Origin of the sequence: Chryseobacterium sp. Leaf405, assembly GCF_001425355.1 — a bacterium.
Lineage (GTDB): Bacteria > Bacteroidota > Bacteroidia > Flavobacteriales > Weeksellaceae > Chryseobacterium.
The window spans coordinates 1-57,671 of sequence record NZ_LMQN01000001.1; the positions used below are offsets into that span (position 1 = coordinate 1).

Annotated in this window: 53 protein-coding genes (1 of these 53 running past the window's edge); 21 read left to right on the forward strand and 32 right to left on the reverse strand. The window is 33.9% G+C overall.

Going from position 1 to position 57,671, the window contains the following annotated elements; all coding sequences use genetic code 11:
- Nucleotides 1–237: 237 nt before the first annotated feature.
- From ASG22_RS00005 to pdhA, 10 genes are all read right to left on the reverse strand, one after another.
- Nucleotides 238–849, reverse strand: coding sequence for an inorganic pyrophosphatase (locus ASG22_RS00005; protein WP_055978648.1), 612 nt, complete (start codon nt 847–849; stop codon nt 238–240).
- A gap of 22 nt (nt 850–871) precedes the next feature.
- Nucleotides 872–1,384 (reverse strand): hypothetical protein, encoded by a 513-nt coding sequence (locus tag ASG22_RS00010; RefSeq protein ID WP_055978650.1) that lies wholly within the window; start codon nt 1,382–1,384, stop codon nt 872–874.
- An 87-nt stretch (nt 1,385–1,471) separates the two neighbouring features.
- A complete protein-coding gene (locus ASG22_RS00015; protein ID WP_055978653.1) occupies nt 1,472–2,338 on the reverse strand; it encodes a hypothetical protein in 867 nt (288 codons plus the stop codon).
- On the reverse strand, nt 2,335–3,012 hold the full coding sequence (gene radC / locus ASG22_RS00020) for a RadC family protein (RefSeq protein ID WP_055978656.1): 678 nt from the start codon (nt 3,010–3,012) through the stop codon (nt 2,335–2,337). Before radC ends, ASG22_RS00015 begins: the two co-directional genes overlap by 4 nt.
- A gap of 19 nt (nt 3,013–3,031) precedes the next feature.
- Entirely contained in the window at nt 3,032–3,793 is a 762-nt protein-coding gene (locus tag ASG22_RS00025) for a DUF6263 family protein (RefSeq protein ID WP_055978659.1), read from the reverse strand.
- Between the two features lie 9 nt (nt 3,794–3,802).
- Entirely contained in the window at nt 3,803–4,384 is a 582-nt protein-coding gene (locus ASG22_RS00030; RefSeq protein WP_055978662.1) for a murein L,D-transpeptidase catalytic domain-containing protein, read from the reverse strand.
- Between the two features lie 13 nt (nt 4,385–4,397).
- Nucleotides 4,398–5,066: an ABC transporter ATP-binding protein gene (locus tag ASG22_RS00035; RefSeq protein ID WP_055978664.1), complete on the reverse strand. Its 669-nt coding sequence runs from the start codon at nt 5,064–5,066 to the stop codon at nt 4,398–4,400.
- A gap of 102 nt (nt 5,067–5,168) precedes the next feature.
- Nucleotides 5,169–5,300 carry a hypothetical protein gene (locus ASG22_RS21440; RefSeq protein ID WP_262483937.1) on the reverse strand — a complete coding sequence of 44 codons (132 nt, stop codon included), beginning with the start codon at nt 5,298–5,300 and terminating at the stop codon, nt 5,169–5,171.
- Between the two features lie 293 nt (nt 5,301–5,593).
- Nucleotides 5,594–7,213 (reverse strand): pyruvate dehydrogenase complex dihydrolipoamide acetyltransferase, encoded by a 1,620-nt coding sequence (locus tag ASG22_RS00040; protein ID WP_055978668.1) that lies wholly within the window; start codon nt 7,211–7,213, stop codon nt 5,594–5,596.
- An 82-nt stretch (nt 7,214–7,295) separates the two neighbouring features.
- Complete coding sequence (gene pdhA, locus ASG22_RS00045; protein ID WP_055978673.1) at nt 7,296–8,297, reverse strand: pyruvate dehydrogenase (acetyl-transferring) E1 component subunit alpha; 1,002 nt, start codon at nt 8,295–8,297, stop codon at nt 7,296–7,298.
- A 127-nt stretch (nt 8,298–8,424) separates the two neighbouring features.
- On the opposite strand from pdhA, the gene ASG22_RS00050 reads away from it, so the two are divergent.
- Both ASG22_RS00050 and ASG22_RS00055 read left to right on the forward strand, forming a co-directional pair.
- The gene (locus ASG22_RS00050) at nt 8,425–9,027 is read left to right on the forward strand and encodes a phosphatase PAP2 family protein (RefSeq protein ID WP_055978676.1); all 603 of its coding nucleotides are present in this window, start codon (nt 8,425–8,427) and stop codon (nt 9,025–9,027) included.
- A gap of 9 nt (nt 9,028–9,036) precedes the next feature.
- The gene (locus tag ASG22_RS00055; RefSeq protein ID WP_055978679.1) at nt 9,037–9,510 is read left to right on the forward strand and encodes a BlaI/MecI/CopY family transcriptional regulator; all 474 of its coding nucleotides are present in this window, start codon (nt 9,037–9,039) and stop codon (nt 9,508–9,510) included.
- A gap of 116 nt (nt 9,511–9,626) precedes the next feature.
- On the opposite strand, the gene ASG22_RS00060 is transcribed toward ASG22_RS00055, so the two are convergent.
- Nucleotides 9,627–10,055 (reverse strand): RNA recognition motif domain-containing protein, encoded by a 429-nt coding sequence (locus ASG22_RS00060; protein WP_055978682.1) that lies wholly within the window; start codon nt 10,053–10,055, stop codon nt 9,627–9,629.
- A gap of 415 nt (nt 10,056–10,470) precedes the next feature.
- Between ASG22_RS00060 and ASG22_RS00065 the strand changes: the two genes are divergently transcribed.
- The 9 genes from ASG22_RS00065 to ASG22_RS00105 all read left to right on the forward strand — a co-directional run bounded on the left by ASG22_RS00065 (nt 10,471) and on the right by ASG22_RS00105 (nt 20,452).
- Nucleotides 10,471–10,872, forward strand: coding sequence for an acyl-CoA thioesterase (locus ASG22_RS00065; protein WP_055978685.1), 402 nt, complete (start codon nt 10,471–10,473; stop codon nt 10,870–10,872).
- Nucleotides 10,869–11,429 carry a helix-turn-helix domain-containing protein gene (locus tag ASG22_RS00070; RefSeq protein ID WP_055978688.1) on the forward strand — a complete coding sequence of 187 codons (561 nt, stop codon included), beginning with the start codon at nt 10,869–10,871 and terminating at the stop codon, nt 11,427–11,429. The genes ASG22_RS00065 and ASG22_RS00070 overlap by 4 nt, the downstream gene beginning before the upstream one ends.
- Before the next feature lie 146 nt (nt 11,430–11,575).
- The gene (locus ASG22_RS00075) at nt 11,576–14,419 is read left to right on the forward strand and encodes a heavy metal translocating P-type ATPase (protein ID WP_055978691.1); all 2,844 of its coding nucleotides are present in this window, start codon (nt 11,576–11,578) and stop codon (nt 14,417–14,419) included.
- Between the two features lies 1 nt (nt 14,420).
- Complete coding sequence (locus ASG22_RS00080) at nt 14,421–15,149, forward strand: DUF72 domain-containing protein (RefSeq protein WP_055978695.1); 729 nt, start codon at nt 14,421–14,423, stop codon at nt 15,147–15,149.
- A gap of 129 nt (nt 15,150–15,278) precedes the next feature.
- Entirely contained in the window at nt 15,279–16,145 is an 867-nt protein-coding gene (locus tag ASG22_RS00085; protein WP_055978697.1) for a polysaccharide deacetylase family protein, read from the forward strand.
- Between the two features lie 123 nt (nt 16,146–16,268).
- Nucleotides 16,269–16,925: a YggS family pyridoxal phosphate-dependent enzyme gene (locus ASG22_RS00090; RefSeq protein WP_055978699.1), complete on the forward strand. Its 657-nt coding sequence runs from the start codon at nt 16,269–16,271 to the stop codon at nt 16,923–16,925.
- Nucleotides 16,926–16,984: 59 nt separating this feature from the next.
- Entirely contained in the window at nt 16,985–18,169 is a 1,185-nt protein-coding gene (locus tag ASG22_RS00095; protein ID WP_055978703.1) for a sigma-54-dependent transcriptional regulator, read from the forward strand.
- Nucleotides 18,170–18,299: 130 nt separating this feature from the next.
- Entirely contained in the window at nt 18,300–19,661 is a 1,362-nt protein-coding gene (locus ASG22_RS00100; protein ID WP_055978706.1) for an MATE family efflux transporter, read from the forward strand.
- Nucleotides 19,662–19,717: 56 nt separating this feature from the next.
- The gene (locus tag ASG22_RS00105) at nt 19,718–20,452 is read left to right on the forward strand and encodes a hypothetical protein (RefSeq protein ID WP_055978709.1); all 735 of its coding nucleotides are present in this window, start codon (nt 19,718–19,720) and stop codon (nt 20,450–20,452) included.
- A 32-nt stretch (nt 20,453–20,484) separates the two neighbouring features.
- Here the strand turns inward: ASG22_RS00105 and ASG22_RS00110 are convergent, their stop codons facing one another.
- From ASG22_RS00110 to ASG22_RS00135, 6 genes are all read right to left on the reverse strand, one after another.
- Nucleotides 20,485–20,988 (reverse strand): GNAT family N-acetyltransferase, encoded by a 504-nt coding sequence (locus tag ASG22_RS00110; RefSeq protein WP_055978712.1) that lies wholly within the window; start codon nt 20,986–20,988, stop codon nt 20,485–20,487.
- Nucleotides 20,989–21,045: 57 nt separating this feature from the next.
- Nucleotides 21,046–21,630 (reverse strand): Crp/Fnr family transcriptional regulator, encoded by a 585-nt coding sequence (locus tag ASG22_RS00115; protein ID WP_055978716.1) that lies wholly within the window; start codon nt 21,628–21,630, stop codon nt 21,046–21,048.
- Between the two features lie 228 nt (nt 21,631–21,858).
- Entirely contained in the window at nt 21,859–22,287 is a 429-nt protein-coding gene (locus tag ASG22_RS00120) for a DoxX family protein (protein ID WP_055978719.1), read from the reverse strand.
- A 68-nt stretch (nt 22,288–22,355) separates the two neighbouring features.
- Nucleotides 22,356–23,231, reverse strand: a complete 876-nt coding sequence (gene era, locus ASG22_RS00125; protein ID WP_055978722.1) for a GTPase Era — start codon at nt 23,229–23,231, stop codon at nt 22,356–22,358.
- Between the two features lie 151 nt (nt 23,232–23,382).
- Nucleotides 23,383–24,285, reverse strand: a complete 903-nt coding sequence (locus ASG22_RS00130) for a carbohydrate kinase family protein (protein ID WP_055978725.1) — start codon at nt 24,283–24,285, stop codon at nt 23,383–23,385.
- A 32-nt stretch (nt 24,286–24,317) separates the two neighbouring features.
- Entirely contained in the window at nt 24,318–25,316 is a 999-nt protein-coding gene (locus ASG22_RS00135; RefSeq protein ID WP_055978728.1) for a LacI family DNA-binding transcriptional regulator, read from the reverse strand.
- 326 nt (nt 25,317–25,642) lie between these two features.
- Between ASG22_RS00135 and ASG22_RS00140 the strand changes: the two genes are divergently transcribed.
- The 3 genes from ASG22_RS00140 (at nt 25,643) to ASG22_RS00150 (ending at nt 27,465) form a co-directional block, all read left to right on the forward strand.
- On the forward strand, nt 25,643–26,206 hold the full coding sequence (locus tag ASG22_RS00140; RefSeq protein WP_055978731.1) for a Crp/Fnr family transcriptional regulator: 564 nt from the start codon (nt 25,643–25,645) through the stop codon (nt 26,204–26,206).
- Between the two features lie 78 nt (nt 26,207–26,284).
- A complete protein-coding gene (locus ASG22_RS00145; RefSeq protein ID WP_055978734.1) occupies nt 26,285–26,614 on the forward strand; it encodes a DMT family transporter in 330 nt (109 codons plus the stop codon).
- 143 nt (nt 26,615–26,757) lie between these two features.
- Complete coding sequence (locus ASG22_RS00150; protein ID WP_055978738.1) at nt 26,758–27,465, forward strand: T9SS type A sorting domain-containing protein; 708 nt, start codon at nt 26,758–26,760, stop codon at nt 27,463–27,465.
- A 53-nt stretch (nt 27,466–27,518) separates the two neighbouring features.
- Here ASG22_RS00150 and ASG22_RS00155 read toward each other — a convergent pair whose 3' ends face one another.
- The 5 genes from ASG22_RS00155 to gpmI all read right to left on the reverse strand — a co-directional run bounded on the left by ASG22_RS00155 (nt 27,519) and on the right by gpmI (nt 32,428).
- Nucleotides 27,519–28,289, reverse strand: a complete 771-nt coding sequence (locus ASG22_RS00155) for a class I SAM-dependent methyltransferase (protein ID WP_055978741.1) — start codon at nt 28,287–28,289, stop codon at nt 27,519–27,521.
- On the reverse strand, nt 28,289–29,098 hold the full coding sequence (map, locus tag ASG22_RS00160; protein WP_055978744.1) for a type I methionyl aminopeptidase: 810 nt from the start codon (nt 29,096–29,098) through the stop codon (nt 28,289–28,291). The genes ASG22_RS00155 and map overlap by 1 nt, the downstream gene beginning before the upstream one ends.
- Before the next feature lie 154 nt (nt 29,099–29,252).
- The gene (locus ASG22_RS00165) at nt 29,253–29,684 is read right to left on the reverse strand and encodes a BT0820 family HAD-type phosphatase (protein WP_055978748.1); all 432 of its coding nucleotides are present in this window, start codon (nt 29,682–29,684) and stop codon (nt 29,253–29,255) included.
- Between the two features lie 86 nt (nt 29,685–29,770).
- Nucleotides 29,771–30,751 carry an acyl-ACP desaturase gene (locus ASG22_RS00170; protein ID WP_055978751.1) on the reverse strand — a complete coding sequence of 327 codons (981 nt, stop codon included), beginning with the start codon at nt 30,749–30,751 and terminating at the stop codon, nt 29,771–29,773.
- Nucleotides 30,752–30,886: 135 nt separating this feature from the next.
- Nucleotides 30,887–32,428 carry a 2,3-bisphosphoglycerate-independent phosphoglycerate mutase gene (gpmI, locus tag ASG22_RS00175; protein ID WP_055978754.1) on the reverse strand — a complete coding sequence of 514 codons (1,542 nt, stop codon included), beginning with the start codon at nt 32,426–32,428 and terminating at the stop codon, nt 30,887–30,889.
- A 140-nt stretch (nt 32,429–32,568) separates the two neighbouring features.
- Between gpmI and ASG22_RS00180 the strand changes: the two genes are divergently transcribed.
- Nucleotides 32,569–32,892, forward strand: a complete 324-nt coding sequence (locus tag ASG22_RS00180; RefSeq protein ID WP_055978757.1) for a translation initiation factor — start codon at nt 32,569–32,571, stop codon at nt 32,890–32,892.
- A 1-nt stretch (nt 32,893) separates the two neighbouring features.
- Here the strand turns inward: ASG22_RS00180 and ASG22_RS00185 are convergent, their stop codons facing one another.
- The 3 genes from ASG22_RS00185 to ASG22_RS00195 form a co-directional block, all read right to left on the reverse strand.
- On the reverse strand, nt 32,894–33,793 hold the full coding sequence (locus tag ASG22_RS00185; protein WP_055978760.1) for a leucine-rich repeat domain-containing protein: 900 nt from the start codon (nt 33,791–33,793) through the stop codon (nt 32,894–32,896).
- Nucleotides 33,794–33,852: 59 nt separating this feature from the next.
- Nucleotides 33,853–35,997 (reverse strand): PhoX family protein, encoded by a 2,145-nt coding sequence (locus ASG22_RS00190; RefSeq protein ID WP_055978763.1) that lies wholly within the window; start codon nt 35,995–35,997, stop codon nt 33,853–33,855.
- A 221-nt stretch (nt 35,998–36,218) separates the two neighbouring features.
- The gene (locus ASG22_RS00195; protein WP_238586824.1) at nt 36,219–38,099 is read right to left on the reverse strand and encodes a cytochrome-c peroxidase; all 1,881 of its coding nucleotides are present in this window, start codon (nt 38,097–38,099) and stop codon (nt 36,219–36,221) included.
- Between the two features lie 207 nt (nt 38,100–38,306).
- On the opposite strand from ASG22_RS00195, the gene ASG22_RS00200 reads away from it, so the two are divergent.
- Nucleotides 38,307–39,161 carry a nucleoside phosphorylase gene (locus ASG22_RS00200; RefSeq protein ID WP_055978769.1) on the forward strand — a complete coding sequence of 285 codons (855 nt, stop codon included), beginning with the start codon at nt 38,307–38,309 and terminating at the stop codon, nt 39,159–39,161.
- 134 nt (nt 39,162–39,295) lie between these two features.
- On the opposite strand, the gene ASG22_RS00205 is transcribed toward ASG22_RS00200, so the two are convergent.
- On the reverse strand, nt 39,296–40,672 hold the full coding sequence (locus ASG22_RS00205) for a hypothetical protein (RefSeq protein WP_055978772.1): 1,377 nt from the start codon (nt 40,670–40,672) through the stop codon (nt 39,296–39,298).
- Between the two features lie 564 nt (nt 40,673–41,236).
- Here ASG22_RS00205 and ASG22_RS00210 point away from each other — a divergent pair.
- Both ASG22_RS00210 and ASG22_RS00215 read left to right on the forward strand, forming a co-directional pair.
- Complete coding sequence (locus ASG22_RS00210; RefSeq protein WP_082504875.1) at nt 41,237–41,536, forward strand: hypothetical protein; 300 nt, start codon at nt 41,237–41,239, stop codon at nt 41,534–41,536.
- A 119-nt stretch (nt 41,537–41,655) separates the two neighbouring features.
- Nucleotides 41,656–42,465, forward strand: a complete 810-nt coding sequence (locus tag ASG22_RS00215) for an enoyl-ACP reductase (protein WP_055978775.1) — start codon at nt 41,656–41,658, stop codon at nt 42,463–42,465.
- Between the two features lie 142 nt (nt 42,466–42,607).
- Here the strand turns inward: ASG22_RS00215 and ASG22_RS00220 are convergent, their stop codons facing one another.
- The 5 genes from ASG22_RS00220 to ASG22_RS00240 form a co-directional block, all read right to left on the reverse strand.
- Nucleotides 42,608–44,047, reverse strand: coding sequence for a glycoside hydrolase family 30 protein (locus tag ASG22_RS00220; protein WP_055978778.1), 1,440 nt, complete (start codon nt 44,045–44,047; stop codon nt 42,608–42,610).
- A 172-nt stretch (nt 44,048–44,219) separates the two neighbouring features.
- Nucleotides 44,220–46,442: a beta-glucosidase BglX gene (gene bglX / locus ASG22_RS00225; RefSeq protein WP_055978781.1), complete on the reverse strand. Its 2,223-nt coding sequence runs from the start codon at nt 46,440–46,442 to the stop codon at nt 44,220–44,222.
- 9 nt (nt 46,443–46,451) lie between these two features.
- Nucleotides 46,452–47,882, reverse strand: coding sequence for a glycoside hydrolase family 30 protein (locus ASG22_RS00230; protein WP_055978783.1), 1,431 nt, complete (start codon nt 47,880–47,882; stop codon nt 46,452–46,454).
- A gap of 2 nt (nt 47,883–47,884) precedes the next feature.
- Nucleotides 47,885–49,432, reverse strand: coding sequence for a RagB/SusD family nutrient uptake outer membrane protein (locus ASG22_RS00235; protein WP_055978786.1), 1,548 nt, complete (start codon nt 49,430–49,432; stop codon nt 47,885–47,887).
- An 11-nt stretch (nt 49,433–49,443) separates the two neighbouring features.
- Nucleotides 49,444–52,353, reverse strand: a complete 2,910-nt coding sequence (locus ASG22_RS00240) for a SusC/RagA family TonB-linked outer membrane protein (protein WP_055978789.1) — start codon at nt 52,351–52,353, stop codon at nt 49,444–49,446.
- A 177-nt stretch (nt 52,354–52,530) separates the two neighbouring features.
- Here ASG22_RS00240 and ASG22_RS00245 point away from each other — a divergent pair, with 177 nt between their 5' ends.
- The 3 genes from ASG22_RS00245 to ASG22_RS00255 all read left to right on the forward strand — a co-directional run bounded on the left by ASG22_RS00245 (nt 52,531) and on the right by ASG22_RS00255 (nt 55,828).
- Nucleotides 52,531–53,724: an MFS transporter gene (locus tag ASG22_RS00245; protein ID WP_055978792.1), complete on the forward strand. Its 1,194-nt coding sequence runs from the start codon at nt 52,531–52,533 to the stop codon at nt 53,722–53,724.
- Between the two features lie 15 nt (nt 53,725–53,739).
- Nucleotides 53,740–54,528, forward strand: a complete 789-nt coding sequence (locus tag ASG22_RS00250) for an NUDIX hydrolase (RefSeq protein ID WP_055978795.1) — start codon at nt 53,740–53,742, stop codon at nt 54,526–54,528.
- Nucleotides 54,529–54,649: 121 nt separating this feature from the next.
- Nucleotides 54,650–55,828 (forward strand): acyl-CoA dehydrogenase family protein, encoded by a 1,179-nt coding sequence (locus ASG22_RS00255; RefSeq protein WP_055978799.1) that lies wholly within the window; start codon nt 54,650–54,652, stop codon nt 55,826–55,828.
- A gap of 77 nt (nt 55,829–55,905) precedes the next feature.
- Here ASG22_RS00255 and ASG22_RS00260 read toward each other — a convergent pair whose 3' ends face one another.
- Nucleotides 55,906–57,671, reverse strand: the 3' portion of a protein-coding gene (locus tag ASG22_RS00260; protein WP_055978802.1) for a PD-(D/E)XK nuclease family protein. The gene runs 928 nt beyond the window's last position; only the last 1,766 of its 2,694 coding nucleotides appear in the window; its start codon lies off the right edge, out of view — the gene reads right to left on this strand; its stop codon occupies nt 55,906–55,908.

A 57,671-nucleotide genomic window follows, 5' to 3' on the forward strand; every position in this document is an offset into this window, starting at 1 on the left:
GAATAGGGTAAAGATGGCAGGAAATCGGTTTCATTTATAGCTTCATCTATAGTTTTTAAGTATCTGGAAGCATAAACATAAACATCCTTATACATTTTTTGAGCCTGCTCCTTTTTCTTAATCCATCTGGATTTTAAAAATAGCGAGTGCGAAAAGCCGGATAAAGCTCCTAAAAAACATAAAAAAGGATAAACGAAAATTCATTTATCCTTTTTTATAATGGTCGAGAGAAAAATATTATCCTCCGAATTTTTCTGCATAATCTTGCTGAGAAGCTTTGATCACAATTTTAGCGTGTTCTGCTCCGTAAACTTCCTGGATTCTGCATTTTGCAGGCTCATCCGGTAAGTTTTTATACGTTAAGAAATAGTGCATTAATCGTTTCACTTCTGCTTCCGGCAATTCTGAAATATCTCTGAAATGTCCGAATGCGTGGTCGTCTACCATTACAGCAACAATTTTATCATCTGCCTCGCCTCCGTCGATCATTTTGAAACCACCGATTGGAATAGCCTGCATCAATAAACCACCTGAATGGATATTGTGAGAACTCAACACACAGATGTCAAGAGGATCATGATCTCCCATGGTAACGTCTGTAGCACCTCTTTCGATCGCCAAATTCATTACCGCCTCATTACAGTACGTTCTAGGAACGAAACCGTATAATGCAGGAATGATGTTTGAGAATTTTTGAGGTCTGTCAACTTTCAAATATCCTGTTTCTTTATCTATTTCGTATTTAATGGTATCTGAAGGAACGATTTCAACGAAAACGTTTACAACATCTGGCGCATTTTCTCCTACAGAAATCCCGTGCCATGGATGCGCTTTAAAATTTGGAATCATTATTTAAATTTTTATTTTTAGTTTAAGTTATTATTAAAATTTCTCTTCTTAAATTTTCTATCGTTGCAGAAATATAATCTTCACTTTCCATATAATTCATGATGAAAATTGTTTTGAATTCATCAAGGCTGGCGTTTCCTTTTACACCATCGTATGTTTTGTGAAGCAAATCAATTACTGCATTTTTAGAATCAACAATATCTTTCCAGGAGTTTTTTGTAATATATAATTGCTGAGAAGAATTATAATCAAATTCTTCATTGATAGATTTCTCTGTAAGAAAGATAAACTCATGAACTGCCAATCCTTTATCAAACTTCTGAATTAAATTAGAAGGCTTGAGCCGATCCATAAATAACGTCATTCTTTCATAAGACTGAGACTTGTTTTCAGAATTGGATTTCACCGAAAGCAATCTGATTTCCTGTTCTTTAAGTCGTATATAATTAAACACAAACTGTCTTAGCAAAACCAAAAACGGGATTGCAATAATCAATGCAAATGCATAGGGCAAATATTCTGAAAAACCTGTCATAATTTAAGGCTACAAAATTAGTGATATTTTCTGAATTTATCGTTGAAAAACATTGGTTTGTGCAACAAGGGGGAAGACCACATTTTTTTATAAAATTTTCTTTAGGATCTGACTCTCAAAAAAGCTGTAATCTTGAAGTTCTGCACCAAAACTTTTAAAGAAAACTTCAATGCCACGGATATTGCTTCCCATGAAATCGAAGGTTTTTTCATGAATATATAAATTGAGGATTTTATCAATTAGAAATGACGGTCCGTTTTCATTTTTATACCTTTCATCATTGATTAAAGCCAATAATGAAAGTTGAGTTTCCTCTGAGATTAATACCGCAATATTAATCAGTTTATCATCCAGATAAGCCGCACAAAGTTTTAGAGAATTCATTTCATTAAGAAAACTTAGATATTCTTTAAATTTATTAACATCCTTCTGTTTGGTAAGTCCTTTAAAGTTATTTTCTATAAATGAAATATGTTCTGCATTCAATTCAATTTCTTTATAGAATAGATGCTGCGCCCATTTTGCAGTAGATTTTCTTCCTTTAAAATACTTTTTTCTTCGTAAAACGTCATAATCAGAAATTGGAATCTTATAATTTTTCCGCTGTTCTAAAGCAGACGAAAATGAATTATACTGATTAAAAGAATAGTAAAATATTTTATAATTTTTTCTAAGCGCTTTTAAAAACTGATCATTAATTTCACGATTATCTTTTGATGAAAAAACACCCAACTGCTGGCAAAAAAGTGGCATAATGACAAATCTTAATCCTAATTTCTTCATCAGCGGAACTGGTAAAACGGCTTCATAATCTTGATATATCAAAACTTCCCAATTTTCTGAAAGTTCATCCAAGACCTCTTTTTTTGCATACCAATTTTTCTGTTCAGAATTCTCTAAACACTGAGTATATTTTTTAAAATCAATGGATTCGTATTTCAATCTTCTAATCATAATAACCCTTCGTCTGCGAAACTGAAATATGAATTCTGCGTAATAATTAAGTGATCCAGCAGCTGGATACTTAACATATTTCCTGCCTCTTTTATTTTTTTTGTAATATCAATGTCTTCCTTGCTCGGTTTCAGATTTCCGGAAGGATGGTTGTGTGAAATAATAATTCCTGTAGAAAAATGATCTAATGCTGTTTTAAATAAAATTCTGACATCCACAATTGATTGATTAATCCCGCCCTGGGTTAACTGTGCAATATGAATAACCTTATTGCTCTGATTCAGAAAAATTGCCCAAAATTCTTCTGTTCTCAGATCTGACAAATGATTTTTTAATACCAAATATGCATCATTACTTTTCGAAACAACGGGTTTTTCCGGAATTTCCTGACTCGATCTTCTTCTGCCTATTTCCAGAGCCGTTGCGATAGAAATCGCTTTTACTTCACCAACTCCTTTGAATTTCATGAGATCTTTAACGGAAAGTAAGCTAAGTTGATTCCAGTTATTATTTACTGAATCTAAAATTCTTCTCGCCAATTCCACTGCAGTTTCTTCTCTGTTTCCGCTACCCATAATAATTGCTAACAGTTCAGAATCCGATAATGAATTTTTACCTTTCAGTAAAAACTTTTCACGGGGTCTGTCGTCTTCAGCAAGGAATTTTATGGACATCTTTTGTATAAATAATTAATTAAAAACCTTTTGCTTTTGGAGTAATCGTAAAACTAGCCGTACCGCCACCCATCTGAACAGGCATATTTCTTTCAGCGGAAATCAGGCTTTTTGTCTTAGCATCAAAGATATATTTCCCTTCGATATCAGTATCTTTCATGATAGCTCCACCCTCCATTTTCGAATTCAGGGCAACCTCAATCTTATTATCCTTAGTACCTTTATAAGTAAAACTACTCGAAACAGGCATAATAGATTTTGTAAGAGGGTTTGAGGTATCCTCCTTCCATGTAAATCCCGTTTCAATCGCTTCATGTGGAAAAACCACCGGAATGATATTGTACTGATCTGCATTTAAATCTCCGGAAATCTCTTTCGTAAATTTCTGCTTTTCAAGGATTTTCCCGTATTTATCAATTTTAAATGTAAACGGATTATTGATTAACGGTTTAAATTCGTCTCCAAACTCTTCATCTGAATTAGTATTTTCTCGTGAATCAAAATGAATTTCTTCACCAAACATCTTTTGGTTGTAAGTCATTCTCATGATCTCCCCTGTCACATAATAATTTGAATCTTTATCTACAGAATCTATGATATATTTAACTTCCGTAGCGTCATTCATTCCGCCGTTATTATTTCCCGTTGTAGAAGTGGAATAAATTAAAGTCTGTTCAAAACCTTTTTGAAGGTTAAGTGATAAATTTTCTTTCTGAACTTCCTTTTTTTCGCACGATACAATGGTGAATAAAGCCGAAGCAATGATAATAATATTTTTCATGTAATAGTTTTAATAAAAAGCGTATAAAATAATTGTCTTTTTTGATGGATCGATATATTTCGCCGTTTCCACGAATGCATTTTTCGAAAGCATCGGACAGCCAAAACTTAGACAAGCAGGATATGCAGATTCTTTGTCAGGAATGCAATAATAAGAATGAAGAACAATTGCTCTTGCCCTTGAATTGCTGTTTGAGGCATCCAAGCCGTCTAAACGATACGCTTTCCCAAACTTTCCATTGTAACTTTCTCTGATTTCGTATTTTCCTAATGACGACTGATGAGAACCATCAACATTACTAAACTGTAAAGCATCAGAGTTTTTAACAACAGAACCTTCACCGTGAGCAACGACCGCTTTTTGCAAGATCTTGTCATTTTTAAGATCATAAACAAAATATCTGTACTTTCCGGAATGAACTTTAAAATTGATGAAAACAGCCAGATCCTGATTGTAATTTTTCCCTTTAATATAATTCTTGATCTCTAAAATTTTAGATTTAGGTAAATCATCAACAAAATTAGTCGCCTGAGATTCAATTTTTGAACAGGAAATAAAAAAGAGGAATAAAAAAAGAACGTTTTTCATCATGTGTTGGACAGTTTTATTCGATAATCATTCCGTCTTTCATGACTAATTTCCGGTCGGTGATTTCTGCAAGATTCGGGTTGTGTGTCACAATCACAAAAGTCTGGTTGTATTTATCTCTTAAATCAAAAAATAATCGGTGCAAATCATCGGCATTTTTAGAATCTAGGTTTCCTGTCGGTTCGTCTGCAAAAATAATTTTCGGAGAGTTGATTAAAGCTCTTGCTACCGCTACCCTTTGTGCTTCACCACCTGATAACTGGTTGGGTTTGTGATGTAATCTCTGTTCGATTTTTAAATCTTCAAACAAAGCATACGCTTTTTCTAAAGATTCTTTTTCGTTTGCCCCTCCTATTTTTGTTGGCAGCAACACATTTTCCAACGCCGTAAATTCCGGTAGCAACTGGTGAAACTGAAATACAAAACCAATATTCTGGTTTCTGAATTTAGAAAGCTGCTTATCATTCATATTAATAAATGATTCGCCGGCAATGGAGATCTCAGTATTGTATTTACTGGAAGTCGTTGGCTGATCCAACGTTCCTAAAATCTGCAGCAGAGTAGATTTACCGGCGCCCGATTCTCCGACGATAGAAACAACCTCTCCAGTTTTTATGTGAATATCAACCCCTTTTAATACTTCTAAATTCCCGTAAGATTTACGGATATTTCTTGCTTTAATCATGATTCAAAAATAGCAACATATTGTTGTATTTACAACTTATTGTAGTAATAATATGATATTTTAGATTTGAAAACAGGTATTACTTATTTTCTGGGAAGTTAATTACACCCCAGCAAAGGGTTTTCCGGAAGCTCCGAAAGCTTGTTGCACCCTAGTACCAGCTTTCCAGGAATGTCCGAAAGTTAAAATCACCCCTGCGACAGACTTTCGGAGAGTTCCGAAAGGTTCCTGCACCCTGAACAAAGTTTTCCGGAACTTTCGGGGAATAATTTTCAATAGATATTAATAAACCCGTTTATATTGTGACAAACTTTGATAGTGAATTCGTCTGGTCGAGTGTTTTTTCGTAACAAAGTGGAGTATCTCGAAAATAGATTTTATCACCAAAATTATAAACTTTTCGATACTATTTTTTCAAAAATCTACTCAAAGTGACGAAAATGAAAAAAAATGCAAAACGGGTTATAAGAAATAAAAAACACCTCCCAAAATTGAGAGGTGTTTGTATTTTTAAAAAACTTAGAAAATTACAGTAACAATGTTAATGGGCTTTCTAAATATGTTTTTAAAGTCTGTAAGAACTGAGCACCCGTAGCACCGTCTACCACTCTGTGGTCACAAGCTAATGAAAGCTTCATGATATTACCCACTACGATCTGACCGTTTTTCACAATCGGTTTCTCGATAATTGCTCCTACTGAAAGGATTGCGGAGTTTGGTTGGTTGATGATACTTGTAAATGTTTCGATTCCAAACATCCCTAAGTTTGAGATAGAGAATGTAGAACCTTCCATTTCGTTTGCTTTAAGACCTTTAGATTTTGCTCTTCCTGCCATATCTTTTACAGCAGCAGAAATCTGAGTATAACTCATCTGATCTGTATTTTTAAGAACAGGAACTACCAATCCGTCAGGAATTGCAACCGCTACCCCAACATTAATGTTTCCTCTGTGAATGATCTGATCACCTGCCCAGCTAGAATTTACCTGCGGGTGTTTTTTTAAAGCAATCGCAGTCGCTTTAATGATCATATCGTTGAAAGAAATTTTAGTATCAGGTAAAGAATTGATTTCTTTTCTTGCATCAATTGCCTTATCCATATTGATTTCTACCATCAGGTAGTAGTGAGGTGCAGAGAATTTACTTTCAGCAAGACGTTTCGCAATGATATTTCTTACCTGAGAATTCGGAGTTTCTGTATCTTCACCCTGTACGAAGCTTAATGCAACTTGTGCAGCAGCAGGACTTGCAGCCGGAGCTGAAGCAGTCTCTTTCGCAGATGGCTGATAATTTTCAACATCTTTTTTAACGATTCTTCCGTTTTCACCAGAACCCTGTACACTGTGAATATCAACACCTTTTTCCTGAGCGATTTTCTTCGCTAGCGGAGAAATTGCCACTCTGTCTGTAGATGAAGAACTTGAAGTTTGCGCAACCGATTTCTCTTCTGTCTTGGCTTCAGGTTTTTGTTCAGCAGGTTTTTCTGATAACGAACTAGCCGCTTTCGTAGCACCAACTGCGGAAACGTCTGTTCCTTCAGGTCCGATAATTGCCAATACGGTATCAACCGGAGCAGCACCACCTTCTTCAACACCTTGCTTCAATAGAATACCATTGAATTCAGATTCAAAATCCTGAACGGCTTTATCTGTTTCAATCTCAGCAAGAAGATCACCTTCTTTTACAGTATCACCTACATTTTTGTGCCACTTAGCAACCTTTCCTTCCGTCATTGTATCAGAAAGTCTTGGCATTGTGATTACTTCTACTCCTGCCGGAACTTCCGCAGTAGTCTGTTCAACACTTGTAGATTCGTTTTCAGTTTTAGACTCTTCTTCAGATTTTTTCTCTTCAGAATCACCTGCAGCCGGAGCAGCAGCTCCACCCGTTAATCCTGAAATATCTTCTCCTTCGTTTCCGATAATCGCCAAAACTAAATCTACCGCAGCAGCTGAACCTTCTTCAACGCCAATGTATAAAAGAGTTCCTTCAACTTCAGATTCAAAATCCTGAACGGCTTTATCAGTTTCGATTTCAGCTAAAATATCTCCTTCTTTTACTTTATCTCCTACTTTTTTATGCCATTTTGCCACTTTACCTTCCGTCATTGTATCGGAAAGACGTGGCATTGTAATAACTTCTGCCATAATTTATATTGATTTGAGATTCGAGATTCGAGATTTGAGATTAGGGAAACTCAAATTCAAATATCAAATTAATTATTATTTTTTAGTTTTCTAATTTATCTAAGAATGGATAGTTTTCCTGAGAATATACATATTCATATACTTTCTCTGCATCAGGATACGGAGAGTTTTCCATGAACTCGATACACTCTTCAACAAAATCTCTTGATTTATTGTCTGTAGCTTCCAATTCTTCTTCAGTAGCCCAATTATTAGCCAAAATTCTTGCTTTGATTAATTCAATAGGGTCGTCGTTTTTGTGGATAGCTACTTCTTCTTTAGATCTGTAAGGCTCAGCATCAGACATAGAGTGACCTCTGAAACGGTACGTTCTAGCCTCGATGAAAGTTGGCCCGTCTCCTCTTCTTGCTCTTTCGATCGCTTCATAAGCAGCTTCAGCCACTTTTTCAGGATCCATTGCATCTACTGCAAGGCAAGGCATTTCGTATCCTAAACCTAATTTATAAATATCTTCGTGGTTTGCAGTTCTCTTCACAGAAGTTCCCATTGCATACTGATTGTTTTCCACAACGAAAATCACCGGTAGCTTCCAGTTCATCGCCATGTTAAACGTTTCATGTAATGAGCCCTGTCTAGCTGCTCCATCTCCGAAAAAGCAGATATTTACCGCTTTTCTGTCAAAAAATTTATCTGCGAAAGCAATACCAGCCCCCAAAGGAATTTGTCCTCCAACAATACCGTGACCTCCATAGAATCTGTGTTCTTTGCTGAAAATGTGCATAGATCCACCCATACCTCCTGACGTACCTGTAGCTTTACCACAAAGTTCTGCCATGATTCTTTTAGGATCTACCCCCATCGCCATCGGATGGATGTGACATCTATAAGCAGTGATCATGCTATCTTTAGTTAAATCCATTGCATGCGTGAAACCGGCAGGAATCGCCTCCTGACCATTATACAAATGTAAAAAACCTCTGATTTTTTGTTTTAGATAAAGAGAACGGCATTTGTCTTCAAACCTTCTCCACATTGTCATATCTTCATACCATTTCAGGTATACCTCTTTAGAAAATTCTTTCATGTGTTGAGCTCTTGCTTATTTATTATGAAATAGTTGAGCAAAATTATAAAAAAAACTTCGTTTTTATTGTATACATACCAATTGTTTTTTTGGTTATAGTCTTATATTTACATTATCAAACTTAAATATGGAAGAAAAACAGCCTTCGTTAATACATAATATATCAAAAGTAATCTCTAATTTTTTCAACCCGCTTGTTTCATTATTACTGTTTTACATTTATTTAAGCATCCGTCAGTATTCTTTTAAAGACTCTCTTTCGTATTTTCTTCCGATATTATTGATGATTATGATTCCCGTAATAGTATGGCTGATCTGGAACGTAAAAACAGGCAGATATACGAATATGGATGTTTCCAATCGTATGCAGAGAAAGTCTTTATATATCTTTATCGGTGTATGTGTTGTTTCTTATCTTGGCTTTAATTATTTTAAGAATGGGATTATCGATTTTGTCATGCTGTTCATTTTAATACTGCTTTTCGCAATGCAGATTAGTAATTTTTATATTAAAAGTTCGATGCATACTTCTTTCAATATATTTGTGGCAGCACTTTTTTTTAATTTAAGTACAGGCATGGGAATCATATGGTTAGGAATTGCCACGTTGGTAGGAATTACAAGAGTTATTCTAAAAAGACATACCTTAATGGAAGTTCTGATGGGCGCCGGAATTGCTTTTATGGTATCTTTTATCTACCTTTATTGCAATATACAGTTTCAACAGTAAGAATTTAATATGAAAATAAATCACCTAACGCCAGCCGAAGAAAACCTCATGCGATTATTCTGGAAGTTGGATTCCTTTTATCTAAAGGATGTTATGGAACAGCATCCCGAGCCGAAACCCCATCAGAATACCGTTTCTACTTATTTAAAAATATTGGTTGAAAAAGGATATTTATCTACTGTAAAAGAAGGAAGAATCTTTAAATATACCATTTTAGTTCCCCTCGTAGAATATAGAAAATTTCTTTTAAAAGAACTTTCTGTTCACTTCTTTAACGATTCAGGAAAGGAAATTTTAGAACTTTTGTTAAGCGAAAATATGGTTTCTCAGGATGATTTCAATAATTCGGATTTGGAAATTGATATAAAACCTGTCAAGACAAAAGAACCAAAGTTTGAATATGCCAATGAAGTCTTAAAACCTAAGAAAGACAAAAAGAAGGAAAAAGATAAGAAAAAGAAGAAGAAAAAGAGTGATGATTAGTTAGTTGCTTTTAAACTATAGTTGCTGGAAATAATAAATTACAATTATTTTATTCAAAACTAATCAAACTTAAAAATAAGACATAAAAAAAGCGGCTCAAGAGCCGCTTATATTTTTTACCAACGTTTTCCACCGCCGCCGTTTCCGCCACGATCACCGCCACCACGGTTGTTACCGTAGCTACCGCCACCGCCGCTTCTGCTTCCGCCACCGTAACCACCACCGCCGTTTCCGCCGCTGTTACTACCGTATCCGCCGCTGCTTCTACCGCTTCCACCACCGTTGAATGTTCTTCTTGGCTTGTCTTCTTTTGGCTTAGCTTCTGAAACGTTAAGTGTTTTTCCGTTAAATTCTTTCTCGTTAAGAGCATCAATAGCTTGTTGTCCTTCTGCGTCCTCCATTTCGATAAAACCGAAACCTCTTGAACGACCCGTTTCTCTGTCAGTAATAATTTTTACAGAAGAAACTTCTCCAAATTCTGAAAATAAATCTTGCAACTCATAATCTTTAGTTGCGTAGTTGATGTTTGAAACAAAAATGTTCATCTTGATAATAAAATTAAAAAATGTTAAAAATGATTTGGTTTATAAAAGAAAAACAACATAGAGTAATGAACAAATATTGATTCCAGATATAACTGATGCAAGATACAACTATTAATTTCATATCAAAACTTTTTTTACAAAAATTTCAACAATTTTCCATCTTAAATTTAATTATTGTTAAAAAGTATTAATTTTTAACTAAATAATTATAATAAAACATTAAATAATCCACTATATTCGATCTTTTTAATCTATATCACATATGAATTGCCAAAATCAAAGCATCATATATTAAGTAATACCAATAAAATCTTTATAGCGATTGAGAGAATGAATAATTGTCTTTAGATAAGTGAATACAAATACTTGATAAAGCCAGTTTTTAACGTTAAATTTGCAGTACAAAATTTTAGACATGAACTATCATACAAGAAAATGGGTAAAACCGGAAGATTTAAATCCTAACCAATCACTTTTCGGAGGACGACTTTTACAGTGGATCGATGAAGAAGCAGCTTTATACGCTGTTATTCAGCTGGAAAACAAAAAAGTGGTTACCAAGTTTATCTCTGAAATTAATTTTGTAAGTTCCGCTAAACAGGGGGATATTATCGAAATAGGAATTGAAGTAACTAAATTCGGCTCTACTTCGCTTACTTTAGCTTGTCAGGTTCGAAATAAAATGACACATCAGACGATCATTACTGTAGACAGAATTGTAATGGTAAACCTGGATCAGGACGGCAATCCGGCTGCCCACGGAAAAACTCAGGTTGAATTTGTAAAAGACAGATTAAGCAACCAAAATCCTCTATGAAAATCTTTATAAAAAATATGGTCTGCGGCAGATGCATTTCTGCTGTTGAAAATATTTTTACTGATATGAATATTAAGGTTAAAAATATTAACCTTGGCGAAGTTGAAACAGCATCCGAAATTCTGGAAAAAGACTTAGAATCTTTAGAAAAACATTTAGAAGAAACAGGATTTGAAAGAATAAAAGATTCCGTTCATCAACTTACAGAGAAAATTAAAAACTTAATTATTGTAAAAATAAGTGAACTTGATATTGACGATAATTTTCTTTTATCTGAATTTTTAAGTTCACAACTTAACAAAGATTACAGTTCGCTTTCAAAAACTTTTTCTCAAAATGAAAGTATTACATTGGAACAGTTTTTTATTCTTCAAAAAATTGAAAAAGTGAAGGAACTTCTCCTCTATAATGAACTGACTTTAACTGAAATTGCCGGAAAACTGGGATATAAAAGTGTTCAGCACGTATCTTCGCAATTCCGCAACAGCACAGGCTTTACTCCTACCGAATTTAAAAAGCTGAAAGTCCACAATAGGAAGCCGCTGGATCAGGTATAATTGAGTTTAAGCAACTTAACATTTGAAATTTAAACCATTCTTCCACACTTAAATTCTCAACAACAGAATTCTATAAACATTATCCTTAAAACTATAACTCATTTCCATTTGCATTTTGGAAATTTGTACTATCAATTATAAGGATCATGGAAAAACAATATAAAATTCTCGGAATGACTTGCTCTGGCTGTCAGAAAAAAATTTCCGAAAAACTCAATAATATAGAAGGAATTACTGCTAATATTGATCTTGAAAATGCAAAAGCAACCATCATTTCCGATAAAGAATTTGATCTCAATACTTTAAATAAAGCTTTAGAAGAAATTGGAAACTATAAATTAGAAGATTCCAACAATCCTGAAAAATCTTTTATCAAGCCACAAGACAGAATTTCTCCTTCATCGGTTTATTATTGCCCAATGGAATGCGAAGGTGACAAGGTTTATTTTCAACAGGGAAAAAGATGTCCGACCTGCAATATGTTTTTGGTTCCGATTGAGGAAAAATTAGCAAAAGATCCTAATTTCAAACCAACCTATTCTTCCACCAATTTGCCTGAGAATTTCAAAGATAATATCGGAAAATATTACTGTCCGATGTTCTGCGAAGGTGATAAGGTATATGATGAAAAAGCAGATTGCCCTGTTTGTCATATGCATCTGGAAGAAATTACGGAAGATTTGGTTAAAAATACGGAAACACATTCACACAGTCATTCTCATCATCATGAGCACACTTATAAAGCTCCTGAAGTAACTGATGAAATGGCAGGAAAATATTTTTGTCCGATGTTTTGTGAAGGTGACAAAGTGTACGACAGTAATATTGGATGTCCTGTCTGCGGAATGGATTTAGTGAAATATCCTGAGAAAAAAGCTGCACAATACACATGCCCAATGCATCCTGAAATCATTAAACATGAGCCGGGAGATTGCCCCATTTGTGGAATGGATCTGATTATAATACCTGATGAAAACAATGGTGAAGAAGATGAAACGTACAATATTCTGAAAAGAAAATTCATAATTTCCTTAGTGTTTACGGTCCCTGTCTTTATTCTTTCGATGGGTGGAATGTTGATCGATTTTTCAATTCCAAGCAAAATTCAGGGATTTATTGAATTGATTTTAACACTTCCTGTCTTATTTTATTCTGGTTGGTTTTTGATTAAAAGAGGTTGGGTTTCGTTTAAAACATGGAACTTAAATATGTTCAGTTTGATTATTTTAGGAGTAGCGGCAGCATTTATTTTCAGTATTGTTGCTTTAATTTTTCCTGATATTATTCCTCACGAAATTCGTAGTCATCATCATGAAATTCCTTTATATTTTGAAGCGGTCTGTGTGATTTTAACATTGGTAATTTTAGGACAGCTAATGGAAGCCGCTGCCCATAAAAAAACAGGAAATGCCATTAGAGAATTAATGAATCTTTCTCCTGACGAAGCCAATCTCATCATTAATGGTGAAGAAAAAAAAGTTTTGCTTTCGCAAGTTAAAATCGGTGATTTATTAAAGGTAAAACCTGGAGAAAAAATTCCTGTTGACGGGAAAATTACAAAAGGAAATTCGTACGTCGATGAAAGTATGATTACGGGCGAACCGATTCCTGTTGAGAAAAATAGTAATGATAAAGTGTCTTCGGGAACTATTAATGGAAATCAGGTTTTCATCATGAAGGCTGAAAAAGTAGGCGATAAAACATTACTTTCTCAAATTATCAGAATGGTAAATGAAGCGAGCCGAAGCAAAGCGCCCATTCAGAAACTGACGGATAAAGTGGCAAAAGTTTTCGTCCCTACAGTTATTTTGATTGCTGTTTTAACCTTTATTATTTGGCAGTTTTTCGGTCCGGAAGGGAAGAAAACATTGTTTGCTTTTGTGAATGCAGTTGCTGTTTTAATTGTTGCTTGTCCGTGTGCTTTAGGTCTGGCAACACCAATGTCTTTAATGGTCGGAATCGGAAAGGGCGCAAAAAATGGAATTTTAATAAAAAATGCAGAAGCTCTTGAGCAAATGAATAAAGTTAATGTTTTAATTACCGATAAAACAGGAACTTTAACCGAAGGAAAACCATCTGTAGAACATATTGAAACGATTAATAATGATGAAAATTTAATCCTGAAATTAGCCTATTCATTGAATCAAAATTCTGAACATCCTTTATCAAATGCCGTAATTAAAAAAGCAAAAGATGAAAATTTAACTTCTGAAAAAGTCAATAATTTTGAAAATATTTCAGGAAAAGGTGTAAAAGGAAATATTAATGGAAAAACAGTTTATGTAGGAAACGAAAGTCTATTAACATCAAATCAAATTATAATCCCAAAAAACCTTAAGCAAAAGGCATTGGAAATTCAAGCGAAAGCGCACACCATTTCTTATATTGCTCAGGAAAATGAAGTATTGGGATTTATTAGTTTTACCGACAAAATTAAAGAAAGTTCTAAAAAAGCAGTTCAGCAATTATTTAGTGAAGGCATTGATGTTATCATGATGACGGGTGATAACGAACATACTGCAAAAGCTGTTGCTGATGAATTAGGAATCAAAAATTTCAGAGCCAATTGTCAACCTGAAGATAAATTAAATGAAGTAAAAAAACTTCAGCAAGAAGGGAAAATTGTTGCGATGACAGGTGACGGAATCAATGATTCTCCAGCTTTAGCCCAAGCCAATATCGGGATTGCGATGGGAACGGGAACCGATATTGCCATCGAAAGTGCAGAAATTACTTTGTTAAAAGGCGATCTTCTCGGAGTTGCCAAAGCCAAATTGTTAAGTGAAAAACTGGTAAAAAATATTAAAGAAAATCTCTTCTTTGCTTTTATTTATAATGTTTTGGGAGTTCCTATTGCGGCAGGATTGTTGTATCCTTTTTTTGGAATTCTCTTGTCTCCGATGATTGCAGCAGCAGCGATGAGCTTCAGTTCTTTATCGGTGATTTTGAATTCATTGAGGCTAAATTCTGTTGATCTAAACAAAAAATAATATGAAAAAAGAAAATCTTTACATCGGCTGCTCGGGGTTCTATAATAATGATTGGAAAGGGTCATTGTATCCCGAAGATGCAAAAAGTAAAGATTTTCTTTCGTTATATTCTCATCAATTCAATTGTGTTGAGATCAATTCTACATTTTACAGAAAACCAACGGCAAAAACTCTTTTAAAATGGTTTGATGAAACTCCGGAAGATTTTAGATTTTTCATTAAAATTCCCAAAACAATTTCTCATGAAAAACGATTGAAAGATTGTAAAAATGAAATTTCAGACTTCTGCAATCATATTAAAACCAATTTAGGCAAAAAACTTTCAGGATTTCTTTATCAGTTTCCGCCCTCATTTAAAAATAACAAGGAAAATATTGATTTAATTCTTAAAAACATCGATTTCAATTTTTCAAATGTTATAGAATTCCGTCATGAATCTTGGTGGCAAAATGAAATTTTTGACATTTTGAAAGAAAATAATGTCATTTTTTCAGGTGTCAGTTTTCCGGGAAATCTGCCGGAAGACATCATCATGAATCATTCTGAGATTTTATATTACAGACTTCACGGAAAACCTATCCTTTACAAATCGGAATACAGCGAAGAATTTCTCAATAATCTAGCTGAAAAAATAAAGAATAATCAACATAAAAGTTTTATCTTTTTCAATAATACCTGGGGAATTGCAGCTATTAAAAATTCACTGTATTTGAAGAATATTTTAGAATAAAACCTGCTGAAAATTAAATTATTAAAATAAACTTAAAAAGTAAAATTTCAGATTAAATCGGCATATTTTTTGTTAAGAATAATTTAGAAAAATTAACAATTTTTAACAATTTAAATTCCATTTAATTTTATGAAAAAAACTTTTGCGGAAAAGTCTAGAAACAGGACTTTTCTAGGGATGTTTGCAGTAATGAGTGCAACTTCGATTTTATCTAACAGCTGTAATGTGAAAAGCGAAAAAATTGATTCTGAAAAGGTCATTTTGAAAGATCCTCCCGTCGCAAAAGTAGTTCCAAAAATTGATGATGAAAATGTTGATTCCGACAAAAGAGTAATTTATCTGACATTCGATGACGGACCCAACCGCGGAACCGAAAATCTCCTGAAAATTCTTCACAAAAGGAATGTATGTGCAACCGCTTTCTTAGTCGGAAAACATGCTTCTGGAAGCACAAAACAAAAAGATGATCTTGAACTTTTGAGAAAAGATGTATTGGTAGAACTTGCCAATCACAGTTACACGCACGCTCATAATAAATACTCAGATTTTTATAAAAATCCACAAGTGGTTGTTCAGGATTTTAATGCCGCCAAAGACAGTTTACAATTGAAAGATTACATCGCAAGAACACCGGGAAGAAATATCTGGCGACTGAACAATATTACCAATACCGATATTAAAAGTTCTTCTGCCGCTGCAGATCAACTGAAAAAAGCAGGTTATAAAGTTATTGGTTGGGATCTTGAATGGAAACCGACCAATAAAATGGCGTTAAAAGGCAATCACGAAATGATGCTGAAAAGAATCGACAGTATATTCTTTAATGATCTGGAAAAAACTTCGAGACACTTGGTTTTTCTTACGCATGATCAGTATTTAAGCGATACAGATTCTGTAAATGAACTGGATTTATTTATTGAAAAACTACAGAAAACCAACCGGTTTGTTTTTAGAAAAATCTCGGAATATCCGAAGATTAATGAGGTTTTAAATTAATGATTAAAAAAAGTCTGGTTGTATCATAACAATCAGGCTTTTTTCATTGGTCTAAACTTGTTATGTAATACAAAATATCAAATTCATTAGTTTTTTGCCTTTAAAATTCAGAAATTTGCAATTATGAGCTTACAAGAAAATTACAAAAATATAAAAAATCAACTTCCAGAAAATGTACAGTTGGTTGCTGTTTCAAAAACACATCCTACAGAAGCGATACAGGAAGTTTATGATTTCGGACAAAAAGTGTTTGGAGAAAATAAAGTTCAGGAATTATTAGAAAAGCAGCCTATTCTACCAAAAGATATTCAATGGCACCTGATAGGTCATTTACAGACTAATAAAGTAAAATATATTGCTGAATTTATCGATACCATTCAAAGTGTAGATTCTGAAAAATTATTATTAGAAATCAATAAAGAATCAGGAAAACATCATCGCAAAATCAAAGTTTTGCTTCAGATAAAAATTGCTGAAGAAGACAGTAAATTCGGATTGGAGATTGATGAAGCAAAAGATTTGTTTCAAAAATATATTAACGTAGAATTCCCTAATGTTGAAATTACAGGCTTGATGGGAATGGCAACTTTTACTGATAACAAAACTCAGGTTCGTAATGAATTTTTAAAGCTGAAAACCATTTTTGATGAATTAAATCAACTAAAATCGTTAGAAACATTATCCATGGGAATGAGTGATGATTTCCCGATTGCAATAGAATGTGGAGCCAACTCTGTGAGAGTAGGTTCTGCGATTTTCGGCAGTAGAAATTACATATAATAAATGATTTAGGTATAGTTTTTGCTAATAATCAATCAAAAAAATCTAAATTTGCAACTATGCAAAAAATCCTTATTGTAGAAGACGAAAAAGCAATTTCCGGAGTACTTCACAGCATTCTTTCCGATGAACTTCCTGATTATGAATTCTTTATCGCAGAAGATGGACTTGAAGGCTATAAATATGTAGAAAAAGAAGATTTCGCATTGATTATTTCTGATATCAAAATGCCAAAACTTTCAGGAACCGAACTTTTAAAACAAAGTTTGACATTAAAACCTGAATCTACATTCATCATGATCTCAGGACACGCAGATATTGATTCTGCCGTATCTTGTCTAAGGGAAGGTGCATACGACTTCATTTCTAAGCCAATTGACATCAACAGATTGATTACGAGTGTGAAAAATGCTTTGGCAAAAGAAACTTTGAAAAAAGAAAATAAAAATCTTCAGACAGAAAATAAAACTTTAAAGCGAAAAGTTAACAAAAAGTACCAAATGATCGGTGAATCAGAAGGCTTGCAGAAAATTCAGAATATGATCGAAAAGGTCGCTGTTTCTGATGCAAGAGTTTTGATTACTGGTCCGAATGGAGCCGGAAAAGAATTGGTAGCTCATGCCATTCACAATCAAAGTGAAAGAGCAAGAGGTCCGATGGTGGAAGTTAACTGTGCTGCTATTCCTTCAGAATTGATTGAATCTGAACTTTTCGGACACGTAAAAGGTTCTTTTACAGGAGCAATTAAAGACAAGCAAGGGAAATTTGAACAAGCGAACGGAGGTACAATTTTCTTAGATGAAATCGGAGATATGAGTCTGATTGCTCAGGCAAAAGTATTGAGAGTACTTCAGGAAAGCAAAGTTTCTCCTGTGGGAAGTGACAAAGAAATTAAGGTAGATGTAAGAGTTCTTGCAGCAACCAACAAAAATATGCAGGTGGAAATTGAGGCTGGAAGATTCAGAGAAGACCTTTATCACAGACTTTCTGTTATCGAAATTTATGTTCCGCCATTGGATGAAAGAAAAGAAGATATCAAACTTTTGGTAGATCATTTTTCAGTTATGATTTCTGATGAGCATGGTACTGCTGTGAAAAAATTTGACGAAAAAGCTATTGAAGCATTGAAAGCACTTTCATGGACAGGAAATATCAGGGAGTTGAGAAATGTTGTGGAGAGATTAATTATTTTAGGAGGAAACACCGTTTCTGCCGAAGATGTTGCAAGTTTTGTAAGGAAATAATGTAATAATTATTTTTAAATATATAAAGATTTGCAGTATGATACTGCAAATCTTTTTTTTTGGATTTTCTTAACTAAGAAAGAAATACTTTAAGCAAATTTGGGTGACAACTACATGAATATAAACTATTATGAACTTTTTAAATAAAAAATATACAAAAGAGTGCCTGACACTCGCTCTTCCTGTGATGTTGACACAGGTTGGGCAGGTTTCAGTGAACTTATTCGATAATATTATTGTAGGAAAATTATTGGGAGCTGATGCTTTGGCTTCCGTTTCGTTGGGAAATGCGGTATTTTTCTCAATGTTTGTTTTGGCATTGGGATTTTCTTTTGCCATTCCGCCTTTGGTTTCAGAAGCTCATTCGAAGGGTGAACATAAAACAATCAACTCCGTTTTCAGTCATGGATTCATCATTAATATGACCGTGGGAATTATTTTAATGGGAGTTCTACTGTTGGGATTACCTCTACTCTATCATTCTGGTCAGCCGGCGAAAATTATTCCGGATACAGTAGACTTTTTAGGAATTATGGCAATCAGTATTGTTCCGTTTATGGCTTTTCAGACGTTGAGAGAAGTTTCTGAAGGTTTATCTTATACCATTGGGGTTACGAAAGCAACGATTATTGCCAATATCATTAATATTGTTTTAAATTATGTCTTTATTAAAGGTCTGTGGATTTTCCCGGAAATGGGTGTAAAAGGTTCTGCATTAGCTAGTTTAATTGCCAGAATCTTTATGGTTGTTTTTCTTTATTTTGTTCTTTTAAAAGAGAAAAAGACAAGACAATATATTAAAGACTTTTCTTTAAAAATTCAGGTTTTCACAAGAGAAATGTTTGAAAAAATGATCCGATTAGGTTTTCCTACGGCGCTACAGATGTTCTTTGAAGTTACTGCTTTTGCAGGTGCCGCTTTCATCTGTGGATTGATTTCGGCTCATGATATTGCTTCTCACCAGATTGCTTTGAGTATGGCTTCATTTACCTTTAATTTATGTATCGGTTTCAGTGTTGCTTCAACAGTGATGATCGGAAGAAAATTGGGCGAACAAAATTTTGTCGAATTAAGAAAAGTCGGCATTAATAATTTGAAAATTGCATTTATTTTCATGTGCATCTGCGGAATTGTTTTTATTTTAGGAAGAAATATTCTGCCGACATTTTTCACTAAAAAAGAAGAAGTTGAAGTTATTATTTTAGCTTCAAAATTAATGATTATTGCTGCTTTATTCCAGTTATCAGACGGAATTCAGGTAACGGCTCTGGGAATGTTGAGAGGCTTGCAGGACGTCAAAATCCCTTCAATTTATACGTTCATTGCATATTGGGTGATTACTATCCCTTTGGGATATTTCCTTTGCGTAACGATGAAAATGGGAGCATTTGGAATGTGGATCGCTCTTGGATTAGGATTAACGATTTCTGCTGTAATGCTTGTCAAACGATTTTTAAATATGTCGGAAAAGAGAGTGAAACAAAATTTTTAATATTGTAAAGCGGTCTTTTGGATCGCTTTTCATACTTATAATCAATAAATTTTAGAATGGAACACAAGCTAAATGAAATTTTTCAATTTCTAAAAGAAAATAGAAAATACAATAAAGAATTACAGGAAAAATATTATTCTTCAATTATTCTTCCTTTTGAAACAAAAGAAGATAAACTTACATCAGCTCTTTACAATATAGCTTCAACACAGAATAAGCCTAAGATTAATGAACTGTCTACTTTCTTCAAGCAAATATTAGGTGATAAAAACTCATTTAGCTCTTTCAATAATTTTGTAGAAAAAATAAATCCAAGTAGCAAAAAAAATTATCAATCTTTATTTGAAGGGATGAGAAGACAAAAAGGATGGGGTGACAAAACATCTGCCTTATTCACAAAAATCATATTTCATTTACATAATAAAGAATATTCTCAAAGACTTTCAATTTGGGATGACGTTCCACAATTTTCATCAGATGACAAATTTTTCTTACCTGTTGATTTTGTTATAATTTCCATATTTAACAGAATTCAAAAGACTAACTGGAATTTTAAAAAAATTAATGATTTATTACATACATATTATACAGGAGATAAAATTGAAATTTGGGATGATCTTTGGTTTTGGGGATTTATAACACAGCACGGATCCGGAATTAATCGTGATTTTAAATGGAATGAAAATAAATATTGGATGATGAAAGAAAGTAATAAAAATGAAAATATTATTTCAGAAATAAAAAGTAAAACAACAATATTTTTAGATCTAATCGATGGTGAATATTTTTGAGATTACTTCGTCGCTTCGCTTTTCGCAATGACCTAATTAATCCTCTTTCCTAAAATCACCAAAGTTCTTTCCACACCGTCCAAAACTGCTACATCAGGTAAAACTCCCCAATCTGTAAAACCAAAATGTCTGAACAATTTCAAACTCGGTTCATTATGTAAAAAGATAAAACCTAATAATGTTTTAACCCCAAATTTTCCTGCATTGTCAATGCAATATTGAAGAACTTTCTTTCCAAAACCTTTTCCACGACAGTTTTCATCCATGTAGATGCTTAATTCAACCGTTGCGTGGTAAGCAGGTCTTCCATAAAACGATGAAAAGCTCACCCAACCAACGATTTCGTTTTCCTGATCTTCAACCATCCAAAGAGGTCTGGTTTCAGAATTATGCTGTTTAAACCACTCCAATTTACTTTCTACAGAAACATTTTCCGTATCCGCAGTTACCATTCTTGAAGGTATAGTAGAATTATAGATTTCTACAATTTTTGGTAAATCTTCTTTATTTGCATTTCTGAACTGTAATTCTTGCATCAGATTAAGACATATTTATGCAAAGATACAGGAAGATTCCTTTATACTGTATTTGAATTATTCCTGATTTTTACTTTCTTTTTTCTCAAACTCTTTTAAAGTTCGGTTAAGACTTTTTACCGTAATTCCCAAATATGCCGCCATATCTTCTTTTGAGATTTCCATTTCTTTTGCTCTCAATTCTAAAAGCTGAGATAATGTATGCTCTGTGGTATGAAGCTGTTGGTAAGATGCCCTGTTTGAAGTGTTGAAAATACGTTCCGCAAAAACATCAAGCAGTAAATTATTTAATGTTAAATCACTTTTAATTAAGGACTGAAAATAAGGAATCGTCATAGAATATGCGCTGACCTCGGTGATGGCTTCTATACTGCAAATACAGGAAACATTTTTAATAACTTCTATTTCACCGATAATTTCTCCTTTCCCAAGAAACTCAACGATGTATTCTTTATCACTTTCTTCCACGAAAAAACATTTTGTAATTCCACTTTTTATCAACATAATTTTAGTGGAAACTTCATTTTGTTTCAGTAGTTTTTCTCCTTTATCAAAGGATTCTAAAATAATGTTATCTTTATGCTCCTGGTTATGATATAACTTTTCTAAATAATCTAAAAATTGCTGATTGGTTCTTAACATAATTTTATTCTGAATAAATATCCGTTCAAAGGATTATTTTATAATACTTTTTGTTGGCAGAAAATTACAAAAACTAACGTGAATATAATATGAATTCTTTTATAACTTCCATTATTTTAAAATACTTAAAATAAGCTTTAATAGTACTTTCCGGAAATAATTAAAAGAAAAAACTCATCCAAAATTTGAATGAGTTTTATTTATTTTAAACTTGATTATATTTTAATATTACCAATCGCTGGCTCTTTTTCTTTTCTCAATAAGATAATCTACAGATATTTTACCGGCTCCAAAAGCAATTAACAAAAGGTACACTGATAAATAGATCATGCTCATTTCTCTTTTTTCAAAAGGATCTGCACCATGTACAACAAATCCTGCAATAATCATTGTGAAGATTAAAAAGCCTAATGCAACTCTTGTAAAAAGTCCGAGAATCAAAAGAATTGAACAAACAAACTCTGCAATAACCGTAAGAACCAATGAAATCATTGGGCCAAGCCCTAAAAAATCAAAGAATTCTATCTTTCCGCCATCCAGAAGCATCTGTAATTTTGGAAATCCGTGAGACAACATGGCAAAACCAATAAATACTCTCACGATCAATAAAACAATATCTTTTAAAACGGTATTTGACTTTGAGTTCGAATAGTTCATCAAGTTGTAATTTTGAATTAAAGATAATGAAAATCTTTTAATACAACGGTTATTACTGAACTTTTAGTCTATCTGTACCCGAAATTTTTCAAATCTCTGTCGTTTTTTCTCCAGTCTTTTTTCACTTTTACAAAAAGATTTAAGTGAATTTTTTTCGTAAAGAATTTTTCAAGATCTAATCTTGCTTCTGTTCCTACTTTTTTAATTGCCTCACCTTTATGACCAATAATGATCCCTTTTTGTGTATCTCTTTCTACATAAATAATAGAATCGATGAAAATTATTCCTTCTTTCTCTTTAAATTGTTCTGTAACAACTTCTACAGAATATGGAATTTCTTTATCATAATTCAGTAAAATTTTCTCACGAATCGCCTCATTAACGAAAAATCTTTCAGGCTTATCTGTATATTGATCTTTATCGTAATATGCCGGACTTTCAGGTAAAAGAGATTTTAATTTAGGTAAAATAATATCCGTATTAAAAGCATTTAACGCCGAAATCGGAAGGATTTCTGCCTTTGGGATTCTTTCGTGCCAAATCTCCACAAATTTTTCTAAACCGGCTTGGTCTGTCTGATCTACTTTGTTTAACAAAAGTAAAACCGGAACAGGAATTTTATTCAATTTATCAATTAAAAATTCTGAAGGTTCAGCCTTATCCGTAACATCTACAATGAAAAGAAAAACGTCGGCATCCTGCAAAGAATCTTTCACAAAATCCATCATTTTTTCCTGTAAACCATATTTGGGATCAAGCACTCCCGGAGTGTCTGAAAATACGATCTGTAAATCTTCTTCATTATAAATTCCGAAAATTCTGTGGCGTGTTGTCTGAGCCTTTTGAGTAACAATTGCCAGCTTCTCCCCCATTAATTGGTTCAATAAGGTAGATTTTCCGGCATTGGGCTTTCCAACTATATTTACAAATCCTGCTTTGTGCATAAAATAATATTAAGAAATGCAAAGTTACTAAAACAAATTTGGTATAGCGGTCAATTCTTAAAATTTTAAAGAAAAAGGAATTCCTATTTGTGAAATATTTTACCTATAATTTAAAAAATTATCTGCTTATTCTGCTTGAATTACCTATATTCTAGAGCGAATAAGTTTCTTTTAATTTTTCAAATTCTTCATAATCATAATGGGGACACGCACCGGATTTTGATGTAATAAATGCACCTAAAGAAACGGCCTGTTTCATAATTTCTTCCGGCGATTCATTCTTAATTCTTTTAGAAACAAATCCAGCAAGAAAAGCATCGCCACTTCCCACGGTATCATCTATTTTAATCGGTAAAGCATTGAATTGATACTGTTTGTTATTAAAAAAATATTCTGCGCCTTCACTTCCTTTGGTTAAAATAATTTCTTTAGTATTAAAATGATTGGCAATAATTAATAATGAGTCTTCTATATTTCTATATTCTTCATCAATGAATGATAAAATTATGTTCATTTCTGCTTGATTCATTTTCACAATATTAGCCTTAAACAAAAGCATTTTAATAAGCTCAGTATCAACAAAAGGAGGTCTGAAATTAACATCAAAAATTTTCAATGGTGCATATTCCAGCAATTGAAGAAGAGTTTCCTTTGTTTTTTCATCTCTGGCAGAAAGACTTCCAAAAACAAAAGCGTCCGCATTTGAAATTAATTCCTTATGTTCAGGAAGCAATTCTATATAATCCCAGGCAACATCCTTTACAATTTCATAATTTGCTTCATTGTGTTCATCAATTTTAGCAATAACAGTACTTGTAGGATTTTTTTCGCCAATCTGAATATAATCTGTGGTAATCCCCCATTGAGAAATCTGTTGGATTAATTTTTTTCCTAAATCATCATTTCCCACCTTACTGAGCATTTTCACATCAATACCCATTTTATGCAAATTGTAAGCTACATTGAAGGGAGCACCTCCAGCTTTGGAACCATTTGGAAATATATCCCACAAAACTTCACCAAAACATACGACATAAGAATTTTCATTCACCATAGGTTAAAAGTTTAATTATATTATTAATTTTTTTACTCTACTGAGCTCCTCTCCATAAACTTAGCATCGAAAGTCACTCTTTTTCCGTTAGGATCATAATTATTTATCTGGCTATCAATAAGTTTTACAGATTCTTTCGCCATATCAATCAAAGGCTGCTGTATAAAGCTAACTTCAGTCGGAAAAAGATGATAGGCTTCTGTTTCATCAAATGCAATCACAGAAAGATCTTCAGGAACTTTAATATTATGATCAATTAAATATCGTAGTCCTGCAATTCCTAATTTATTACTTGAAAAATAAATGGCCGTCTTTTTGGAGAGATCAACATTTTCTTTAAGCTGAGCATGAAGATCTTCTGTAATATTCTGAATTCCAATCAGAAGTCTCTTAGCAGGAATATCAGAAACAGAAATTCTCTTGTCAAAACCATCCTGTCTGTCAAGCAAATGAGGAAGTTTTGTATCGTATCCCACATAAATAATTTCTTCAAAATCTTTATTGACTAAATGGTCACAGATTTGCTCAGAAATCTCAAAATTATTAATCATAACTCCCGGAATATCAACGTTTTTAAGATAACGATCTATCGTTACGAGCGGATATTCTTCACTGATGAATTTATTAATTGCTTCATCTGAATCTAAAACCGGAGCGACAATCATTCCATCAACCTGTTGCTCAGAAAAAAGTTCCATCAGCTTCCTGAATTTTTCCGGCGTCTCATCTGAACTTCCGATTAGTAAAGTATACCCCATTTTCATTGCTTCATCTTCAATATTTCTTGCAATATTTGAATAAAAGTCGTTTGAAATATCAGCGACAATAAGCCCGATCAGCTTACTTTTACTCATTTTAAGACTTTTGGCAATCTTGTTGGGTGTATATTTAACTTCCTTGGCAACTTCTAAAATCTTTTTTTTCGTTGCTTCACTGATGCGGCTTCCCTCTTTTTTATTCATGACATAAGAAACCGTAGCAACGGAAACTCCTGCAATTCTGGCGATATCTTTAATGGAAGCTCTTTTCATAATTAATTCTGAATACAAAAATAGGTCGTAAAATGTGTAAAAAACAATACAGTCATTCTTTTGGTGCTTTCAAAAATTATTGTACTTTCGCCACCTTTTAAAAACCTCAAACACAATTAAATAACCATTTGATAATCATATATTTAAATTCTAAAATAACGGTTTTGATAGTTCCATATTAACTCAGTATGAACAGATTAAGATAATTAAAGTCGTGAATTTGGTTACACGTTTAGTCTTATAAAATTCAAAATAGTTTGAAAAAAAATTAAAATACAGTTTCATACATTATAAATTCTGATAATTTTGAAAAAAATAATTTTTTCATGAATATTGATGAAACTCTTGATCAGATTTATATACTTCCTGAAAATTCTAAGAAAAATCTGAAAAAATATATTACGGAAATTTCTCATCCAAAGAATTTTTGTCTGATGGAAGCAAATAGAATCGTACCCTATATTTATTTTATAAAAAAAGGTATCGTGCGTGCTTATGCCACAACAGAAAGTAAAGACATTACTTTTTGGTTCGGCAGTGAAGGCGAGCCCGTAGTTTCTATGAAAAGTTATGTTGAAGATAAACCCGGTTACGAAAATATTGAACTTCTGGAGGATTGTGAATTTTATAAATTAAAAACTGATATTTTAAGAAAGTTATTCAATGAAGATATTCATATTGCCAATTGGGGACGAAAGTTTGCAGAAAAAGAATTGGTAAAGACAGAAGAAATTATCATTTCGAGGCAGTTTAAAACATCTCTGGAATGTTATAAAGATCTTATGAGAAATAAACCAGACTTATTAAAACGGGTTCAGCTAGGACATATTGCCTCTTATTTAGGAATTACACAAGTGAGTTTGAGCAGAATTCGGGCGGAAATTAAGTAATTTAAATCATTTTTTAACAATTGTAAAATTTTAAATCTTTATAAATACAGACCTTTGCTATATAAAAATAATTAAAAAATGAATTGGATTATCTTAGTGATTGCAGGATTATTTGAAGTGGCATTCGCCTCTTGTCTGGGGAAAGTAAAAGAAACGTCGGGAACAACTATGTACTTTTGGTTTGCAGGTTTTTTGATTTCGTTAACGATAAGTATGCTTTTACTGATTAAAGCCACCCAAACCTTACCCATTGGAACAGCTTACGCAGTATGGACTGGAATCGGTGCCGTAGGAACTGTCTTAATGGGAATTTTCTTTTTCAAGGATCCTGTAAGTTTCTGGAGAATATTCTTTATTGTTACTTTAATTGGATCCGTTGTCGGACTGAAAGCTGTTTCTTCACATTAAAATTAAAAGATAATTAACTTTAATTTGTTTATCAATTAATACAACTTAAAATCTTTTCAAAATGCAGCCGTTTCCAAAGTTTGGAAGCCGTTTTTTAATTCAAATAAATGAAAATTTATTAAATTTGATGAAAATTATTAAACATGAAAAAAGCTTTATTTCTTTTATTATCGGGAGGATTTTTATTCGCACAAAATTCTGAACTTTTTAGCAATGACTGGCATATTTCAAAAATCGTAACTGGTGGACAAACCGTGATAACACCCATGATGGATATTGCTCTTGCAAAATCTGACTTTGTAACATATACTTCACCAGTGGGCTATGCCTTTAATTCCAGACATTTTAACAGCTGCCAGATTGAAGCAACTTTTTCTGGCTCAAACATTTTTACAAGAGTAAATTCTGCTTGTACATTAGGGATGTATGGAGGAAATAATGTAACTGCTGTAAATAGTTATGATCAAAAACATACGGATTTTTATATTGTTCCTACAGGTACTTCTTATCAATATGAAATCGTACCCAATGGTTCAGGTAAAACCTTAATCGTTACCAATACTTTAAACGGAAATCAAATATATTACAATAATGTTAATGCGATTTTAGCAGCAAGAGAAGCTAATCTCAAAAAATCTTTTTTAGTTTTTAGCAATCCTGTAAAAGATCAGCTAACTGTTGATAATATTGAAAATAATCTTTCAGTAAAGGTTTTCAATATGCTTGGGCAAAAAATGTATGAAGGAAAAAGTGCTGATAAAAAAATCACAATTAATACACAGAATTTTGCAACAGGTCAATATATTTTAATCATTCAAGATGAGAAAGTATATAAATTCATCAAAGAATAATGGTCAACTTTTTTATATAAACAAAAACCGTCTCCAAAATCAGAGACGGTTTCTTATTTATTTTTATAAATAACGGGAAGAATTTCGTTAGTTCTTAATCCGTATTTTTTAATTTCTTCTTCTGAGAATGTTTGGGAGTAAAAATTAATATCAGTTTCAAAACCTGCTTTTTTCAAACGATCAAAATAATCCATTCCGTACCAGCGAACGTGGTCGTATTGTCCGAAATGTTTTTGACGTTCTTTAGGATCTTTAATGGTGAAATCTTCGTAGGTCTTCTCCAAAGAATTTTTCATTGGAACCTGCAAAATTCCCCATCCGCCTGGTCTTAATACACGATATAGTTCACTCATTGCTTTTGCATCGTCTTCAATATGTTCCAACACATGGTTACAGAATACAATATCAAAACTTTCATCAGCAAAAGGAAGATCCAGAATATCTGCTTTTACATCCACAATCGGAGAAAATAAGTCGGCTGAAATATAATCCAGATTCCTCATTTTTTTGAATTTTCTAAGAAATTCCTGTTCGGGAGCAATATGTAAAACTTTATAATTTTTAATAAAAAAATCAGTTTCATTCTGAAGATACAGCCACATCTGGCGGTGTCTCTCTAAACTCAAAGTTCCCGGTGACAATGCATTTTCACGCTGACTTCCGTATCCGTAAGGAAGAAATTTCCTGTAATATCTACCGTCAATAGGATCCTGAAAATTGTTCCCTTTAAAAAACTGATAGATAAGAGGTCGTGCCCAGATACTCATCTTAATAAGTACTGGACGCGGAATTTTATTTAATAAAAGTTTCGTTACTTTTTTCATTAAAAATCCAATTGGAAAGCTTTTTCTTCATCAGTTACAATTCCCAATGCATCATAAATGTACTGGAAAGTAGACAACAATACCGGTTTTCCGTTAATCACCGCTACATCATGCTCAAAATGCGCAGAAGGCAGGTTATCCAACGTTGTTACCGTCCATCCGTCATTATGAAATTTCACTTTTTCAGTTCCAAGATTAATCATGGGTTCGATAGCAATCGTTAAACCGTCTTTAATCACTTTGCCACTTCCTTTTTTACCATAATTCGGAACCTGAGGATCTTCATGCATCTGTCTTCCAACACCATGACCCACAAGCTCTTTTACAACACCATAACCTTGCTTTTCACAATGATTTTGGATTGCGTAAGAAATATCTCCGATTCTCTTTCCTCTGACGCACTGTTCGATGCCCTTGTAAAGAGATTCTTTTGCTACTTTAAGTAATTTTTTAGTCTCAGCATTTACTTCACCGATTTCAAAAGTGTAAGCATGATCTCCTACAAAACCATTCAAAACTGCTCCACAATCTACCGAAAGTACATCACCTTCTTTAATTTCTACGTTGCTTGGAAATCCATGAACTACCTGTTCGTTTGGAGAAATACACAAAGAGTACGGGAAACCTCCATATCCTAAAAATGCAGGTTCAGCACCGTGATCTTTAATAAAATCATGTGCTAATTTATCTAAATACAAAGTGGTGATCCCCGGTTTGATTTCTTTCGCCAACATTCCTAATGTTCTGGAAACCAATTGAGCACTCTGCTTCATAAGACGAAGTTCGTCTATTGTTTTTAATTGAATCATTTATATATAGATGTTAGATTAGATGTTAGAAGCTAGACTTACAACTTTATGAATATTAACTTCCAAACATCTATTATTCCTGATAAAATATTTAAAACTAAAAGTAACATTAAAACTAATTTCTAACATCTAACTTCTAATTTCTTATAAAAATCTACCAGAAAAGTCCTTTTTTCTTTTCTTTTTTTAGTTTTGAATAGGCTAAAACTTCTTTACCTTCAACACGGAATTCTATCCTTTCCTGAATAATATTGTAGATCTCGCCCCAACCTGGAAATCCGCCAAGATTTCTGTCGTCTATAAACCAATCTGCATCCAGTTTTCTTGATTGATTTTCAGAATCAAAAACTTCTCCTTCAAAACTAGAATTAACAGCGTAGAATTCGATCCCGTTACTTTTACAAAACTCAACAGCCTCATCCAATGTTTTTCCGTGTCTGTATGTCCAAAGGATTAGTCTGTAACCTTCTGCCTGAAGTCTTTTAAGTGTTTCAAAAGCAAAAGTCTTAGTTTTGCCAATTGCCGGATAGGCGTCATCAACGATAGTTCCGTCGAAGTCTACAGCAATTTTTTTATTATTCATCATATTGAATATTTTTTGAAATGCAAAGATACAAAAAAGTGCCAAAATACTTGGCACTCTTTGTTTTATAATTTATGTTGAAAAACAATCTACTTTTTCACCCAGTTAAACTCAAACTGTAAATCCGGTGTAGAGATTCTGTCGGTGATTTTCTGTAATCTCCCCGGTAATTTCATTAGATATTCCTGAGCTTTTTCTGCTTTTTCATTAAGACCTTTTATATGCTCAATTTTCCATTCATCCAATAGATCTTTCATAATATTAATATAATCCTGACCTGTATAAACCATACATCTTTGTGCAGCATCAGAAAAATGTCCCCAAAGCTCCCCTGCTTTCTGACCAGATTGTCTCATCATATGAGCCGGCATTACAATCTTTTTACGCATCATATCTTCAAAAGCGATAATCATTTCTGAAGGATCGATCTCAAGAATTCTTGATACGAAATATTTATAAGCCTTAGCGTGTCTTGCTTCATCAGCGGCAATTACTCCGCACATTTTAGCCAATTTCCCGTTTCCTGTCTGTTTAGCTAATGTTCCTACTCTTCTGTGAGAAACATTAGTAGCCGTTTCCTGAAAACTTGTATATACGAAATTTCTATAAGGATCCATACTTGTTCCGATATCAAAACCATCACTAATCAGATATTGGGTAGTAATCTCCATTTGTCTCATATTTACCCTTCCGCATAAATAAAGATATTTCCCAAGAAGGTCTCCGTGTCTGTTTTCTTCAGCAGTCCAAGATCTGATCCAGCTGGCCCAGCCAACGGCATTTTCTTCCTGATCAATTCCTTCAACACCCATCAGCCAAGATTCGTAAGAAGGCAATGCTTCCTCCGTAATACAGTCACCGATAAGCGTTACAAAAAGATCGTAAGGCATTTCCTGTGCAAAAGTCTGAATTTCTTCTAAATCGTATTTAAAATCAGCGCTTGACGGATCTGGAAGATAATCGGAAGGCTGCCAAATTTTTTCAATTGGCGTTAAAAACTTATCTAGAAAAGAACCTACTTCTTTTCCTAAAATACCCATTACTTCTTTCCTTACAAGGTTCTGATACATTTTTTATATTTAGATATTAATATGCAAAGATATAATTTATTTATTATTTAAGGCATAGCAATAAGTATGCCTGACATAAATCATAAGAATTGCTGTATAAATATAACGATAATTATTCTTTAATAGTATTTAATTTTAGCTAACTAAAATATCTCCATTCATAATTTCAGGAATTTCAACGCCCATTACGCTTAAAATTGTCGGAGCAACATCGCCTAATTTTCCAGGTTTAAGATTCCAGGTATGCTCTTTATCCATCACAATAAATGGAACTAAGTTTGTTGAATGCTGTGTATTCGGACTTCCGTCTGGATTAATCATTACATCAGAATTTCCGTGATCCGCCAAAATGAAAACCGCATATCCATTTTCATACGCTGCTGTTGCTACTTTTTCGATACAGTTGTCAACAACCTCCGCCGCTTTTACTGCTGCTGAAAAAACTCCTGTGTGACCCACCATATCTGTATTCGCAAAATTCAAACAAACAAAATCTGCAGTTCCATTTTGTAATTCTGGAACAATAGCATTTGTGATATCATATGCTGACATTTCAGGTTTTAAATCATATGTAGGAACATCTTTCGGGCTTGGACAAAGCAATCTTCTTTCTCCTACAAATTCCTCTTCACGACCTCCAGAAAAGAAAAATGTAACATGAGGATATTTCTCTGTTTCGGCAATTCTAATCTGTGTTTTATGATTTCTTTCTAAAATTTCGCCCATTGTTTCATGCAAAACTTCTTCATCGAAAACAACGTGAACGTTCTGAAACGTTTTATCGTAATTAGTTAACGTAACATAATAAAGCGGTAATTTTCTCATGAAATATTCCGGATTATCGTGTTGAGAAAGTACTTCTGTAATCTCACGACCTCTGTCTGTACGGAAGTTAAAGCAAATAACCACATCATGATCCGTAATCTTGGCAACGGGAACTACATTTCCTATTTGTGTAGAATCAATCATAATGATTGGTTTGATGAATTCATCCGTCACATTATTATCATAAGATTTCTGGATTGAAAGCAAAGCATCCGTAGACTGCTCACCGACTCCTTCTACCATCGCATCATAAGCCAGTTTCACACGCTCCCATCTTTTATCTCGATCCATGGCGTAATATCTGCCGACAATTGTTGCCAACTTTCCGACTGTTTTTTCCATGTGCTCACCAAGTTCTTCGATGAATCCTTTTCCTGAATGCGGATCACAATCACGACCGTCTGTAAAGGCATGAACGAAAACATTTTCTTCCAGTCCAAACTCATGAGCCGCCGTTAAAAGACCTTTTAGATGATTGATATGTGAATGTACTCCTCCGTTGGAAACCAAACCAATGAAATGTACTTTTTTGTTCTCTTTTTTAGCGTATTCAAAAGCATCCTGAATGACTTTCTGCTGACCTAATGAACCATTTTCAACAGCCATATTCAGCTTTACTAAATTTTGATAAACGACTCTTCCAGCGCCTAAATTCATGTGTCCAACTTCAGAATTGCCCATCTGTCCTGCCGGAAGTCCAACCGCCAAACCACTCGCTTCAAGCGTTGTGTGTGGAAAATTTTTAAGACAGCTATCTATAAATGGTGTGTTTGCTTTATCGAGTGCAGAAACGTCAGGATTCATTCCTAATCCCCATCCGTCAAGGATCGCTAATATTGCTTTTTTTGACATTATGTATAAACTTTTATATATACAAATTTATTTATTTTGAAATGAATGAAAGAATTGACGGACTTAAATTTTGTTTAAAATTCCTCATTTTCTTTTGTCAGATTGCTTTCTTCCATTCAAATAATTATTAATTTTGCTGTATGGATTTAAGAGATCAATTAAAAAACCTTTTTCCTGAACATGAAGAACAGGATTTTGTGATGCCCGAAGAACAATTCAAGCAGAAAGAACCTTTGGTATGCAAGTTTGAGAAAAAAGGAAGAAACGGAAAACCTGTAACCATTGTTGAAGGCTGGGAAGGAACTGAAGAAGGACTTAAAAATATCTCAAAAAAAATAAAAACCACCTTGGGAATCGGTGGTTCAGAGAAGGATGGAACGATTATCATTCAGGGAGATAACCGTGATAAAATCATGAATATCCTTAAAGAAATGGGCTATAAAACCAAAAGAGTCGGCGGATAATTTAGAAATAAATCTGCGTTTGCGGCATAATAACTTTCAGTTTTTCAATGGTTGATTTTTCCATTGGATTGCCCGTTAATATGAGTGTTTTAAGATTTTTCAATTGTGAAAATTCCGTTGGAAGATCTTTTAATTGATTATTTGCCAAATTCATGCTGACAATATTTTTCAACCCTCTTACTTTGGTTGAAATTTCTTTGATATTGTTCTGGCTTGCATTTAAAAATTCCAGATTTTTTGATTTAAACAGTTTTTCAGGGAATTTTGCGATTGAATTTTGCTGTAATTCAAGATATTTTATTTGTTTAGGAAATTCTAAGTTTCCTAAATCATTGATTTGATTTGCTGAAAGATTTAATGATCTTAAATTTTTAATTTCATCTAGATCTTTTGCAATAAAACTGATCTGATTTCCCTGTAAATTAATTTCCTCCAAAGTTGGAATCTTCAATAAAGCTTCGGGAAAAACATTCAGATTGTTAGCATCTAAATGAATAACTTTTAACTTCTGAAGTTTTGCCAAGTTTGGATTAACACTCGTCAAACTATTTAAATTAATTGAAAAACTTTCCAGTTTCTGAAGTTCGGCGATTTCATCAGGAATGAATTTAATGCTGTTTTCGTTCAGATTTAAAATCGTCAGTTCTTTTAAAGCAAAAATCGATTCATCCATTTTCTCAAACTTATTTTCCATTAAATTCAGAAAGAAAATGGAATTTAATTTTTGAATTTCTGTCGAAAGATTAAACATCTTTTTTCCTCTGAAACTCATACTGTAAATTGTTTGTCCGCTTTTTACCGCATCATCAAGATTCGTGTATGTTGGATATTTTACCGGATCAATCTGGGCTTTTGCCTGTGAAAGAATTACTAATGAAATTAAAAAAAACAGCTTTTTCATACAAATAAAAAACTACCGGCAACACAAAGTATCACCGGCAGCAATGTAAATATTAATAGTTATTTTTTCAGCAATTTTACGGTCTGCTGGAATCCTCCTTCTGCTTCGATATTTAAAACCAAAACTCTTGAAGCTTCCAATTGTTTTGTAAAATCTAAGTCTAAAGATTTATTCGTTCCTGAGTATTTCTGAGTAAATACGATTTTACCGTCGATGCTGTAAGCCGTCACCAAGATATTTTTCAATCCTTTTGGAGAATTAATTTTTACTAATCCTGAAGTCGGGTTTGGAGCAACGGTTACTGTAGTATCTTCAGCATGAGTATCAATCGTTCCTAACGTTCCCGCTGTTCCTAAATTATTTTTAAGAGCTACAACAATCGTTGCAGATTTTCCTCTGTAGTCGATAGTGTTTCCTGTTGCATCTACATCAGTTGTAATGGTAGAATCCGGGTGCTGGATCGAGAAGAATCCGAATTTATGATCCGGTGTAAATGTAAGACCCGTCGGCTCTGAACCTGCAGGCATAGAAGCGAACAGTTTCACTTTCGGATTTGCCTGAGTATGATCTGGAGCAATTACCCAGATGTAGTTTTTACCGCCATCCTGAAGAACCCAAAGGTTTCCAAGCTCATCGAAAGTAAGGTTATCGTTTCCATCTCCCCAAGCTTCCGTTTTTGTTCCCTGAGCCGTGTCGAAAGAATAGTTTGTGGTAAGACCACCTACGAAAGTTTCAACGTTAGAAGCCGTCATTCCGTTGTCCTGAAGTCTGTACACTTTATTCAAACCTTTAGCCGTAAAGTAAATTTTACCGTCAATTGGGCTGATATCTACATCTTCAATTCCGTTGAAAGAAGTTCCTAAAGATTGAGCTAAAGTAGCTGTATTGTTTTGGTCAGCTTTCGTTTTATTCGGCACCTGAACCCACGTTGCTGTTGTAGCAACCGGATCTCCACCGCTTAATCCCTGATCTAATTTTAATACATAAAGATTCCCTGAAGCAAGATTGTTCGGAGTATCCATCACATATTTGTAAACCATGTGACTTCCACCGTCTTCACCATAATAAGCAATAGCTCCTGCATTATTAATCACTACGTTTTCGTGATTCATAATACCCATCTGCCATAGTTTACCTTTAGACCCGTCAGCATTCTGAGAAATTACCTGAGCCGTTGCAGGATCTATTTCTACCAACCAACCATAATCTTTCATTCCGTCAGCATTTACATCACTTGAAGTAGTTTGCTCTTCAGCCGTAACTATAGTCCCCCAAGGTGTAATCCCTCCAGAACAGTTTCTGATCGTCTGAACCAAGCTCGGAGCCGAGAAGCTTACCGCTCTTGATCTTGTTAACTGCCAAAGTTTTGTTGTAGCATTATAATTAACTTCCGCCATCGTAACACCTCCAGGATTTGTTTCGTGGTTTACCGAAAGATATCCGTTGGTAGCACTTCCTGCTTTTGGAACATAAGCTGTAAAGTCGTTCTGACCTCCTACTAATCCTCCTCCTTCTGTATAATTATCACCTTCTTTAAGGATTAATTGATATTTATGTTCAGCAGGAATTATTAATTTACTAGTCTGAGCGGTAGGAACGATTGAAGTAAAGCAGCTAATGTGCATCGCATTACAAGAAACAGGATTTGTTGTAACTGTTGTTTTAAGATAGGCATCGATTCTTAAATCTGAACTTGATGCACCTCTGTTGTGTAATTCGATAGAAAGCCTGTTATTTCCGTTTACAAATTTAGATTTTGGAATAGAGAAAACATTATATACACTTTCTGCAGCACCGTCAATTGTTGTGCTGGATAATGTATTGAAATCAATAGTTCCGGCCGGCATATTGTCTCTTACTATCTCTTCACCGTTTAGATATACAACGATACCGTCATCTCTCATGATCCCTAACTCCATAGTAGAAGAAAGATCGTTTAAGTTTACTGTAAAATCTTTTGCAAAATAAGCCGTAATAAGACCTGTAGCCGTAGTTGTTGTTACGGGATCACCATATCCAAGAGGTCCATTTCCTTGTGACCAGGCAGAAACATCAAATGTTGTATTTTTCCATTGAGATGCCAATGCTGTATTGGTATCATTATACTTCCAAGAAGAATTCTTGTTGAAGATAAAAGTCTGAGCGTTCAATAGAGAACTTGAGACTAGTGCAAGAGCTGCAACTGTTAGTAGTTTTCTTTTCATTTTAAATTTCGATTTATTAGACAATGCAAAACTATCAGATTAGTGCGAAGCCCCTGTTAATTGGAGTTTAAATAAAAGTTGGGAAATATTAATTAATGAAGAACCTAACGTTAATTAAATTAATTTTATGTTAAATTAAAAAAATATTAAAAAGTGAGTGAGCGGATAAGAAAATGCAATTTTATATTTTTACATCGTTTAAACCACTCCTCACAATTAATTTATTTTTTAGTCTTACTGATATCTGTTAAAGTATGTAAAAAAGCAATAATCTGCTTAATTTCAGTTTGAGATAAATTCAGTTTATCCGGAGCCAATGTCTGATTTTTCACTTTTAATCCGAGACCTTCTCCCCCGCCTTCGTTATAAAAATCCATCACTTCTTCTAATGTGTTGAAAGCTCCGTTGTGGAAATAAGGTTTCGTTAAAGCACTATTTCTTACCGTCACCGTTTTAAAAGAATTTTCGTATATCCACGAATTTTCTTTTTTCACCGGACTGTTGAGCCTTCCTTTATCTGAATCTAATTCCAAAGGTTTTTGGTTGATTGGTTTTGTCGTAATTCCTAAAACTTCGGATTCATTTTCGTTAAAGAAAGGTGGCACCAATCCGGAAAAGTTAGGAGCAAAATGGCACGTCGCACAATTGGCTTTTCCCATGAATAAATTAAACCCTTTCTTTGCATCGGATGAAATTTCTTTTTCATTTCTCATGAATTTATCAAAATCACTTTCATAAGAATATAAAGACGCAACGTACGAACTTAATACTTTGGAAAAATTTTCTTTGTTGATATTTCCGTTTTTAAACGCTGCTTTGAAGGCTTTTTTATACTCAGGTTTTGTTTTTAATTTTTTGATGATGCTTTCGTAACTTGTATTAAACTCATCTTTGTTGTAAATGACGTGTTCGGCTTGCTGTTCAAGATAAAAAGCTCTTAAGTCATAGAAAAATCTTTTCGCAAAAACTGCATTATATAATGACGGAGAATTTCTCAAAACCGTTTTCCCCTCTACATTGCTTGGAGATTTCATTTTTAAATCTGTAAATGCATTTTCAGGTAAATGGCACGTTGCACAGCTCATTTTTCCGTTGTCACTTACATTCTGGTCGTAGAAAATTTCTTTTCCTAAATTTCTCAGATCAACATTATCTTCCTCTTTTTTCAACAATGTATAAAAATATGGATCTAAAAAATCGCTGCTGAAAAGGTTTTTATTATTGACATTCCAGCCTGAAAATTCTTTCAGATCATCACTTCTCCCGGCCCATTTTCCCAATTCTTCATATAAAGGCTGAATGTACTTTTTGTAGAATTCTATTCTGTCGAATGTTTCAAAATCGGTATTTCTTGACAAATAATCGATTCCTTCCGTTAAAATTGTATTGGCTTTCTGAACATTGTAATTTTTAAAATAAGGATCATCATTTATGTACTTTTTCATTCCTAAAAAAGCGTGATTGGTTTCGGCAGAAACATTTAAAGAGCCGGGAGTATCAAAACCTGTAACGCCTAAGCTGTATATTCTGATCAATTCAATTCTTAATGGCAACGTTTTGTTATTTCCCTTGCTCAAACCGTTTTTAACTGAACTTAAATAAAAATTTGCATAACTGTTGTATAAAAAATCAGTGATTTTTTTTATTTCTTCTTTTTGTTCCGCTGCTTCATCAGAAAAAATAAGTTCATCCAATACCTGCAATCCTTCGGGAGGAAGTGTGTAAGCGGTTGTACCTGCCGCTTCGATATGAAATAACGGTGCTGCATTAAGGTGAGTTTTCGTAAATTCCGGATAATGATAAGCAACATAAAACTCGATTTCTTTGAATGAATTTCTTGTCTCTTTTAATGATTTTTGAAGGTTTTGAAGAGAAATTTTATCCTCGGAAAATTGGTAGACATCGGATTTTAACTGTTCGAGTTTTGTTTTAAAATCAGTTAATCCTTTATTAACAACAGAATTTTCGGTTTCAACACCTTTGTATGTCGGGTTGAATGACATTATTGCAAAACCGATCAAAAGAATCACAATAAGTAACGAATAAGATCTCATGAATTTTTTCGCAAAACTATTGATAGAAAGCCCATCTGACGTTACCACAACTTTAACTTTGAATTAAATTATGTTTACATTCTATTTAAAGTATTTTTTATTAATTTTAAACCCCGAAATCAAATTCATTACTAAAACAGTCAATTTCTATACTGACTTTCTTTTAAAAATAATGATGAAGGATATTTGGGGGAGGATTTTTAATGTTGATTGAAGACAATCACAATTTTCAATAATTAAACTAAAAATATATTTATGCTGAATAAACTTGCTGCTTCAGAGCTTGTGCTGAACGACGACGGAAGTGTTTACCACCTTAATCTTTTACCGGAAGACATTGCAGAAAAAATAATTCTTGTGGGCGATCCTGACCGTGTGGCAAAGGTTTCCAAGTATTTCGACACTGTAGAAATCAAGAAAAATAAAAGAGAATTTTATACGCATACAGGAACGTTAAGAGGCGAAAGAATCACGGTGATGTCTACCGGAATTGGTACGGAAAACATCGACATTGTGATGAACGAGCTGGATGCTTTGGTGAATATCGATCTTCAAAATAAAGAATTTAAAACGGAACATTCTGCATTGCAGCTATTCAGAATGGGAACTTGCGGAAGTGTGAATCCCGATGTTCAGGTTGATAATATGTTGGTGACTCAAAATGTTGTAGGATTGGACGGATTGATGCATTTTTATCAGGATTATGAGTTTGAAAATGAGTTTTCGAAAAACTTTTTAGAGAAATTCCCTTATGCGAAAATTAAACCGATGCTGTATTTTGCAGATTGGTCTGAAGAATTGGGAGAATTGTATAAAGATGCAAAATATCACGGAAATACAGCGACTTTCCCTGGTTTCTACGCTCCACAAGGGAGACAGCTTCGATTGAAAGCGTTAGACGACCAATTCCTGGAAACTTTGAATGATCTTGGTGTGACAAATTTTGAAATGGAAACGTCTGCAATTTATGCTTTATCAAAATTATTGGGTCACAAAGCGATTACCGTAAATAACGTGATCGCTAACAGAAGACGCGGGGAATTTTCTACGGATCATCATGCTTCCGAAAAGAATTTAATTACTTGGGTTTTAGATAGAATTGTTAAATAGAAATTCATTCTAAAATATATACAAAACAAAAAGGATTTCAAATTTTGAAATCCTTTTTTATAACCATACCATGAAATTAAACTTCTCAGTAGACTTTCATCTATTTGAAGTAATATATTGTTTTATGCAATTCTCTAAAATTCATTAATTGTTACAAAGAAATGCGATGAATAAAGACTCTCTGCATTCCCTGCGATATTCGTAAGATTAATATCAATATTTGAAGTTGAAGTCATTCTCGGATTTGAAATCGAAAATGTAGAGTTTCCAGCAAAATCTCCTGCCGGAGTTACTACAATTGTTGCTTTTGTAGAATTCGGAATTAATCCCTGAGGAATTGCAATACTCATTGTTGTAGATTTTCCTGAACCCAAATTATACACAGAAACACTTGGCCAAACTTCAAAACTGATCTGGTTTTTATTTACGGTTCCTTTGTTTCCTAATTTATATTGTCCGCTTACATCTAATTTTGCAGTAGTATTAGGCGTGTTTGTTCCAATACCTACATTTGCATTATTGTCGCCCAAAACAATTGCATTATACTGAGAAGTTGCTGCATTATAACCGATTGCCGTTGAATTTTGACCTGTTGCCGCTGCACCCGATCCTATTGCCGTTGAATTCTGACCGTTGGTTGAAGAATTATATCCTATTGCTGTTTCGCTGTTCGAGTTTGTTTTTGCAGCATATCCTAAAGCTACAGACTGAAAACCTGCCGCCACCGAGTTATTTCCTAATGCTGAAGATTCATTAGCCGTTGTTTTTGCATTGTAACCAATTGCTGTGGATTGAAACCCGTCCGCAAGAGAATTGTTACCTATAGCAGTAGATTCATTCTTGTTAGTTTTAGCATTATATCCGATTGCGTTTGATTTAAAGGCAGCCGCAGTAGATTTATTACCTAAAGCCAACCCGTCATTTGCCGATACTGAGGCTTCATTTCCTACAGAAACCCCTTGATAAGCAGAGCTGGAAATACCAATTGCAATACCGTTTTGTCCTGCATTAGCCGCAGAACCTAGACTCACAGAGTTATCAACTCCCAATCTTCCTGCTTTAGATGAATTCACTTTAAACACCAAATCATCAGAAGTATTGGTACCCAAAGAAAGGTTGGTATCCGAGCCATGGAAATTTCCACTATTTGTTCCCGAATTATTCCAAGTATTAGCAATGCTTCCGCCCGAGCCATTTGTTCCGTTTCCACCTGTTGTAGAAAGCATATTCCATTTTTGATTGTTCCAATAGTACAATCCTGATTCTGTTAATGCGCCGAGCCCATTATTCCAAATAATAAGTCCGTTTGCCGGAGAAGCTATTGTTTCGCTGTCCGTTAAAGATTTCAAGGCAATCCTTGGAAACAGGACTCCTTTGTTTACTGAATTAATCTCCAACATTGCTGAAGTATCCGGGCTTGGAATACCTATCCCCACTTGAGCTTTTGAAAGATTAATAGAAATTGATAATAAGAATAGAATTCCGGCTGTTAGTTTAGTTTTTTTATACATCCCAATTTTTAGCAATAATTATTACTTACTGATGCAAAGATATGAAATTTTCAATAAAACTATACTTTTTTTACAAATTACATAAAATGACACTAATGTGTGAATAAATGAATAATTAATCACCATTTAATGAGTGTTAACATAGAATTAATTCTATATTAAAAATATGCTTAAAATACGTTAAAAGGCTATTTTCCAGATATAAATCAGATATTCTTAAAAACATTAAATTTCAATTATCCTTAAATAAAATCACTTTAATTTGAATAAAAACCAATTTCTCACCAATTGATGAATGGCTTTTTGATTCATCTCATACTAAAATTTCGCCGTAAAAGCACAAATCTTACTTATTTACAGTACGTTTGAAATAATAACTCAAATAAAAATAATTTGAAGTATCAATTAATCCGAATTCTAGAGCCTTTACACGCAATTAAAATGTTATTAGTAGACAATGTTTTTTGATTATTTTAAATATTATGAAAACTTTAACAATATGATTTTATTTTAGGAATACTTCTTGTTTATTTCAAAACATCAAATAACAAATACTTAAACATTATGAACAATTCAGAATACAACAAAGCGGAAAATGCAGTAAACAACACTGAAAATTCTTTGAAAAATGCAGCAGATAATACGAAATGGAAAGTTGAAGAATTAGCTGATAAAGCTAAAGAATATATTAATGAGAAAAGAAACAATGATGAAGAGGCGCAACAGGAAGACTGGTTTGACAGAGTGAAAAACAATGCATCTGATGCTTGGGACGATATTAAAGATAAAGCAAATGATGCTTGGGAAAAAACCAAAGATGCAGCAGAAGATGCAAAAGCAGAATGGAATAAGAAAACCAATTAAAATTTCAGTCATATAAATATTTTCAGGAAAACGGAGCCTTTTTATAGAAGGCTCCGTTTTTTATTGTGTTATAAACTCAAATATTGCTACATTTGTATTATTAATAAACATTAAAAAATATGTCATACGGTTTACTTAAAGGCAAGAAGGGAATTATTTTTGGAGCCCTTAATGAACAATCTATAGCATGGAAAGTTGCAGAAAGATGTCATGAAGAAGGTGCTGAATTTATCTTATCTAATGCTCCTATTGCTTTGAGAATGGGGGAACTTAACGGTTTAGCAGAAAAAACAGGTTCTGAAGTGATTGGTGCAGATGCTACTTCACTTGAAGATCTTGAAAAACTTTTTGATGCTGCAGTTGCCAAATTTGGTAAAATCGACTTTATCCTTCACTCTATCGGAATGTCTATCAATGTAAGAAAAGGAAAACATTATACAGAGATGAACTACGACTGGTTGGAAAAAGGCTGGGATATTTCTGCTGTTTCTTTTCATAAGGTAATGCGCGTTGCTTACCAAAAAGACTGTATGAATGAATGGGGAAGCATTTTAGCACTTTCTTATATCGCAGCTCAAAGAACGTTCCCAGATTATAATGATATGTCTGATAACAAAGCATACCTTGAAAGTATTGCAAGAACTTTCGGAAACTATTGGGGAGAAAGAAAAGTGCGTGTAAATACGGTTTCTCAATCTCCTACCCCAACTACTGCAGGAAGCGGTGTAAAAGGTTTCGGAGGTTTCTTAGGATATGCCGAAGATATGTCTCCGCTGGGAAATGCTACAGCTCTTGAGTGTGCAGATTATTGTGTAACGCTATTCTCTGATCTTACGAAAAAAGTAACGATGCAGAATCTTTTCCATGACGGTGGATTCAGCAGTTCTGGTGTTACTCAAAAAGTAATCCGTAAATATGATGTTGAATAATTAAAATTTTCAATAGATATAAATTAAATCCGAAACATTTCTGTTTCGGATTTTTTGTTTTAACTGATATGATTTATATAAAATAAACTCGGCGGCATTTTCGATGCCGCCGAGTTGTAAAAAATAATGTTAATATGAAGTTTTATAAAATGACAGTTTGAATAGAATGAGCGGGAGCAGATAATTTTGCAGACATTCCTTCGATCCACAGATTGGTATCAATATCCGTGTCGGTGTCGTTCATGATAACGGTTACTAATTGTCCGTTTTCATTCATAAAAGTTGTAGATGTTAAGGCAAATCTGTTCGATGAACTGCCGATTCGCTGAGCATTTGGTTTAATGAATTTTGAAACGTGCCCCACGTAATAATATTCATAAGTATAATGAACTTTACCTGTTTTTGTATCAGCAATAATCGGTGCAAAACAGAAGTTTCCGACGTGGTTTGGTCCGCCTGTTTCATCCAGAAGAACATTCCAGTCTGTCCACAAAGCCGTTCCTTTGTTGAAATCGTTGATCATATTTTTCCCGTATAATTCACCCAAACTTACATCGTAGATTTTAGACATATCAAACTGCTCTTTGCAACCTTCCGTAAAAGCCAGAAACTTATCCGGAAAAGCTCTTTGGGTTTCGATTAAATTATCGAAAAGCTGCGTTTTGTTATTCCATGTTTCATACCAGTGATAGCCAATTCCGTGAGCATATTTTGAAGTTTCGGGATCGCTTAAAGTTGTGGTGGCTCTTTGGTAAATCAAGTCGCGGTTATGGTCCCAGATCATCACTTTTTTGTCTTTAAAACCATTTTTCCAAAGGGTTGGTCCTAAATTATTTTTCAGGAAATCACCTTCCTCTTCTGCCGAATAGATACAGGATTCCCAGGTTTGCGTCGCCATTGGCTCGTTCTGCACGGTCAATCCCCAAACATTAATTCCTCTTTTTTCGTACTCTTTAATGAACTTTACATAATAATCTGCCCAGGTTTGATAAAAAGCATTTTCCAGCCTGCCACCTTTCAGCATACTTTTATTTGATTTCATCCAAGCCGGTGGACTCCACGGTGAGAAATAAAAGGTGAAATCTTTTCCGATTGATTTCTGAGCTTCTTTAATCATCGGAATTTTATACTTCTCATCATGAGAAACATTGAACGATTTCAGCGAATTATCATTTTCCTGAACATAGGTATAAGAATCGCTTGAGAAATCACACGAGTTCATATTGGTACGAACAACCGTATATCCCAAACCGTTTTTCCCGTAATAAGCCTCAAGAATTTCTTTTTGCTTGGCTTTCGGCATTTTATAAAAAGTTTCTGCAGATGCATCTGTAATTGCCCCTCCGATTCCGATTAATTTCTGATATTTAAAATCCGGATCTACGAAAATGCATGCATCCGTTTCTTTTGGCTGACCAAATTTTTCGAATTTAACCGTTCCTTTATCAACCATTTTTTCGTTGGTTTTGGCATTGGTAAGAAAAACTTTTGCGGTTTTTCCTGCATTTTTTTTCCAGTAATTTTGTGCATTTGCATTAAAAGCCATTCCGATCACAAAACAACTTACCACTAATTTCTTCATAATTTCTTTCTGTTTTAGAGGAGAAAATCTCCTGCTTCATTATTTGTCATTCAGTGTAGAAAGTTTTTAAACTTTAAACTTTTCATTATTGAATTGAATAACATTAATTGGACTTTAAGTCTTTTACTGCCAAAAGCGGGGTTCATCCCGCTCTTAGTAAGAAAACTAATATTTATTTTGACCAATAAATTCTTTTTGTCTGAACATGCTGAGAATCGGTTCCGATCATAATATCAAACTCTCCGGCTTCCCAGTCATACTTTAATTCATCATCATAAAATTTCAAATTCTCCAGAGTCAGTGTAAAATTCACCGTTTTACTTTCTCCTTTTTTAATGTATATTTTTTGGAAACTTTTTAATTCTTTCACAGGTCTTACGACCTTTCCAACCAAATCTCGAATGTATAGCTGCACCACTTCTTCCCCATCATAGTTTCCGGTATTGGAAACATTTACAGTGATATTCAAAGTCTGATTTCCTTGAAGATTTGTAGAACTCAAATTCATATCAGAATATTTAAATTGGGTATAACTTAAACCATAACCAAAAGGAAATTTCGGATCATTATCCAAATCAATATAAGCCGAAACGTAATTTCTGTCTGTATTGTTTTTCGCCGGTCTTCCTGTGTTGTAATGATTGTAATAAACAGGAATTTGCCCCTCCGTTCTTGGGAAAGTCATTGGTAATTTCCCGCCTGGATTTACGGTTCCGAAAAGAACATCCGCAATAGAATTTCCAGCTTCCGTCCCCAGCCACCAGGTGTAAAGAATCGTCGGAATGTTATCTGCAGCCCAGTCAAAAACCAAAGGTCTTCCGGCGTTAATCATCAAAACAATCGGTTTACCCGTTTTTGCAATTTCTTTCAGTAAATCTTCCTGAACACCTGAAAAGTGGAGATTGCTTCTGCTTTTCGCCTCGCCGCTCATAGCATGACCCTCACCTAAAGTCATGATGACAACATCTGCTTTTTTAGCCGTTTCTACGGCTTCCGCAAACATCGATTTATCCTGATCTTCAACGTTGGCGCCTTTTGCATATAGTAACGTTGAATTTTTATCCAGTTGATTTTTAATTCCGTCAAACTGAGTGATAATTCTCTGACTGTCATCTTTAAAAGGTACCGACCAAAACCCGTGATTAGCAACCGTTTCTTTTCCGAAAGGTCCGATTAATGCAATCGTTTTTGTAGTTTTTGAAAGCGGAAGAATATTCTTTTGATTTTTTAATAAAACAATACTTTTCGAACCAAATTCTCTTCCGAACTTTCTGTTTTCCTGATTATTTAATTGTTCTTTCTGTCTTTTTTCGTTGCTAAAACGGTAAGGATCATCAAATAATCCCATCTCGAATTTTTTAAGCAAGATTCTTTTTGCAGCATCGTCAATAAACTTAGGATCAACTTTTCCTTCTTTAACTAAAATGGGAAGTTCTGCCATATAAGCACGGCTTTCCATATCCATATCGCTTCCTGCATTGATTGCTTTTTCCGCAGCTTCTTTATTGTCTTTCGCATAACCATGAGAAACCATTTCGCCGATACTTCCCCAGTCGGAAACCACAAAACCCTGATAATTCCATTTTCCTTTTAATAAATCTCTAAGAATATATTTGTTTGCCGTCGCCGGAATTCCATTAATATCGTTAAAAGAATTCATAAAAGTCGCAACACCTGCTTCAGCAGCTGCTTTGAAAGGCGGTAAATAGGTTTCATTTAATTGTCTTAAACTCATATCAACCGAATTATAATCTCTGCCACCAACTGCCGCTCCGTATGCTGCAAAATGTTTTGCACAGGCCATAATAGCATCAAGATTACCAAGACCTTTTCCCTGAAAACCTTTGATTCTTGCCAAACCAATCTGTGTTCCCAAATATGTATCTTCACCGGAACCTTCCATTACTCTACCCCATCTCGGATCTCTCGCGATATCAACCATCGGCGCAAACGTCCAGTGAATACCGTAAGCAGATGCTTCTGTTGCTGCAATTCTTTCAGATTTTTCAATTAATCCTAAATCCCAACTCGCTGCCTGACCTAAATTTACAGGAAATGTTGTTCTGTACCCGTGAATTACATCCTGTCCGAACAACAAAGGAATTTTCAATCTTGATTGTAAAGCTAATTCCTGAAATTTTTTGGTTTCTTCTGCACTGGCAACATTCAGCATAGAGCCTACTTTCCCCTGTTTTATTTCATTTAACACATTCGCAGAATTGGAATTCTGAGGTCCTGTCGCATATTCGAAACCGCTGTATTGCACCAACTGCCCTACTTTTTCTTCCAAAGTCATTTTCGACAACAGCTCAGAAACTTTCTGATCAATCGTCTTTTGTCCGAATGCATTCATTCCGAATGCAGTAACTGCCAATAAGAAATAAGCTCTTTTCATGTCTTTATTTTAAAAAATATACGTCGCAACCGAGCTTCCGGTGATCGTCACAGGAGTTGTCTTTTGATTATATTTAATGTTGAAATTTTCATTTGTTTTGCTGTTGTTCTGAACAATCAGAACTGTTTTTCCGGCAGGCGTTTTAAATGCTACTGTCGAAAGATTTTCTGTTTGAGAGGAAGCAATTCTCTGAGAATTTGCAGGAACAAACTTCGAAGCGTGTGCAATAATATAATAGGAAACATTTCTGGTGAAATATTCACTGTCGGAAACCGTAATTGCTCCCTTACATTCTGTACAACCTCCTTCTGTGTGAGGTTTATATTGTGGATCATTCGCTACATTCCATTCCAAAGCAATTTTGCTCCAATTTCTCATAGATCCTATGATTACATTTTTTGTATGCCAGTTCAGATCTTCGTTAAAAGTCCCTTTCGCACCCGTCCATTGCTCTGTAAAATACAAATTTTTATCTGGAAAAGCATCATGAACAGTGGACAAAGCCGAAATATCACCTTCATATAAATGAAACGCCGAACCGTCGATATATTGATTGGCAGCAGGATCTTTCAGAATATCAGTAGCGTACTCCGGTTTGTTACAGTTGTGATCATAAACAACGATTTTAGTTTTAATATTGTTTTTATCGAAAATTGGTCCTAAACTTTGTTTGATAAAATCTCTCTGTTGGTCTGAAGGCATTAAAAGACTCGGATTGTTTCCGGGATGCAGCGGCTCATTTTGAGGAGTAATGGCATCAATTGTAATTCCTTCTCTTTGCATTCCCTGAATATATTTTACGAAATAGGATGCATATGTATTGTAAAATTCGGGTTTCAAACTTCCACCTTTAGATTTTCCGTTATCTTTCATCCAAACCGGTGGTGACCAAGGGGCTGCAATGATTTTTATGTTTGGATTGATTGTTAAAATTTCTTTCAGCATCGAAATCAGATCTTTATCTTTTGCTAAGCTGAATTTTGATAATGTCGGATCTGTTTCTCCTTCCGGTAAATCGTCATAAGAAAAAACTTCGCCGTCTAAATCGGATGCGCCAATACTTAATCTTAAATAACTGATAGAAATAGAATTTTCATCATTTCCGAAAAGTTCGTTCAGTAAAGCTTTTCTTTTGGATGGTGAAAGACGGTTGATCACTTCAACACTTCCTCCTGTTAATGTATATCCAAAACCATCAATATATTGAAATTTCTGAGAATCATCAATGTCAATATTCTGAAAGTTATTAGAATTTTTTACAAAAACTAAGGGCAACTGCTGCTGTAATTTTACGCTTTCATCTCCTTTTGTAAGCCATGACTGAATCTGAGTATCTGTACTGATTGTCGATTTACATGACGTTAAAGGTAAAAGTACCACACCGCCAAATAGCAGTGCAGTACTCTTTAAAAAGAAACTATATAAACTGTGAAGTTTCATGTTTAATAATTAGGATTTTGCTTTAAAACTGTGTTTGTCAGTTCGTTAAACGGAATTGGAAGAATTTCATTTTTCCCTGCCGTAAAACCTCTAGATCCTAGCTTTGTAGGAGCATCTCCCCATCTTACCAGGTCGAACCATCTGTGACCTTCTCCTGCAAGTTCTCTTCTCCTTTCATCTTTAATTGCCTGCATAGAAACTGTAACTGATGGCAAACCAACTCTTGCTCTAACTGCATTTAACAAAGCTTGTGCTCTTGCACCTGCTCCACCCAATGCTTCTGCTTCCATTAAATAAGTATCAGCCAATCTGATAGCAATATAATTTTGACGGAAATTTAATTCTGTAGCTCCAGGTTGAGTAGATTCATCTGAAGTTCTTGGTAAATATTTGTTTAAGAAATATCCTGTATCTCTAAATCCTGCAGAATAGGTAATTTTATTTTGTTGCACTAATGCTTTTGCATTAAAAACTGTGGCATCCAAACGAGGATCTCCCTGCATAAAACTAAACAAATCATCTGTTACCGGATTAAATCCCCAACCCTTGTGTATACTTGGAGCGTCATTAGGAGGAAGAGGAGGCTGTTGGTTTACAAGACCATACGAAATTATACCCACCATTTGATTAATTGAGTTTCCTTCATCTTTTCCTGTACCCCAAAATGCCCAATCGGCATTACTCAGATTGGTATGCATTACTTCTAAAATAGATTCTGTCGTAAATTTATTTTCAACTTTCCAGAGATCAGCAAAATTCGTCACCAACTTATAACCATATTGACTTGTCGCTCCTGGTGTACCATTCACCATTTCAAACTGAGCAGCTGCTAAACTGTACTTTTTATCATACAAATAAATTTTACCTAAAATAGCACGAGCTGACCCTTGAGTAATTCTTCCTTTTTCATTTGCGGAAGATATGGTAGCAGGAAGATCATTGACAGCAGCAAGAATATCTGCCTCTATCTGAGCATAAACGTCTTCTGGTTTTGCCTGAGCAACATTGTAATAATCATCATTATATTTAAATGGTTTTAAAATCAAAGGAATATTTTTGAACATTCTCAATAATTCAAAATAATACAGTGATCTCAGAACTTTCGCTTCAGCGATAAATCTATTTCTTGTCTGATCGTTCATCTGTGCAGCAGGAATTTTTTCAAGTAAAATATTAGCTTTTGCAATTCCCTGATAATAATCTCTCCAGTAACTTGCCGGCATAATAATCGGGTTCAATGTATAATTTGAAAATCCCTGAATACCGGCTCCGTCAGAAGAATTTCCTCCCCCGGAATAAAAATCATCAGAAGCTCCGTTAAAGAATGTCACCATATTTTCGAATCCTCCGGAATATTTTCTCAACATATCATATGTCGCCACCAAACCTGAAAATGACTGTTCTTCATTTTGGAAATATGTACTTTCATCAAAAGTTCCTGTATTTTCTACATCTTCCAAATTACCGTTACTGCAAGAAACAGCTCCGAAACCAATACCGGCAAGCATTAAAACGGCTACACTTTTATATATAAATCTTTTATTTTTCATTTTTCTTATAATTAAAATTGAACATTAGCACCAAAAAGGAAAGTTCTTGCCTGTGGATAGAAAGCTCTGTCTATCCCGAAGGTATCTGCTCCGGCAATTTCAGGATCGTAACCCGTATATTTCGTGAAAGTGACAAGATTTTCTCCTGTTACATAAAATCTGATTTTCGATGCACCGATTGATTTTGCAGCTTCTATAGGAAGCGTATAACCTACCTGAACTAGCTTCAAACGTAGATAATCTCCTTTTTGAAGATAATAATCAGACATTCTGGTGTAGTTTTGGTTAGGATCATCTTTTGTAACTCTTGCCACTGTATTTGATGTTCCTTCTCCTGTCCAGCGATCTAAAATTGATGTTTGATAATTTGCTTCCGGAATATCTAGCCTTCTTAAACCTTGGAAAATTTTATTACCTGCCTGCCCCTGCGCAAATACCATTATATCAAAGTTTTTGTAATTCATGTTCAAAGTAAGACCAAATGTATATTTTGGTACAGAATTACCTAAATTTACATAATCTGCATCGTCAATTTTACCATCACCATTGGCATCCAATCTTTTGAAATCACCCGGTTTTGCATTAGCTTGAAGTAATCCTCCATTTGAGTTTCTGTAAGCATCAATTTCTGCCTGATTTTGGAAAACTCCTAAATTTTGATATCCATAGAAAGAGCCGTAAGACTGACCAACCTGTAATCTGGAAACAGTTCCTAACGTTTGGAAGCTCGCAAAATTAACATATTCTTTATTGGCTTCAAGTCTTGTGATTTCATTTTTCAAATATCCAAAATTACCGTTTGCTGAAATGCCAAAATCTCCCCAATTCTTTTTGTATCCAAGGCTTACTTCTATCCCGTCATTATTCATGTCACCGATATTTCTCCATGGGCTGTTAATTAATCCTAAATACCCGGGAAGATCTACTCTTCTTAAAATATCTGTACTTTTCTTTCTGTATACATCAACACTCAAATCAAAATTCTTTAAAATCTTAAGATCTGCTGCAATGTTTAACTGAGATGTTCTTTCCCATTTCAAATCCGGATTTTCTAATGTACTTGGTGCATACCCCACATGTACAACATTATCTCCAAAGGTATAATTGCTACCCGCAACAAAAAAATTGGCAAACTGGAAATCATCAATGGCATCATTTCCTAACACCCCATAACCTCCTCTCAGTTTAAAACTCGTAACCACATTATTTTCCGGCCAGAAACTTTCATTAGATACATTCCAGCCTAAAGACATTGCAGGAAATGTTCCCCAATGGTTTGCTCTCGCAAATTTTGAAGAGCCATCTCTACGGATAGTACCTGTGAAAAGGTATCTGTTGTCATAATCATAAACGACTCTCGCAAAATAAGAAGCTTTGTGTGTTTCTTTTCCATCCCACGCATTAGACGTTTTGTCTGTAGCTGAAATATCGAAATTGAATGAGGCATCTTGCCAATTGTTTGTGGGAAGATTCTTATAGGTTGTATTCTGTCCGTAAGAAATATTATACTCATAATATCCCTGACCTAATAATACACTTAAATTATGGAGTCCAAATTTATTCTGATACGTAAGCGTATTTTCCGTATTCCATTCAAATTTTCTCTGAATTTCTCTGAAAAGATTATTGGTATTGTTTGAATTTGCTGAACTTAAATAAGCTTTTGGTGTAAATGCCTGATTTCCCCAATACGATAGTTTCCCATTTACGGTAGATTTAAAATTAAGATGTTTATTAATCTTTAAATCACCAAAAACATTCGCCACAATATCATCAGACCATCTGTATCTCCCTCTCTGTGTTTCCTGAAAGGCCAGAGGATTCGACATTTCTTTGCTTACATAATGAGAAATCCCGTAAGGATTTCCGTTGGGATCTTTTACGATATTAGCATTGTTTGTATAATCACTCGGAAAAGGCTGGCTTGCAATGTCGGTAACAACAAGAGGTGTTGTCGGGTCAAGGTTGATTGCCGAACTTAAAGGACCTCCAAATTCATTATTATCGCTGATTCCCTGTGCTTTTACATGAGTGTAAGCAAAAGTTTGTCCTATAGTTAAAAAGTCAAAAACTTTATGCGTTGAATTAAATCTTGCATTAATTCTTTTATAATTTGAAATATCTCTCAGTACAATACCCTCTTGGTCATAATATCCGAATGAAGTATAAAATGTAGACTTATCATTTCCTCCATTGATACTGAACTCATGAGACTGTCGCTGTGCTGTATTGAAAATCTGTTTCTGCCAATCTGTACCCGCTCCAAAAGAATTTGGATTAGAAAACATCGGAGCTTTACCATCGTTGGCATTTGCCTCGTTCATAATGTTAGCATATTGATTTGCATTTAGCAGATCAAGTTTTTTAGCAGCACTTCCAACTCCAAAAAACCCGTTGTAAGAAAGATTCATTCTTCCTTTAGCACCTTTTTTAGTAGTGATTAGAATCACCCCTTTTGCGGCAGAAACTCCGTAAATAGCAGCAGAAGCACCATCTTTAAGAATTTCCATGCCTTCAATGTCAGATTGGTTCAGCCATCCGATATTGTCAACAACAATACCGTCAACTACCCAAAGCGGATCATTACTTCCAGCTCCAAAACTGGTGATACCACGAACTCTTACCGTGGGCGCAGCTCCCGGTTGTCCGGAATTTGATACTACAGAAACTCCGGCTGCTCTACCTTGCAGTACTTGTTCAGGTCTTCCTGCAACGGGTGCATTTTCGATATCCGATGCTTTTATGCTGGAAATGGCTCCTGTTACATTACTCTTTTTCTGAGTACCATAGCCGATCATGACAACTTCCTCTATTTTTTGTTCTTTAGGAAGCGTATGGTTCTTTGTGTTTTGGGCAGTGAAATTGGCAGTAAAATAAAGCACCGCAACCATTCCCAAACTTCTAGATATTCTTACATTCATATACAGTTAGTTTTTTAATTCTCAAATTGAGACAATAAAAATATATTTTTTTTTAAATAATTAACATTTTATTAATAAATATTTTAATATTTCGTTTATTTTTGGGGGTTTAAAGCCATAAATTTGCTCGTAAAAAATGTATTTTTCGACGAAAAAGGAATAAAATGAATCCCCAAAATGATAACTAAACCTTCTAAAATATCACTTCCGTTAAAGTTAACTTTCCTGATTTTCTCAATGGTGTTGAACTGCATGGGCATTGTAATTCTGCAACTTTCTGAAGCAAAAATCACCTATGATGAACTTGGATTTTTAGAATCTTTCAAGGATATCCCGATAGCATTTATTTCACTTTTTGCCGTTAATTTTATCAGCCGTTTCGGAACTAAAAAATCATTGATTCTGGCTTTAACAATTGTTGGGATTTGTTCACTTATTTTACCATTTGTTGAAGTATTCTGGTTCTACAAACTCTGGTTTGCGATAATCGGGACTTGTTTCGCAATTGGAAAAATATGTGTTTTCGGAATCATCAGAAACAACATTTCAGACGAAAAATCTTTAGCAAAGACCATGAATAATGTAGAAGCTTCATTCATGATCGGAATATTTGTGGTAAACACAGGTTTTGGATGGTTAATTTCAAGTCAATATTCTCAATTCTGGAAATTCGGGTTTATTTCAATATCCATTATTTGTGCTTTAACAATTTTTCTTTTTTCTAAACTTCCGATTTCTGAACCTGTAAAAGACAAAAAAGAAAATGTCTTCAAAGAAGTATCAAAAATAATTAATCCGTTGATTATTATATTTTTAGCAGTTATTTTTTCTATCGTATTTGTAGAGCAAAGTTTCAATTCCTGGCTGCCATCATTTTATAAAAATCATTTAAAAGTTAATTCTTTTTTTGCGCTTCAGGCAACATCCTTTCTTGCTGTATTTTCATATGTTGGAAGAACAATTACAGCGAATATCATCCATCGATTTTCTTTGTCAAAATACTATATTCTATGTCTGTCTTTAATTGTTTTCGTCCTTGTAACAATCATCGGAATACAATTTATAGATACAGAGGATTCACGAGCTTTATTATTTCTATTTCCTATAATTGGTTTGGTTTTATCACCATTATATCCCGTCATCAATTCAAAAATGATCGCTCAGATCGATAAAGAAAAAGCCAATCTTTTTACTTCATTAATTGTGATTTTCTCATCTCTCGGCAGTTCTGTAAGCTCGATAATAATGTCAGTTTTGTTTCAGCACAAACTTTTAGACTTTTATCCGGTATATATTTTAATCTCTGTTTCTGCATTGTTCATAATAAGTTTATTTTATTTTAAATTTGCCGAAAAAACATTTAGAAAATAATTTTACTTTTACCACATGAAAACTGACCATAATAAAAATATAGAAACCTTAAAAGAACTCATTGAAAGTAAAGACTTTATCCCCAATGTTTCGGTAGACTGTACGATTTTCGGTTTTCATGATGACATTCTTAAAGTACTTTTACTCAAATATCATGATCTTAATTTATGGTCTTTACCCGGCGGTTTCGTTTTTATTGATGAAGATCTGAGAGAGGCAGCAGATCGTGTTTTATACGAAAGAACTCATCTGAAAGGGCTTTTTTTAGAGCAGTTTCATACTTTTGGGAGACTGGACCGTACCGTAAATAATGTTCATAAAACTTTGATTAATAATAAAGGATTGGATGTTCCCGTTGATCACTGGATTTTACAGCGTTTCTTAACAGTCGGATATTGCAGTTTGATTGATTTTTCCTTAGCCAATACTTTTCCCGATGCATTTAACGAAACTTGTGCCTGGTTTGAAGTCAGTAAATTACCAAGTATGGCATTTGATCACGACAGAATTATTAATGAAGGTTTGGAGTATTTACGCAAAAACATTGATACTCAGATTGCTGCAAGTAATTTATTGCCAGAAAAGTTTACGATGAAAGATCTTCAGTCCTTATATGAAACAATTTTAGGTGAAAAATTCAGACGTAATAATTTCCAACGTAAAATACTGAGCATGAATTCATTAGAACGAATGGAAAAATTATACGACGGTTCAGCCAACAAAGCTCCTTATCTTTACAAATTTAAAAGTGATTTAGAAAATTCAACAAATCAACACTCAGTTTTTAACGAAGATGAAATTTAGTTTTTAGATTTATTCAATTCAAATAATTAAATAACTTATTGAAATTCAACAAATAAAACATATTGTAAAAAAATTTTTCTGTCCTACTTAAAAGTACTATTTTTAGAAAAATTAAAAAACAATGTCATATTATCCTCTTACGAGCATTCCTGACTATTACGGGATCGATGCTTTGCTTACCGAAGAACACAAACTTATTCGCCAGTCTGTAAGAGATTGGGTAGAAAGTTTTGTAATGCCGCAGATTGACCATGCCGCACAAAATCATACAGATTTGCCTGGTTTAATGAGAGAATTAGGCAAAATCGGGGCGTTAGGACCTTATATTCCAGTAGAATATGGCGGTTCTGGTCTTGATCAGATTTCTTACGGTCTGATTATGCAGGAATTGGAAAGAGGTGATTCAGCAGTTCGTTCTGCAGCATCTGTACAAAGTTCTTTGGTGATGTTTCCTATCAATGAGTTCGGTTCTGAGGAGCAAAAGAAAAAATATTTACCAAAATTAGCTTCCGGTGAATTTATTGGTTCATTTGGTTTAACAGAGCCTAATCACGGTTCTGATCCGGGTTCTATGGAAACTTATTTTAAAGATATGGGCGATCATTATCTTTTGAATGGTGCTAAAATGTGGATCACTAATTCTCCTCTTTGCGATATTGCTGTTGTTTGGGCAAAAAACGAAGAAGGAAAAGTTCAGGGATTGATTGTTGAAAGAGGAATGGAAGGTTTTACAACTCCGGAAACTCACAATAAATGGAGTCTAAGAGCTTCAAAAACAGGCGAATTAGTATTTAACGATGTCAAAGTTCCGAAAGAAAATTTACTACCGGGAGTTACTGGATTGAAAGGACCTCTATCTTGTCTAAATTCTGCGAGATATGGAATTTCTTGGGGCGTAATTGGTGCAGCAATTGATTGTTATTGTACTGCTGTTCAATATTCTAAGGAGAGAAAACAATTCGGAAAACCAATCGGATCTTATCAGTTACAACAGAAAAAATTAGCAGAATTTTTAACGGAAATAACTAAAGCTCAATTACTTTGTTTACAATTAGGAACGTTGAAAAATGATCATAAAGCAACTCCTGCACAAATTTCAATGGCTAAGAGAAACAATGTGAATATGGCTATCGAAATTGCAAGAGAATCCCGCCAGATCCTTGGAGGAATGGGAATTATGGGTGAATTTCCAATGATGCGTCATGCTGCGAACTTAGAATCTGTAATTACTTACGAAGGAACGCATGATGTTCATTTATTAATTACTGGTCTTGACATTACCGGAATTAATGCATTCTAAAATTTAAAAACTTATAATAAAGAAGAGCCTGATGAATTTGTCAGGCTCTTTTATTTTACTTAAAATCAGTTATTTATTTAATTTGAAAATGTTTTAATATTTTCAATAAAATTAATATCTGGGTTAAGAATTTCTTCAATTAGATTTTTTATTGATTTCATAGCATCATCAATTTCTCCTTTTTCAAACTGTAAAGAAACCACTCCTTTTTTAGCTTCAGCAAAACTCCAGATTCCGGTTTCTATGGGAAGTCCCCAAAATTCAGGAAGATTCTGTACTACATAATGATAAATACAGAGCTGCAATGCCTGTTTACGATCACCATTATGGAAATATTGATCGATATTATCCTGATCTATTTTCACAACCAAATTTTTAATTTTAGCTGTTTTATAATCAATAATTCTCAGTGTTCCATTGAGTCTGTCGATCCTGTCAATGAATCCGAAGAATGAAATTTTATCTTTATCGTCAAGATAAAAATCAACATTTTCAAACCGTTTTTCTATGTCAAGAATTTCTAATGTATTGCCACTTTTTATTAATTCAAGATCATGGCGTAAAATACTTTCGATTACTTTTTTAGCGATAGCTTTATGAATAAAGTTCATCCCTTTTTCATAAAATTCGGGTTGGTGCTTTAACTTATCAATGGCTATTGTTATAAATTGATCTATTGCTTTAATTGAATTCAATAAATCATTTTCTTTTAATACTTTACCTCTCAACACTTCATATACTTCTTGAAGTGTATAATGAACTAAATTTCCATAATTTTTTACTGATAATTCCTCTTCAATTTCATCGCTTTCCGAGGTTTTTAAAATCTTTGAAAGATAAAAATCGATGGGATTATACAGATAACTTGTGAGGTGAGAAGCCGAAACTTTTTCTTTCCATTTTTCAAGTCTTTGGAGGACGATTTGTGTTTTCGAAATTTCTATCGGTTGTGTAAGAATTGGCTCAGAGGAATTTTCAACAATAATATGCTCAATTTTATGAGAACTTTCTATTTCGATTTGCGTAATAAATCTGCTTTTTTCACCCGTATTTACTCCGGAACTCAACGCGTTAAACAGTAAGTGAACATTTTTAGCATCCTGAATCAGGCGGTAAAAATGATAAGCATAAATACTGTCATTTTCCAGAAAGGTATGCAAGTCAAAAACTCTTCTAATATCAAAAGGAATATAGGTATTTTGTGAATTTCCAAGAGGTAATTTTCCTTCATTGACAGATAGCAAAACGACATTCTCAAAATTCAATAAACGGGTTTCCAGCAATCCCATGATTTGTAAACCACGCAAAGGTTCACCCTGAAAATCAATGCTTTCTGAATTAATGTGCTGATTGATCAAAATTTCCAGCGTATCCATTTTAATCTCAAAGGTATACGGAGAAATCTGATTCTTAATAATTTTGAATGTATTTTCGAAATGCGAAACGTTTTCGTATTGAATATCATCTATTTCAAGCCATTTTATCCGCTGGCAAAAATCAATTAATAAATCCAGATAAACAGTTGTAGAATCAGCTTTTCCAAGTAAATTATAATACGATAACTCACCAAGTAATTCAAAAAATAATTTTCTAGAAATGTAAACAATATTTCGTTCTTCTATTTGAGTTTTAAATTGATTGATAATTAATTCATCCTCAACAGATTTCGGCAGTTCTTCGAGGATAGGAAAAATATCACGGTAATAATAGGAAGATTTATTCTTTTCTAATTGTTTCTGCAGATAAAAAAGCTGTTTTACAGCATTAGAAAAAGAAAGATTCTTTAGAGGAAAACCCATTGTAATGTTCAGATTCTGAACTTCATGCATAATATCTAAGCTTG

What these genes read in the sequence shown, in the direction of transcription:
- ASG22_RS00060 (WP_055978682.1), bottom strand. Translation starts at nt 10,055, where the DNA reads ATGAACATTTTTGTTTCAAACATCAACTACGCAACTAAAGATTATGAG.
- ASG22_RS00255 (WP_055978799.1), top strand. Translation starts at nt 54,650, where the DNA reads ATGTCATATTATCCTCTTACGAGCATTCCTGACTATTACGGGATCGAT.
- era (WP_055978722.1), bottom strand. Translation starts at nt 23,231, where the DNA reads ATGCACAAAGCAGGATTTGTAAATATAGTTGGAAAGCCCAATGCCGGA.
- ASG22_RS00185 (WP_055978760.1), bottom strand. Translation starts at nt 33,793, where the DNA reads ATGAAAAAGCTGTTTTTTTTAATTTCATTAGTAATTCTTTCACAGGCA.
- ASG22_RS00150 (WP_055978738.1), top strand. Translation starts at nt 26,758, where the DNA reads ATGAAAAAAGCTTTATTTCTTTTATTATCGGGAGGATTTTTATTCGCA.
- radC (WP_055978656.1), bottom strand. Translation starts at nt 3,012, where the DNA reads ATGTCCATAAAATTCCTTGCTGAAGACGACAGACCCCGTGAAAAGTTT.
- ASG22_RS00110 (WP_055978712.1), bottom strand. Translation starts at nt 20,988, where the DNA reads ATGCAAGAATTACAGTTCAGAAATGCAAATAAAGAAGATTTACCAAAA.
- ASG22_RS00005 (WP_055978648.1), bottom strand. Translation starts at nt 849, where the DNA reads ATGATTCCAAATTTTAAAGCGCATCCATGGCACGGGATTTCTGTAGGA.
- ASG22_RS00230 (WP_055978783.1), bottom strand. Translation starts at nt 47,882, where the DNA reads ATGAAACTTCACAGTTTATATAGTTTCTTTTTAAAGAGTACTGCACTG.
- ASG22_RS00155 (WP_055978741.1), bottom strand. Translation starts at nt 28,289, where the DNA reads ATGAAAAAAGTAACGAAACTTTTATTAAATAAAATTCCGCGTCCAGTA.
- ASG22_RS00220 (WP_055978778.1), bottom strand. Translation starts at nt 44,047, where the DNA reads ATGAAGAAATTAGTGGTAAGTTGTTTTGTGATCGGAATGGCTTTTAAT.
- ASG22_RS00135 (WP_055978728.1), bottom strand. Translation starts at nt 25,316, where the DNA reads ATGAAAAGAGCTTCCATTAAAGATATCGCCAGAATTGCAGGAGTTTCC.
- ASG22_RS00140 (WP_055978731.1), top strand. Translation starts at nt 25,643, where the DNA reads ATGAATATTGATGAAACTCTTGATCAGATTTATATACTTCCTGAAAAT.
- ASG22_RS00035 (WP_055978664.1), bottom strand. Translation starts at nt 5,066, where the DNA reads ATGATTAAAGCAAGAAATATCCGTAAATCTTACGGGAATTTAGAAGTA.
- bglX (WP_055978781.1), bottom strand. Translation starts at nt 46,442, where the DNA reads ATGAAAAGAGCTTATTTCTTATTGGCAGTTACTGCATTCGGAATGAAT.
- ASG22_RS00050 (WP_055978676.1), top strand. Translation starts at nt 8,425, where the DNA reads ATGGAAGAAAAACAGCCTTCGTTAATACATAATATATCAAAAGTAATC.
- ASG22_RS00240 (WP_055978789.1), bottom strand. Translation starts at nt 52,353, where the DNA reads ATGAATGTAAGAATATCTAGAAGTTTGGGAATGGTTGCGGTGCTTTAT.
- ASG22_RS00145 (WP_055978734.1), top strand. Translation starts at nt 26,285, where the DNA reads ATGAATTGGATTATCTTAGTGATTGCAGGATTATTTGAAGTGGCATTC.
- ASG22_RS00090 (WP_055978699.1), top strand. Translation starts at nt 16,269, where the DNA reads ATGAGCTTACAAGAAAATTACAAAAATATAAAAAATCAACTTCCAGAA.
- ASG22_RS00215 (WP_055978775.1), top strand. Translation starts at nt 41,656, where the DNA reads ATGTCATACGGTTTACTTAAAGGCAAGAAGGGAATTATTTTTGGAGCC.
- ASG22_RS00115 (WP_055978716.1), bottom strand. Translation starts at nt 21,630, where the DNA reads ATGTTAAGAACCAATCAGCAATTTTTAGATTATTTAGAAAAGTTATAT.
- ASG22_RS00205 (WP_055978772.1), bottom strand. Translation starts at nt 40,672, where the DNA reads ATGTATAAAAAAACTAAACTAACAGCCGGAATTCTATTCTTATTATCA.
- ASG22_RS00085 (WP_055978697.1), top strand. Translation starts at nt 15,279, where the DNA reads ATGAAAAAAACTTTTGCGGAAAAGTCTAGAAACAGGACTTTTCTAGGG.
- ASG22_RS00180 (WP_055978757.1), top strand. Translation starts at nt 32,569, where the DNA reads ATGGATTTAAGAGATCAATTAAAAAACCTTTTTCCTGAACATGAAGAA.
- ASG22_RS00245 (WP_055978792.1), top strand. Translation starts at nt 52,531, where the DNA reads ATGATAACTAAACCTTCTAAAATATCACTTCCGTTAAAGTTAACTTTC.
- ASG22_RS00105 (WP_055978709.1), top strand. Translation starts at nt 19,718, where the DNA reads ATGGAACACAAGCTAAATGAAATTTTTCAATTTCTAAAAGAAAATAGA.
- ASG22_RS00010 (WP_055978650.1), bottom strand. Translation starts at nt 1,384, where the DNA reads ATGACAGGTTTTTCAGAATATTTGCCCTATGCATTTGCATTGATTATT.
- ASG22_RS00190 (WP_055978763.1), bottom strand. Translation starts at nt 35,997, where the DNA reads ATGAAAAGAAAACTACTAACAGTTGCAGCTCTTGCACTAGTCTCAAGT.
- ASG22_RS00015 (WP_055978653.1), bottom strand. Translation starts at nt 2,338, where the DNA reads ATGATTAGAAGATTGAAATACGAATCCATTGATTTTAAAAAATATACT.
- ASG22_RS00130 (WP_055978725.1), bottom strand. Translation starts at nt 24,285, where the DNA reads ATGGTGAATGAAAATTCTTATGTCGTATGTTTTGGTGAAGTTTTGTGG.
- gpmI (WP_055978754.1), bottom strand. Translation starts at nt 32,428, where the DNA reads ATGTCAAAAAAAGCAATATTAGCGATCCTTGACGGATGGGGATTAGGA.
- ASG22_RS00170 (WP_055978751.1), bottom strand. Translation starts at nt 30,751, where the DNA reads ATGTATCAGAACCTTGTAAGGAAAGAAGTAATGGGTATTTTAGGAAAA.
- ASG22_RS00095 (WP_055978703.1), top strand. Translation starts at nt 16,985, where the DNA reads ATGCAAAAAATCCTTATTGTAGAAGACGAAAAAGCAATTTCCGGAGTA.
- ASG22_RS00065 (WP_055978685.1), top strand. Translation starts at nt 10,471, where the DNA reads ATGAACTATCATACAAGAAAATGGGTAAAACCGGAAGATTTAAATCCT.
- ASG22_RS00200 (WP_055978769.1), top strand. Translation starts at nt 38,307, where the DNA reads ATGCTGAATAAACTTGCTGCTTCAGAGCTTGTGCTGAACGACGACGGA.
- ASG22_RS00040 (WP_055978668.1), bottom strand. Translation starts at nt 7,213, where the DNA reads ATGGCAGAAGTTATTACAATGCCACGTCTTTCCGATACAATGACGGAA.
- map (WP_055978744.1), bottom strand. Translation starts at nt 29,098, where the DNA reads ATGATTCAATTAAAAACAATAGACGAACTTCGTCTTATGAAGCAGAGT.
- ASG22_RS00075 (WP_055978691.1), top strand. Translation starts at nt 11,576, where the DNA reads ATGGAAAAACAATATAAAATTCTCGGAATGACTTGCTCTGGCTGTCAG.
- ASG22_RS00250 (WP_055978795.1), top strand. Translation starts at nt 53,740, where the DNA reads ATGAAAACTGACCATAATAAAAATATAGAAACCTTAAAAGAACTCATT.
- ASG22_RS00055 (WP_055978679.1), top strand. Translation starts at nt 9,037, where the DNA reads ATGAAAATAAATCACCTAACGCCAGCCGAAGAAAACCTCATGCGATTA.
- ASG22_RS00080 (WP_055978695.1), top strand. Translation starts at nt 14,421, where the DNA reads ATGAAAAAAGAAAATCTTTACATCGGCTGCTCGGGGTTCTATAATAAT.
- ASG22_RS00210 (WP_082504875.1), top strand. Translation starts at nt 41,237, where the DNA reads ATGAACAATTCAGAATACAACAAAGCGGAAAATGCAGTAAACAACACT.
- ASG22_RS00025 (WP_055978659.1), bottom strand. Translation starts at nt 3,793, where the DNA reads ATGAAAAATATTATTATCATTGCTTCGGCTTTATTCACCATTGTATCG.
- ASG22_RS00070 (WP_055978688.1), top strand. Translation starts at nt 10,869, where the DNA reads ATGAAAATCTTTATAAAAAATATGGTCTGCGGCAGATGCATTTCTGCT.
- ASG22_RS00030 (WP_055978662.1), bottom strand. Translation starts at nt 4,384, where the DNA reads ATGATGAAAAACGTTCTTTTTTTATTCCTCTTTTTTATTTCCTGTTCA.
- ASG22_RS00165 (WP_055978748.1), bottom strand. Translation starts at nt 29,684, where the DNA reads ATGATGAATAATAAAAAAATTGCTGTAGACTTCGACGGAACTATCGTT.
- pdhA (WP_055978673.1), bottom strand. Translation starts at nt 8,297, where the DNA reads ATGAAAGAATTTTCTAAAGAGGTATACCTGAAATGGTATGAAGATATG.
- ASG22_RS00100 (WP_055978706.1), top strand. Translation starts at nt 18,300, where the DNA reads ATGAACTTTTTAAATAAAAAATATACAAAAGAGTGCCTGACACTCGCT.
- ASG22_RS00235 (WP_055978786.1), bottom strand. Translation starts at nt 49,432, where the DNA reads ATGAAAAATAAAAGATTTATATATAAAAGTGTAGCCGTTTTAATGCTT.
- ASG22_RS00120 (WP_055978719.1), bottom strand. Translation starts at nt 22,287, where the DNA reads ATGAACTATTCGAACTCAAAGTCAAATACCGTTTTAAAAGATATTGTT.